Raw genomic sequence first — 57,242 nt, 5'->3', positions numbered from 1 at the left:
TCGCTTTAAGCACAAAGTGAGCAAAGAAAAGCGCACTGCGGGTGGCAAGAAAGTGGCGGATGGTTTCGTGGTTGAAGCTGCAGCAAATAAAGAAGATTACAACCAAGGCAATCTTCAGTTTATGAAGCTGTATTCGGCTGATACACGTATCGCTGATCAAGTCGTGAAAAAGAACTCAGTTGATGTGATGGTGTCTGATCTGCCTTATGGTGTGCAGCACGGCAGCAAAAATGCCAAGGACAGCAAACTGAACCGCAGCCCACTAGAGCTTTTAAAAGAGGCTCTGCCTGCATGGAAAGTGGTACTGAAAAAACAAGGTTCAGTGGTGTTGTCTTTCAATGAATTTACATTGAAATGGAAAGACGTCGCGGCATTATTTGAAGAGCAAGGTTGGAAGGTACTTTCAGAAGAGCCTTACATCGGTTATCTTCACCGTGTTGATCAATCTATCAACCGCAATATTATTGTGGCAGTAAAACCATAATCGACTTGAGTCGAACGAACCCTATGGAAAAGCCAACGACACGTTGGCTTTTTTTACCTCTGAGCTCAACGAGTTCTCTTGTAAATAGAAGGTAGAGAATGAAACCGACAGTGGAAATTTTGACAGATATTTTGGCGGAAGTGCGCCCTTTAATCGGCCAAGGTAAAGTGGCTGATTACATTCCTGCTCTGGCAAAAGTACCCAGCAACAAGTTAGGTATTGCGGTATACACCAACGAAGGTGAGGTTATCAAGGCGGGCGATGCCGATGAACCTTTCTCTATCCAATCTATTTCAAAAGCATTGAGCTTGACGTTAGCGATGTGCTTGTACAAGCAAGAAGAAATTTGGTCTCGAGTGGGAAAAGAGCCTTCGGGGCAGGCATTTAATTCGCTAATCCAGCTAGAAATGGAGCAAGGTATTCCTCGCAATCCTTTTATTAATGCTGGAGCGATAGTTGTGGCGGATCTGTTGCAAACTCGCTTATCTGCACCTCGTCAGCGCCTATTGGAATTTGTACGTCAGCTTTCTGGTGATACTCATATTGTGTATGACAAAGTCGTCGCGGCATCCGAAATGATGCATGGTGATCGGAATGCGGCGATTGCTTATCTCATGCGCTCGTTTGGTAACTTCGAGAATGAAGTAATTCCAGTGCTGCAAAACTACTTCCACGCTTGTGCACTGAAGATGAGCTGTGTCGACTTGGCTAAAACGTTTAGCTATTTGGCAAATAAGGGCACATCGGTACAAACGGGTAAGCCCGTTGTTTCTCCCGTGCAAACCAAACAACTTAATGCACTGTTAGCAACGTGTGGCCTGTATGATGGCGCGGGCGAGTTTGCTTATCGTGTTGGCATGCCTGGTAAGTCTGGTGTCGGTGGTGGCATTATCGCGGTAGTACCTGGCGAAATGACCATTGCAGTATGGTCTCCAGAGCTTGACCCTTCAGGTAACTCCCTTGCTGGTACTAAGGCGCTTGAATTGCTATCGGAGCGAATTGGCCGTTCGATTTTCTAATGTTGAATGTTCTATATAAAAAGCCTCTCAATTGAGAGGCTTTTTGTTTTTGGGCTGCGTTACTCTTCGCTTTCTTCGGCCATAAAGGCTTCGAGCAAATCATTAAGGAAGAGCTTCCCTTTTTCAGTAATTTGCCAATGGGTAGGCGTTTCACTCAGGTAGCCCATTTCTATCGCCCAGTCGATGGTTTCTTGAATTGTACTGAGCGGTAAGCCCGTGGTGTCCACATAATCTTGCTTCGGACAGGCTTCGATTAAGCGGAATCGGTTCATAAAGAACTCGAATGGACGATCTTCATCCGCGACGACATGTTCCGTATGCAGATAAGGTTTGACCATATTTTGATAAGCCGCTAAATAGCCTCGCGGGTGTTTTACCTTTGTCGTTCGAATAATACGTCCGTCGGTAAAACTGAGTTTGCCATGAGAGCCACAACCGATACCAAGGTAATCACCAAAGCGCCAGTAGTTGAGGTTGTGCTGACACTGATAGCCCGGCTTGCTGTAACCCGAGATTTCATATTGCACATAACCCGCGGCTGAAAGTTTTTGGTGTCCGAGCTCGAAAATATCCCACAAGTCATCATCGTCAGGTAGCGTTGGTGGCTTGTAGTAGAACATGGTGTTTGGTTCGATGGTCAGCTGATACCAAGACAGGTGCGGCGGTGCCAACTCAATAGCTTTGTCCAAATCTGCCAAGGCTTGTTCGATGCTTTGATCTGGTAAGCCGTGCATGAGATCGAGGTTAAAGCTGTTCAAACCGATTTGGTGCGCCAGCTTAGCAGCATTGACGGCTTCGTCTTGGCCGTGAATGCGCCCCAAACGCTCAAGCTTCTGTTGCTCAAAGCTTTGCACGCCGATAGAGATACGCGTTACACCAGCTTTGCGGTAGCCAACAAAACGCTCTGCTTCGATGGTGCCTGGGTTAGCTTCCATGGTGATCTCAATTTCTGGCTTAAACGGAATACGCGCTTCAATGCCCTTAAGTAGACGCTCGATGCCTTCTGCCGAAATCAAACTCGGCGTACCACCACCAATGAAGATTGAATGCAGTGGACGTGGCACTTCGTTAAGGCGGTATTTCTGAATGTCAGTATCTAAATCTTCTAGAAGAGCACTGATGTACTCTTCTTCTGGAATCTCGGTTTTGAGCGCGTGAGAGTTAAAGTCGCAATACGGGCACTTTTGTACACACCAAGGGATGTGTACATACAAGCTGAGTGCTGGGGGCGTTAACATGGTCTAATTCGCTCGTGATTACTGAGACACTTGCTCAGACAGTTGAGCAAACAACGACTTGAGCGCTTTACCGCGGTGAGACAGTTGTTTTTTACGTGCAGGTTCAAGTTCGGCTGACGCACAGTTGTTTTCAGGAACAAAGAAGATTGGGTCGTAGCCAAAGCCATTTTCACCGTGTGCTTCAGTTAGAATGCGGCCTTCCCATTTTCCGTGGCAGACGATAGGCGTTGGGTCGTTCTCGTGGCGCATGAGGACTAATACGCAGTGGAAACGTGCTGTACGTTCTGTTTCTGGTACGCCTTCCATTGCCGCTAGCAATTTTTCTAGATTCTCTTGATCAGATGCGTTCTCGCCTGCGTAACGTGCAGAGTAAATGCCCGGAGCGCCTTTTAAGAAATCGACTTCTAAGCCAGAGTCATCTGCAATCGCAGGAAGCCCTGTTTCTTGTGCGGCATGGCGAGCTTTGATGATCGCGTTTTCAATGAAGGTTGTACCCGTTTCTGCTACTTCCGATACATTGAATTCACTTTGCGCTAATACTTCAAAACCGAAGTCAGACAATAAATCTGCCATTTCACGAACTTTGCCTTGGTTACCGGTTGCTAGCACAATTTTTTTCATGGGAATCTCTTTTAATAGTGATAGAGGAGAACAAATCGTTCTCCTCTAGATATTCTTTAACTAATAAGTGGTTTTTAGCCTGCTTAGATCCAAAAGCTTTTGGATCATCACAACCCAATTACTCTTCAACATAAAACTTCTGGGTGAATTTAAGCTTACCTGAGCCTTTGTTTCCAGCTTTTACGTCAATATCGAAAGTAAAAGTTTCTTCGTGGGTAATTGGTAGTTCGGCTAAATAGTATATCGCATTGCCTTCTTTGACTTCACGAAAGGACAAGGTCTGAGTTTGGCCGATGAGGTTTTTCGCGCGTCCAGCAATTTTTGCTTCTAATGCAGGTTTACCCAATGAAGCTCTATCTAGCACGCTAATATTAACCACAGCGAGGTATCCATTACGCTTGATATCGTAGCTACGTGCGACTTTCGGTGTTAAGAATGTCGAGTTAAACGCGACATAGTGTACTTCGATATCTTTCATATTTTTAAACTGATCGGCGAAGCTTGGTAACGACAATAGGCTGATCAGTAATGCGGTAATCCATTTGCTCATTGTTACTTCCTCAAAGCACTTGTTATAAAACAACCATAGCCGCAATTTTACCTTGGTCACGGGGTAAAAATGCGAACTCAGTCATTGGTACTAGTAAGTGTGGTACAAAATTGTAAATAAAAAGCCATCATAAGATGGCTTTAATTTCTGTCGGTATCTGGGTAGGTGATTCTATCCGAATTTGTTTGTGCCGTCCTAATTCACCTTTTTCTATGTGAACCAAACCCTTAGCGATTTTAAACTGCTTGGCTAAGAACTTAGTTAGGTGCGCATTAGCTTTGCCATCGACAGGTGGAGCAGTAATGGCGATTTTGAGCTCTTCACCATGCAAGCCAACGATTTTATCGCGGCTTGCTTTAGGTTGAATATAGAGCTTTAGGATGATGTCCTCGCCATCTTGCCAAACTGCGGCTGACATTATAATTGGAACCAAATTGGACCAATGATATCACCCATCAAGAAGTTCGCGAACTGCAAGCCGATAAACAGCACCAGTACGCTCAAATCAAGACCACCAATAGCCGGAATAATACGGCGGATTGGTGCGCACATTGGCTCGGTTAATTGATGGAATACGTACTCGATAGGGCTGCGACCTTGGCTTACCCAGCTCAAAATTGCACGGATCAATAGTACCCAGAACAGCAGACCTCCAGCGGCTTTGATTAATGATAACAAGCCCAAGAACAAGAAATCAGCGCTGAAAGAGACGGAACCGTTCGAAGCTATCAGGATCAGAACGACAAATTTAAGCACACACAACACGTAGGCAAACAACACGGTTGCTAGGTCAATATTCCCCACGGAAGGGATAATGCGGCGCAGTGGACCAATGACCGGCTGAGTCGCTTTTACTATGAATTGCGAGAATGGGTTGTAGAAGTCTGCGCGTGCAGCTTGCAACCAAATTCGCAAAATTACGACCATGATGTACAGGTCAAATAGGGTTGAGATGAGAAAACTCATTGAATTCATAAGGTACCCTTAACAAGTGATGGATGATACTAAACGGAGTTCATCCAAATAATTAAAACAGTTTTTCCATTTCTTCCGCGCGAGCCACAGCAGCTTGCATGGCTTTAGCAACAATATCTGAAAGTTGATGTTCGTTGAATGTACGCAGTGCTTCTGCCGTTGTCCCACCTTTCGATGTCACGTTCTCACGCAGGGTCGATAGCTCAGTTTCTGGGTTGCTAACCACCATACTGGCCGCGCCCAATGCAGCTTGCTGAACCAATAGTCGAGCGGTGTCTTTATCAAAGCCTTGAGCAATCGCTTCTGCTTGCATCGCCTCCATAAACAGGAAGAAGTATGCCGGAGCACTGCCTGCTGCGGCAATCACATTATTGATGCCAGACTCTTGCTCAACCCAACATACTTTACCGACCGCTTCCATTAACTCTGCGGCAAAAGCTTTGTCTTGCTCAGTTACATGGGCTGGTGCGAATAAACCACTCATGCCCAACCCAAGTTGTGATGGCGTATTTGGCATAACACGAACCAAATTCAATTTGGTGTCTAGCATATCATCCAATCGTGAACAGTTGATGCCAGCGGCAATAGAAATCACCAGTTTATTGGTGAAATCGATCGCTTGCAGTGGTTTACAAACATCCGCCATCATTTGCGGTTTCACAGACAATACCACCACATCCGCCTCGGTCGCCGCTTGGATGTTATTGCTGGTGGTACGGATGCCAAAATCTTGTTCTAGCGGAAGACGGCGTGCCTCTGAAGGAGCTGTCGCGGTAATGTTTTGCGCTGGGTATCCGTTAGCAACCAAGCCAGAAACAATGGCTCTCACCATGTTGCCAGCACCAATGAAGGCGATTTTTTTATGTTCCATTTGTCTGATTTCCATCATGATATTTAGAGTTTGTTGTGCGCTCAGGTGTATAATGGCGCCGCTGTTACTTACTGCTCCTATTGGCGAGTAAGATGATTGCGTGATTTACTCTTTAATTTAACGACGAATTTATGTCGCTAGTGAGTGTTTTGTTGATTTAGCTGTAGTCTCGCGCGCCGAAAATAGCGGTTCCAATACGAACCATTGTACTACCAGCTTCGATTGCAGCGGTCATATCACCACTCATTCCCATTGATAATGTATCGATTTCTGGGAACTGTGCTTTGAGTGTTTGCTTCAATGTAGCCAACTTCTGAAATTCATGAAGTTGTGATTCGTAATCAGACACGTTGGCAGGAATCGACATCAACCCTCTTAAAGTGAGGTTGGGTAGGCGAGAAATCAACTCCGCCAGCTCGAATACTTCCGCTTTGGTGACACCAGACTTAGATGCTTCACCACTGGTGTTAACCTGAATCAGAACTTGTAGCGGTTTAAGTTCGCTTGGACGCTGATCATTCAGGCGTTGAGCAATCTTGGTTCGATCTATGGTGTGAACCCAATCGAAATGTTCGGCAACAAGTCGCGATTTATTCGACTGAATCGGGCCAATGAAGTGCCATTCGATTCGATTATCTGGATAATGCTCGGCAAAGTGCTGAACTTTACTGACGCCCTCTTGGACGTAGTTTTCACCAAAGGCGGTTTGTCCCGCTTGGTAGGCTTCGAGAATTGCCTCGACAGGTTTAGTTTTGCTTACCGCTAGAAGTTGCACTGACTCTGGAGTTCGACCACATTTTTGCTCGTCATATCGAATTTGAGAGGTGATATGTTCAATATTTTGTTGAATACTACTCATAGCTGTACTTTAGACTTAAGGATTTTAAATGGATATCACTGAGTTACTGGATTTTAGTGTAAAACATAATGCCTCAGATCTACATCTTTCTGCAGGTGTCCCACCAATGGTTCGTATTGATGGGGATGTGAGAAAACTAGGCATTCCAGCGTTTACACACCAAGAAGTGCATCGTTTGGTTTTCGAAATCATGAACGATGCCCAACGCAGTGAGTTCGAAGAAAAACTCGAAGTCGACTTCTCTTTTGAGTTGCATAACGTTGGTCGTTTCCGTGTCAACGCTTTCAACCAATCTCGTGGCTGTGCGGCAGTATTCCGTACCATTCCAAGTAGCATTCCAACTTTGGAAGAGCTGGAAGCTCCCGAGATCTTCAAAAAAATTGCGAACGCTGAAAAAGGCTTAGTTCTGGTTACTGGCCCAACAGGTTCTGGTAAATCGACGACCTTAGCAGCCATTGTTGACTACATTAATCGTAATCACAACAAGCACGTACTCACAATTGAAGATCCGATTGAATTTGTTCACAACAACAATAAATGTTTGATCAACCAGCGTGAAGTACACCGTGATACGCATAGTTTCCAAAACGCACTGCGCAGCGCATTGCGTGAAGATCCGGATGTCATTCTGGTTGGTGAGATGCGTGACAAAGAAACCATCAGCCTTGCGTTAACGGCGGCGGAAACGGGGCACTTAGTGTTCGGCACGTTACACACCAGCTCGGCGGCAAAAACCATTGACCGTATTATCGATGTGTTCCCTGGCAGCGATAAAGACATGGTGCGCTCGATGCTTTCTGAATCCCTTCGTTCGGTTATCGCACAAAAATTATTGAAACGTAATGGTGGTGGCCGTATTGCATGCCATGAAATCATGATGGCAACGCCTGCGATTCGTAACTTGATCCGTGAAGACAAAGTCGCGCAGATGTATTCGATCATTCAAACTGGTGCGGCTCACGGCATGCAAACCATGGAGCAAAATGCTCGTCAGTTAATGGCACAAGGTATGGTCGCTCGTGAAGAGGTCGATAGTAAGATCGGGTTAGAAGTGCAGCAATTCTCGTAACGCTCATACAGATAATGGTGAATACGGAAGATGGATCTAAATAAATTTCTCGAAGGTATGCTGGCGCTGAAAGCGTCGGATCTGTACATCACGGTTGGTGCGCCAATTTTGTTTCGCGTGGATGGCGAATTGCGACCACAAGGTGAAAAACTCACCGAGAGTGATGTAGCGGCATTACTCGACAGTGCTATGGAGCCAGATCGGCGTCAGGAATTTCGTAAAAGTCGTGAGTCGAATTTTGCCATTGTGAGAGATTGTGGCCGCTTCCGTGTTAGTGCTTTTTTCCAGCGGGAACTACCGGGTGCGGTGATTCGTCGTATTGAAACCAATATTCCCACCTTTGAGCAATTAAAGTTACCGTTAGTGTTGCAAGATTTAGCGATAGCCAAGCGTGGTTTGGTGCTGGTGGTTGGTGCTACTGGGTCAGGTAAGTCCACCACAATGGCGGCAATGACGGGCTATCGAAACAGCAACAAGACGGGGCACATTTTGACGGTCGAAGATCCGATCGAATTCGTGCATGAGCATAAGCGCTGTATCGTGACTCAACGCGAAGTTGGGTTAGATACGGAAAGCTATGAAGTTGCGCTTAAAAACTCGCTGCGCCAAGCACCAGATATGATTTTGATTGGTGAGATCCGTAGCCGTGAAACAATGGAATACGCGATGACGTTTGCTGAAACAGGTCACCTGTGTATGGCGACTTTGCACGCCAACAACGCCAACCAAGCCTTAGAGCGTATTCTTCACTTGGTACCGAAAGATCAAAAAGAACAATTCTTGTTTGATTTGTCGATGAACCTAAAAGGTGTGGTTGGTCAGCAGCTGATCCGAGATAAGAATGGGCAGGGGCGCCATGGTGTATTTGAGATCTTGCTAAATAGCCCACGAGTATCTGATTTGATCCGTCGCGGAGATTTGCATGAGTTGAAGTCAACCATGGCTCGCTCAAATGAGTTTGGTATGCTGACGTTCGATCAATCTCTTTATAAGTTGGTGATGCAAGGTAAGATCAGCGAAGAGGATGCGCTGCACAGTGCCGATTCGGCGAATGATTTGCGCTTGATGTTGAAAACACAGCGTGGCGAAGCATTCTCTACGGGCAGTCTTGCTAACGTTAAGATCGATATGGATTAAGCGTGTTTAGACGAAAAAAGGTTGGCACTTGCCAACCTTTTCTTGTTTTGAGTATTGTGTTTTATTCACCCCAGAGGGCTTCAAACCAGCTTTCTAGAATCACCACCGCTGACTGGCAGTCCACATTCCCTTTCGATAGGGCTTTGTAGCCGCCCATGCTGAACAACTCCGCACGAGCTTCTGCTGTAGATAAACGCTCATCATGCAGTTCAACAGGTAAGCCGTATCGGCCTTGCAGACGCTTAGCAAATTTTCGTGCACGAGGGGTTATGGTCTCAAGGTCTTTGCCATGAAGATCAGTTGGTAAACCGACCACTAGCAAATCTGGTTGCCACTCTTTGATTTGCTTTTCGATATCGTCCCAATTTGGAATACCGTCATTGGCTTTAAAGGCTTTTAATGGGGAAGCCGTACCAGTAATTTCTTGGCCAATAGCGCTACCAATGCTTTTGGTTCCAAAGTCAAAAGCCATAATTGTGCGTGACATAAGGTGTCTCTATCTAATGTAACTGTATTTCGGACTAAGCATGCCCAGAGTCTGCTGAAAGATGACTGGGGTCGATGCCCAGCTTTTCGACCGCTTTCTTCCAACGCTCGTTGATTGGTGTATTAAAGATAATTTCAGGCGTCGCTTCAATGGTGAGCCAAGAGTTTTCGACCAGCTCATTTTCTAATTGGCCTGCACTCCAACCTGAGTAGCCAAGTGCCACTAAGTAATCACTTGGTTCTGCTTCTGTTCCTAACACCGAAAGAATATCACGTGAAGTGGTTACAGCGAGGTCATCGGTCATTTGGACGCTGGACTCGTAGTAATCTTTAGGTTTATGCAGAATAAAACCACGATCTTCCGAGATTGGGCCGCCATTGTAGACTGGTCTATCTAGGCTGGCTTCAAATAGGCGCGGGTGTACTGGCTGAACTTCCACCTGCTTGAGCATGTTGCCGACGGTGATATCAACAGGAGCATTGATCATTAACCCCATAGCGCCGTCTTCGTTGTGCTCACAAACGTAGATCACGCTGTTTTGAAAGTACGGATCTTTCATCCCAGGCATGGCAACCAAAAAGTGATTTGTGAGATTCATACTCATATTGACCCTTAACTCTCTTAAATGCCCCTAAGCAAACATCATACAGTTTACCATCTAGGTATGTGCATGAGTTTGCTTAAGTTAATGTACTACGCTCTCTATTAACTGTAATACAGTTTGAGTTATTCGCCTTTTACTCGACGCTCAATCGCATCCATCAGTTTGCCAGTGATTGAGATGTCAAAAGCCGCTTCAATTTCACGAATACAGGTTGGGCTGGTGACGTTGATTTCCGTTAGCTTATCGCCAATTACGTCAAGGCCAACAAAGATAAGGCCTTTTTCTTTCAGTGTAGGAGCCACAGTTTGAGCAATCTTAATATCAGTCTCGCTTAGTGGTCGAGCCTCACCTGTGCCACCAGCTGCAAGGTTACCGCGCGTTTCACCTTTTGCAGGAATACGAGCTAGACAGTAAGGCATTGGTTCACCATCTACGACTAAGATACGTTTGTCACCGTTGCTGATATCTGGCACGAAGGTTTGCGCCATTGCGTAGTTTTGACCGTGGTTGGTCAGTGTCTCGATGATTACAGAGACGTTAGGGTCGTTTTCTTTTACGCGGAAGATAGATGCGCCGCCCATACCATCAAGCGGTTTTAGGATGACATCACCATGTTTTTCACGAAACTCTTTAATTTTCTCTGCTTTTCGCGTCACGATTGTCGTTGGTGTCAGCTCAGGGAACCACGCTGTAAACAGTTTTTCATTACAATCACGTAGACTTTGAGGTTTGTTAACGATCAGTGCACCTTGTTCTTCTGCACGCTCAAGGATGTAAGTCGCGTAGATGTATTCTGTGTCAAACGGAGGATCTTTACGCATTAGTACAGCGTCTAGCTCAGACAGTTCGATCGTTTGCTCTGATTTGAACTCGTACCAACCGTTTGGATCTTCTTTTAGTTCCACCACTTTAGTATCTGCAATGGCAACGCCTTGATCGAGATGCAGATCATTCATTTCCATGTAGTGGATTTCATAGCCGCGTCGTTGCGCTTCAAGCATCATGGCAAAGCTAGAGTCTTTTTTGATGTTAATGGACGAAATTGGGTCCATCACAATGCCGAGTTTGATCATTATTTTTCTCCGTTTAACCAAGATCGCCGAAACGAACTTGTAAGGCTGTAATTGCTGTCAGAGCCGCTGTTTCGGTGCGCAGAACGCGAGGGCCGAGTAGCGTTTCTTCAAATTGATATTCTCGAGTCATCTCGATCTCTTCAGACGATAAACCGCCTTCAGGGCCGATCAGTAGGCGCACTTTCTCAACAGGTGTTGGCAGTGTGTTGATTGAGTAGTTAGCACGAGGATGAAGATTGAGCTTTAAGCCATCGTACTCTTCTTTACACCACTCTTCCAAGCTCATAATTGGACGAATTTCTGGAACGACATTGCGTCCACACTGCTCACAGGCACTGATGGCGATTTTTTGCCATTGCGCGAGTTTTTTCTCAAAGCGCTTTTGGTCAAGCTTGACGCCACAACGTTCGGAAATCAGAGGTGTGATGGTATTGACGCCAAGTTCCACTGACTTTTGGATAGTGAACTCCATCTTATCGCCACGTGAAATAACTTGACCAAGGTGCAGGTCTAAAGGGGATTCAATACTGTTTTCTACACGCTCAGTAATGTTAACCAAAACCGTCTTTTTGCTGACTTCACTGATAACCGCTGGGAATTCTGTGCCGCTGCCGTCAAATAGGAGAACGTCTTGGCCTTCTTTCATGCGCAGAACACGGCCAATATGGCCTGCTGCGTCGTCACTTAAAGCAAGTGAGCCAAGTTGATGAATGGTTTCTGGATGATAAATTCGAGGGATACGCATGAGATTTCCAGCAAGAGAATAAACTTAAACCCTAACATGGATGCTTTCCACCGAAAAAACAAGGGGCAAGAAGCGTTTCAATATCAGTTATTGAAACGCTTCAAGGTAGAGGAGCACTAGAGTGCGCGACAGGCTTTTTGAACAAATGGGTTATGATTGCCTTGTACTTTGGCAATGCGCTCGTCACGCTCACATTCCCATTTATCGACTGGGTAGGTTTTGTTCCAAGCACTCATCAACTGCGTTTGCTGTTTTGATAATTTAAAGCCGTACTCTTTGCTCATGTATAGGTAGGTACGAGCAATCGAACCTCGAGCACGGTCTGGTGGCATGACTTTACGCTGCTTAAAGTTCACTTGCATCTCACAGCGACCATAACTCACGCCATCGATACCGTTCCATTGGCTAAAGTTGTAGTTCGAACGGTCACCGTTTACTTCACCAATGGCAGGGGTTAGGTTGTGCAGGTCTGCTTCCATCAAGCGAAAGGTTTTGTCTTTTTTCTTGCAGTTTTTACGTCCACCATCTTGCCAGCATTGACGCTGGTGGCCAAATTGCCACGCAGGTACAACGTGCTCCCATTCGATTCGTGCGGCCCGCTTTTCCTGCTTACGGACTTGGTAACCGCAAGAGGCTAAATCTGGGGAGCCTTTTTTGCCTTGCCATTGAATGTTGCAGCCACAGTAAAAGCTCGTTGGATGGTCTTGATAAATTTTTACCGCCTCACGTTTGGCGGCAGAGAATGAGCTTGGTGGCGCGGCAACCGCAGTGCTAGAAAGCGCGATAAGTAACAAAGAGAATAGGTATTTCATGATTAAAGTCTTTATAAAGTATGACTTTATTCATGATAACACGCATAAAATAGCTTTAGTGATGAGTAAGTTAACAATAAATAGCGAAGGGAAGGTTTTGATAAACTCGATCTTTATTTTGGGAACGCAAGTAACACTATGAGATATAGATTACGATAACTGAATGCCCGTGAAGTTAAGTGGTTGGCGGCATTTCTGACAAGAGTACGTCGCCTCTTTGCGCAGCACTTTATTATGACGGCGAATTGATAGAGGGTAGGTCATACAACCACAACGATACTCAAAGGTTTTACCTTGAACGGATTTTACTTCAAAGCTGTGAGTGGTTTTGGCTGGCACTTTAAATACGGCTTCCATGACACCTTGCCATTCTTTGCCGTGAGGCCTAACTCGTCCGTAAACCTGATAAGTAATCAGGTGTGCTACCTCATGAGGAATGACTTCATCTAAGAATGCTTGGGTGTTTTCGCGAAATAAAACGGGGTTTAGGCGAACTTGATTTAATTGAAGGTAGGCTTTTCCTGCCGCTTTCCCGCGGACGTTGAAGGTGATTGTTGGAATAGGGAAAGAACGTTTGAAAGCTTGCTCTGCCATCGCGATGCAGTCCGCCATCACTTGCTTGGCTTTATAGCTTAGTTCTATATCCACAATTCACCTCGATAAATCAAATAAAAAAGCCCCCGCATTTGCGAGGGCCAGATCATAGCATCAGTTAATTACGGAGTGTGTTTTTTCTTGATGGTGGCATGGTAAGCATGCCATGTACCGTAGCCTAGAATTGGCATGGTAAACAACATTCCGATCCCGTACGTTGCAAAGCCGATAAGAATACCGCCGCAGATGATCGCCGCCCAAACAATCATCGCTGGAATGTTGGATTTCACCGCATTAAAGCTGGTAAATACAGCGGTCATCATATCCACTCGACGCTCCATCATGAGCGGAATAGAAAAGGCTGAAATGCTAAACACCACACAAGCCAAAACAAAGCCAACTAAAGATCCTATGACAAGGAAGGGTAGGAACTCACTTAAAGATGCCCCTTGAACAGAAGGGTAAAGCGCATGAAGTAGAGCGGCAATGCGCATCCAAAATATCATACACACTGCGAGTAACACGGCGAATGCCCATTGAGATGTTGAGTTACGACCGATCGCTTTCATTGAATGGAACAAGCTAGCTTTGTGTCCGCGCTCTCTCTCCCAACTGGCATCATACAAACCGAGCGCGAGAAACGGACCAATTAACATATAAACAATCAAACTGGGCATGACGACCAAGTGTGTGCCCTGCCATTGTACGAGCAAAACAATACCTATCGCAGCCGCCATAAAACAGATGCCATAGAAAGCACTGATGAGGGGCATTCGCACGAAATCATGCAGACCTAATGCGAGCCAATGAAAAGGTGCAGAAAGATTGACCGTATTGCACGGTATGGTTCTGGCGTATTCGTTATCTGGCACTTCCTTTCGCTTGTTGTGGAAGTCCGATGGATTAACAGTTCGAGGCATAACTCCTCCTTGATTTATTCCCACATTATCCGCTTATACCAACTGACAGCGGTTTTTGTTCAGTCAAACTTGAAGCGACTTTTTCAAGCTTACTTCTGAGCATTGGCTTAGTTTGGTATCGGCCATAAAGATGCCTGACTCGTGTCTTTCGTAAGTGTTGCTGCCACAGTCGCCAGCATCCGACGTCTCTATTTAAATTGGAATTAACAATATTTTAACTATTGGCGGAGATGGGATAATTTACAAATAATTGCTGAAAATTTATTCGGTATAAAAATGAGGGAGAAACAGGACTGCTTTGTGGGGCTGGGCGGTATGAGCTGAAATGGCTGGATAAAAGTTGCTGAAAATAAAAAGCCCCCGCCATAGGCGAGGGCTTGATTGATTCTTGCTTGGCTTGATTATTTGATGCCAGCGAAATCGCGTAGAAGTGCAGCTTTGTCTGTCGCTTCCCACGGGAATTCTTCACGACCGAAGTGACCGTAAGCCGCTGTCTTCTTGTAGATAGGTTGAAGAAGGTTAAGCATTTCTTGTAGACCGTATGGACGTAGGTCGAAGAATTGACGAACTGCTTCAATGATGATGTCGTGAGATACTTTCTCAGTACCGAACGTTTCCACCATGATAGACGTTGGATCAGCAACACCGATTGCGTAAGAAAGTTGGATCTCACAACGGTCAGCCATGCCAGCCGCTACGATGTTTTTCGCTACGTAACGTGCTGCGTATGCTGCACTACGGTCAACTTTTGATGGATCTTTACCAGAGAACGCACCGCCACCGTGACGAGCTGCGCCGCCGTAGGTATCTACGATGATCTTACGACCTGTTAGACCACAGTCACCCATAGGACCACCGATTACAAAGCGACCAGTTGGGTTGATGAAGAAGTTTGTTTCTTTGTTGATCCACTCAGAAGGTAGCACTGGCTTAATGATCTCTTCCATTACCGCTTCACGCAGGTCTGAAGTTGAGATTGAATCACAGTGTTGAGTTGAAAGAACAACCGCGTCGATACCAACGATGTTACCTTGATCGTATTGGAATGTTACCTGAGATTTTGCATCAGGGCGCAACCAAGGTAGTGTGCCGTTTTTACGAACTTCTGCTTGCTTTTGAACAAGACGGTGAGAGTAAGTAATTGGCGCTGGCATTAGTACTTCAGTTTCGTTACAAGCGTAACCAAACATGATGCCTTGGTCGCCTGCACCTTGTTCTTTAGGGTCAGCTTTATCAACACCTTGGTTGATATCTGGCGACTGTTTACCGATTGTGTTTAGTACCGCACAAGAATCTGCGTCAAAGCCCATATCTGAATGTACGTAGCCGATTTCACGAACGGTTTCACGAGTTAACTCTTCGATGTCTACCCATGCTGAAGTCGTGATTTCACCACCCACCATTACCATACCGGTTTTAACGTAAGTCTCACATGCAACACGAGCCTTTGGATCTTGCTCTAGAATCGCGTCAAGAACCGCATCAGAAATCTGGTCTGCAATTTTATCTGGATGACCTTCTGATACTGACTCAGAAGTAAACAGGTGCTTAGCCATGTTAGCTCCACTATATCTGGTTTAAAACTGGGGAATGATAAACTCTCCAGCGCAAATTAATACTAATTTTTGTAGGTGTATCTACATCTAGACGTCTATTCTAAATTTGATTGCTCGAATTACAAGCTCTTTTTTGGTTTTTGTTATAACCAAACGTTTGCCTGATTTATTGATAATTTTAAGAACTTCGAACGATTTGGCGCGAAAGGTGCAATATTTGTGAGGTTTTGGGCTGGAAAACGTTTGCACACCTAACAGGGCTTTGAGAGAATTATGACCTACTTTTCGTTTCGCTTAATGTACTCAGGAGCAGACATGTCGTCTCGTAAACATCTTGCCAATGCAATTCGTGCTCTAAGCATGGATGGTGTTCAACAAGCTAACTCAGGCCACCCAGGCGCACCAATGGGTATGGCTGATATCGCTGAAGTTCTTTGGCGCTCTCACCTAAACCACAACCCATCAAACCCAGAGTGGGCCGACCGCGACCGCTTCGTGCTATCAAACGGTCACGGCTCAATGCTTATTTACTCTCTACTGCACTTAAGCGGTTATGAGCTATCTATTGATGATCTGAAAAACTTCCGTCAATTGCACTCAAAAACCCCAGGTCACCCAGAGTACGGTTACGCGCCTGGTATCGAGACAACAACGGGTCCTCTTGGCCAAGGCATCACTAATGCTGTTGGTATGGCTATCGCAGAGAAAGCACTAGCGGCACAGTTCAACAAAGAAGGTCACGACATCGTTGACCACTTTACGTATGTGTTCATGGGTGACGGCTGTCTAATGGAAGGCATCTCGCACGAAGCATGCTCTCTAGCAGGTACGCTAGGTCTAGGCAAACTGATCGCGTTTTGGGATGACAACGGTATCTCTATCGACGGTCACGTTGAAGGTTGGTTCTCTGACGATACACCTAAGCGTTTCGAAGCTTACGGCTGGCACGTAATCCCAGCGGTAGACGGTCACGATCCTGAAGCAATCAACGCAGCGATTGAAGCGGCTAAAGCGGATCCTCGCCCGACTCTAATCTGTACTAAAACAATTATCGGTTTCGGTTCTCCTAACAAGTCTGGTTCGCACGACTGTCACGGTGCGCCATTAGGTCACGATGAGATTCAAGCGGCTCGCGAATACCTAGGTTGGGAGTACGGTCCATTTGAAATCCCTGCAGATGTTTACGCTGAGTGGGACGCAAAAGAAGCAGGTGCAGCGAAAGAAGCGGCTTGGAATGAAAAGTTCGAAGCATACGCAGCAGCTTACCCTACAGAAGCAGCAGAGCTTAAACGTCGTCTAAACGGCGAACTTCCAGCGGAATGGGAAGAAAAAGCGAACCAAATCATTGCTGATCTTCAAGCAAACCCAGCGAACATTGCATCACGTAAAGCATCGCAAAATGCACTAGAAGCGTTTGGTCAAATGCTTCCTGAATTCATGGGCGGCTCTGCTGACCTAGCGCCTTCTAACCTGACCATGTGGTCTGGTTCTAAGTCTCTAGAAACGGATGACTTCTCTGGCAACTACATCCACTACGGTGTACGTGAATTCGGTATGACTGCTATCATCAACGGTATCGCATTGCACGGTGGTTTCGTTCCTTACGGCGCAACATTCCTAATGTTCATGGAATACGCTCGTAACGCAATGCGTATGGCTGCGCTGATGAAAATTCAGAACATCCAAGTGTACACGCACGATTCGATCGGTCTTGGCGAAGATGGCCCAACTCACCAACCTGTTGAGCAAATGGCATCTCTACGCGTAACGCCAAACATGAGCACATGGCGTCCGTGTGACCAGGTTGAGTCTGCCGTAGCATGGAAACTAGCGATTGAACGTAAAGATGCACCAACAGCACTTATCTTCTCTCGTCAAAACTTAGCGCAACAAGATCGTACAGCTGAGCAAGTAGCGAACATCGCGAAAGGTGCTTACATCCTGAAAGATTGCGAAGGCAAGCCAGAGCTTATCCTTATCGCAACAGGCTCTGAAGTTGAGCTAGCAGTAGAAGCTGCGACTCAACTAACGGCAGAAGGTAAGAAAGTACGCGTTGTTTCAATGCCATCAACGGATGCATTTGACAAGCAAGACGCTGCTTACCGTGAAGCAGTATTGCCATCAGACGTAACAGCACGCATCGCTATCGAAGCGGGCATCGCAGACTTCTGGTACAAGTACGTTGGTTTCGACGGTCGCATCATCGGTATGACTTCATTTGGTGAATCTGCACCTGCTGGTCAGCTATTCGAGATGTTTGGCTTCACGACTGAAAACGTAGTGAACACAGCAAAAGAATTGCTAGCGTAACTGCTAGATTGTCTCAATAGTCCGAACGTAAAGGACGACTGTTAGATACTAAAGTTGGAAAGGCCATCATTGCGATGGCCTTTTTTGTTTTTTGTCAGGTTTTCCAACCTTGTGGAATGCTTTGGTGAATACAGTCTAAAAGTACGGATAAGCGCAGTGGTGGTCTTCCTGCAGGCGTATAGCAGTTAATGGAGATGGGCTCTGAAAGCCAACCTTCTAAGCAAGGTGTGATTCGACCCGGATGATGTTTCTCGTAGCCGCTTGCTGTCCAAGTTGGCAGCAGTCCAATACCATGACCATTCGCGATGCTGTCGATCTGCATTGCGATGTTGTCGCTGTATAAGCGACTCACAAATGGCTCTAAAAAGAACTCACCGTGTTGAGGGTGTGTGAGCATCAATCCATTTTCTTGTACCGAGCCAAAATCGATCCACGGATGCGCTTCAAGCTCTTTGGGGTGCAGGATCGAACCGTGTTGTTCAAGATAAGCTGGAGAGGCAAAGGGCGTGTAACGAAATGAGCCTAATACCTCTTTGCGCCAATCGAGATCTTTACGCTCACCGAGCCAGATGAACAAATCTGGGTCATGGTGCGCTTCAGAAAAGTCACTGGTAAGTTGAACCCTAACGTCAGGATTATCGGCAAGAAAACCGTTGAGCACACCACCTAGCCAACTTCTAACTAATGCTGTGTGACAAACAATATGTAGCGGCCCTGAAACTTGGTTTGTTAAACCTTGAAGCGCGTCATAACTCTCTTCACTTAGCTCAAGAATCTGGCGACTGTAGTGGGCAAAAATTTCTCCCGCTCTTGTCAGAACTAATCGGTTACCTTGTCTTGCGGTTAGAGCCTGACCGAAATCTTCTTCTAATTGTGCTAAGCGACGACTCAGCGTTGATTTAGGCTGGTTGAGGGCCTTGGCAGCGGCGGTCAAACTCTTATGCTGATTGAGCGCATCAAAGGCTCGAATTGATGCTAAGTCGTGCATATTTCATTAACTCCTTACTGCGTTATGCACGGGTTCCATAAATGGGAAGAACCGTTCCATAACTCTTACTATGCATCTCATTCTATTTGTGAATAATTCACTTTCGAAAATAATAATCATTATCAATTATGGAGATGTAGATGTCTACTCTTAGACTGCCGGTTATTACTGCAACTGGTATTTTAGCCTTCGTCAGTGTCCCTCATGTGTTTGCCAATGATGCGGTTTCTAAAATGGAAACAGTGGTTGTAACTGCATCAAGTTATGAGCAATCTCAAGCGGACGCGCCTGCAAGTATTAGTGTGATTTCACGTGAGGAGTTGGACTCTCGTTATTACCGCGATGTAACTGATGCACTAAAAAGTGTGCCTGGTGTCGTCGTAACAGGTGGTGGTGACACTACCGATATCAGTATCCGTGGTATGGGTTCTAAATACACTTTGATACTGGTCGATGGTAAACGTCAAAGCACACGTGAAACTCGCCCAAATAGTGACGGCCCTGGTATCGAACAAGGCTGGTTACCCCCTCTTCAAGCGATTGAGCGAATTGAAGTTATCCGTGGTCCAATGTCGACGCTTTATGGCTCTGATGCAATTGGTGGTGTAATTAACGTGATCACGCGAAAAGACGCGATGGAGTGGACAGGTAATGTTCAGCTAGGCACGGTTCTGCAAGAAAACAGTCGCTCGGGCGGAGAGCAGAGCGCGAATTTCTTCGTCAATGGGCCGCTAGCCGAAAATCTATCTCTCCAAGTATACGGTCAGTATACCGCAAGAGAAGAAGACGATATTGAATACGGTTATGAAGATAAAGATATGCAAAGTATCTCTTCAAAACTGACCTACCAGATTAATGACCGCCATTCTGTGCAACTAGAGGGTGGCACATCGGCACAAAGTCGTCGCGGTAACGTTGGCTTTTCCGTACCAACGACGGGTTGCCGAAGAGGTTGTGAGGATTCACTCAACGAATATCGTCGTAATTATGTAACGCTAAGTCACAATGGCGACTGGGACTCGGTTGGCATCTCAGATACTTACTTACAACGTGAAGAGAGCGAAAACAAATCTCGCGAGATGACGATCACCAACACCACATTCAAGTCGAGCTTAGTGACTGGAATTGGAAACCATACGCTGACGACTGGTGTGGACGCCACTCATGCAGAGCTTGAGGATTTTACCTCCAACAAAGCGTCATCGAAGACCGAAACATCGAATACGCAGTGGGCTGTTTTCATTGAAGATGAATGGAGAGTCGCCGATCCGTTTAGCGTTACGCTTGGTGGTCGTCTAGATCATGACGAAAACTATGGCGCGCACTTTAGTCCGCGTGTCTATGGTGTATGGCGAGTTGACCCGTCTTGGACTGTGAAAGGTGGCGTGGCAACAGGTTTCCGTTCTCCGCAATTACGTGAAATTACTCCTGGTTGGGCGCAAGTCAGTGGCGGCGGTAATATCTACGGTAACCCAGACCTTGACCCTGAAACGTCGCTAAACAAAGAAATCAGTGTCTTGTATCAAGGTGACTCTGGTTTAGATGTCTCTTTGACTGCGTTCCATAATGAGTTCAAAGACAAGATCACACGTGTTGTTTGCCCAGATACCATCTGTACAGATGGACCAAACCAATGGGGTGCAGATCCAACGTACCGCATTAACGTGGACGAAGCGGTCACACAAGGTATTGAAGCGACCTTAGCATCGCCATTAACGGAAACCATTTACCTCAGCTCGAGCTACACATTTACTGACTCAGAGCAAAAAACAGGTGAATACAAAGGCATGCCGCTGCAGCAGCTACCAAAGCATCTGTTTAATGTGGATGTAACTTGGCAAACAACAACAGATCTAGAAAGTTGGGCTAAAGTAACTTACCGAGGTAAAGAAATGGATCCGGTTACTGGCCCATCAAGAAACAGTATCGTAGAGCCTGCTTATACCTTTGTGGACGCTGGTGTGACATACCAGTTAACCGATAATACTAGTATTAAAGGCGCGATCTATAACTTGCTGGATGAGGAAATCAGTTACGAAGAATACGGATATGTCGAAGATGGTCGTCGTTACTGGTTAGGTTTAGACGTCGCATTTTAATTATTGTTGTAATAAGGCCGAGCATTGTCTCGGCCTTTTTTAATCCTGCTTTACTATGATTCAACAGGTGCGTTTTTCAGCCTGATCAGGTAGTATCTGTGACACGAAATTTTTGGTAGGGCGAAGGATAAATGCTAAAGGTTGCGATCAATGGATTTGGACGTATAGGTCGTAATGTTCTGCGAGCCGTGTATGAAAGCGGAAAACATCAGCAGATCAAGGTTGTGGCGGTTAACGAATTAGCTCAGCCAGAAGCGATGGCGCACCTACTGCAATATGACACTAGTCATGGTCGCTTCGGTAAAAAAATCTCCCACGACCAAGAACACTTGCATGTTCATCATGACAGCGGCGAATATGATTCTATTCGCATTCTTCACCTCTCTGAACTCGAATTACTTCCTTGGCGCGATTTAGAAGTCGATATTGTTTTGGATTGCACTGGCGTGTTTGGTTCACAAGCCGATGGGCAAGCGCATATAGAAGCTGGCGCGAAGAAAGTGCTGTTTTCACACCCGGGCGCAAGCGACATAGATAATACGATTATCTATGGTGTGAACCACGAAACTCTGAAAGATGAACACCGTGTTGTCTCTAATGGCTCATGCACCACCAACTGTATCGTTCCCATCATTAAAGTGTTAGATGAAGCCTTCGGTATTGAGTCCGGTACCATTACCACGATTCACTCTTCCATGAACGATCAGCAAGTAATCGATGCGTACCATAACGATCTACGCCGTACCCGCGCTGCTAGCCAATCTATTATTCCGGTTGACACCAAGTTGCATAAGGGGATTGAAAGAATCTTCCCGAAATTTTCCAACAAATTCGAAGCAATTTCTGTTCGTGTCCCAACCGTTAACGTCACCGCAATGGATTTAAGTGTCACAATTAATACAAATGTGAAAGTTAATGACGTAAATCAAACCATTGTTAACGCATCTCAGTGTACATTACGTAACATTGTTGACTATACTGAATCGCCACTCGTTTCCATCGACTTTAACCACGACCCCCATAGTGCGATTGTAGATGGAAGCCAGACTAGAGTGAGTAACGGGCAACTCGTAAAAATGCTCGTTTGGTGCGACAACGAATGGGGCTTTGCTAACCGGATGCTGGATACTGCCTTAGCAATGCAAGCTTCTTCTCAAGTGGAGCAGTAATGACGAAGAAGTGATGGAGAATTTTTATTTCAAGCCTTGAAATAAATCCATGATATCTCCATATCATCTATAACCAGTTTGAAGAATTAACAGGCTTGGCAGGGTTGCCGAGTTTTCAAAAACTTTAATTATCAATATTTGAGAGGACACATCATGTCTGTAATCAAGATGACTGACCTGGATCTTGCAGGTAAACGTGTATTTATCCGTGCTGACCTAAACGTGCCAGTAAAAGACGGTAAAGTAACTTCAGATGCACGTATCATCGCATCTCTTCCAACTATTAAGCACTGCCTAGAAGCAGGCGCTAAAGTAATGGTTACGTCTCACCTAGGTCGCCCAACTGAAGGTGAATACGCTGAAGAGTTCTCTCTACAACCAGTTGTTAACTACCTAAACGACGCACTAGATTGTGAAGTTAAGCTAGCAAAAGACTACCTAGATGGCCTAGAGCTAAACGCTGGTGAACTTGTTGTTCTAGAAAACGTTCGCTTTAACAAAGGCGAAAAGAAAAACGACGAAGAGCTATCTAAGAAATACGCAGCACTATGTGACGTATTCGTAATGGATGCATTCGGTACGGCTCACCGCGCTCAAGCGTCAACTCATGGTGTTGGTATGCACGCACCTATCGCTTGTGCTGGCCCTCTTTTAGCAAACGAACTTGAAGCGCTAGGTAAAGCAATGGACAACCCAGCTCGTCCAATGGTTGCTATCGTAGGTGGTTCAAAAGTTTCTACTAAGCTAACTGTACTTGAGTCTCTATCTAAAATCGCTGACCAACTTGTTGTTGGTGGTGGTATTGCTAACACATTCATCGCAGCTGCTGGCCACAACGTTGGTAAGTCTCTATACGAAGCGGATCTAGTAGACACTGCTAAGAAACTAATGGATGAGTGTGCAATTCCAGTAGCAACTGACGTTGCATGTGCGAAAGCATTCGACGAAAACGCAGAAGCAGAAATTAAACACGTTTCTGAAGTACAAGACGACGACATGATCTTCGACCTTGGCCCAGATTCAACAGCTGAACTAGCAGAAATCCTTAAGAACGCGAAGACTATCCTATGGAACGGTCCAGTAGGCGTATTCGAATTCAAGAACTTCGAAGCAGGTACTAAAGGTATCTCAGAAGCTATCGCAGCATCTGAAGGCTTCTCTGTTGCAGGTGGTGGTGACACGCTAGCAGCTATCGACAAGTTCGGTATCAAAGCTGACGTTTCTTACATCTCTACAGGTGGCGGTGCTTTCCTTGAGTTCGTAGAAGGTAAAGTTCTTCCAGCAGTAGAAATGCTAGAAGCACGCGCTAAGTAATTAAAGCAAAGCGGGGGAGTGATTCTCCCGCTTTCTTGTTTGCTGCAACGTGTGAGGAACTCTGCTAGAATAGCCTCAGTTGTGAGCAAACGTTTGCAAGATTTTCAACTTAACAAGTTTTGTTTAAAAACGACAGATAAATAGGATTACATCCATGTCTAAGATCTTCGACTTCGTAAAACCAGGTGTTATCTCTGGCGATGACGTTCAGAAAGTATTTGAAGTTGCAAAAGAAAACAGCTTTGCACTTCCAGCAGTAAACTGTGTGGGTACTGACTCTGTAAACGCAGTACTTGAAGCAGCTGCAAAAGTTAAAGCTCCAGTTATCGTTCAATTCTCTAACGGTGGCGCTGCTTTCTTTGCTGGTAAAGGTCTAAAACTTGAAGGTCAAGAAGCTCAAATCCTAGGTGCTGTTGCTGGTGCGAAATACGTTCACGCTGTAGCTGAAGCTTACGGTGTACCAGTAATCCTACACACTGACCACGCTGCTAAGAAACTACTTCCTTGGATCGACGGTCTACTAGACGCTGGTGAAGAGTACTTCGCTCAAACTGGTAAGCCTCTGTTCTCTTCTCACATGATCGACCTTTCTGAAGAGTCTCTAGAAGAGAACATCGAAATTTCTGCTAAGTACCTAGAGCGCATGGCTAAAATGAACATGACTCTAGAAATCGAACTAGGTTGTACTGGTGGTGAAGAAGACGGCGTTGACAACTCTGATATGGATGCGTCTGAGCTATACACTTCTCCAGAAGACGTTGCATACGCATACGAGAAACTAAGCGCAATCAGCCACCGTTTCACTATCGCAGCATCTTTCGGTAACGTACACGGCGTGTACAAGCCAGGTAACGTTGTTCTAACTCCAACTATCCTACGTGATTCTCAAGCGCACGTTTCTGAGAAATTCGGTCTTCCAGCGAACTCTCTAAACTTCGTATTCCACGGTGGTTCAGGTTCTTCTCTAGAAGAAATCCGTGAGTCTATCGGTTACGGTGTTATCAAAATGAACATCGATACTGATACACAGTGGGCAACTTGGGATGGTATCCGTAAGTTCGAAGCTGAAAACCACGATTACCTACAAGGTCAAATCGGTAACCCAACTGGTGAAGATGCACCAAACAAGAAGTACTACGATCCACGCGTATGGCTACGTGCTGGTCAAGCTTCAATGGTAGCTCGTCTAGAGCAAGCATTTGCTGACCTAAACGCAGTTGACGTACTATAATCGTTACTGATTAAGTTACTTAAAAACCCGCTTTTTGAGCGGGTTTTTTTATGTCTATCATTTTGCCCCTATGTTTCTTTCCCTGTTTTCCTATTGATATCTTTATGCGTCAGGTTGTATTTTCTGGTGGGATGTTCCCCCTTTAACGTTTTTAAATAAAAACATAGGAATATCAGTCATAGGAGTGGCGAAATAAGAGTGCATTGCGTAACCTGTAACAAGCCAATATCAGAAAACTCTGATAAAGTCTTGTTTTGCATATCTTTGCGAAACTCTGACTTTGAAAAAAGTCAAAGTTGGGATATTGTGCCAAAAATCTGACACTGTTCAGTGGGGCAATAGGGATGTTGTTTTAGAAAAGAGCCTTTAAAAAACAAGGTTCATAAATTAACGGCAATTGGATTTATATATCTTTATTTTTGAGGATAAGAATTATGGCAGGTGAATCGGTGGGTATCGATACCACTTTAACGGATGGTCTAACTCAGGCTGAAACTTGGCTGACAAACAACTCAGATCTACTGGTTCAGTACGGTGTGAACATTATCTCTGCGCTGCTTATTCTGTTTATCGGTAATATTATCGTTAAAGCAGTCGCTGGTAGTGTTTCTAAAGTACTAGAAAAGAAAAACATGGATAAGGCTGTCGTTGAATTTATTCACGGTCTTGTTCGTTACTTGCTATTTGTAATCGTACTTATCGCAGCTCTTGGTCGATTAGGCGTTCAAACCGCTTCAGTCGTGGCTGTAATCGGTGCGGCAGGTCTTGCTGTTGGTCTTGCGCTACAAGGTTCACTATCAAACTTTGCAGCTGGTGTTCTCATTGTTGCGTTCCGTCCATTCAAATCTGGCGACTACGTAGAAATTGGCGGTGTAGCGGGTAGTGTTGAAGCAATTCAAATCTTCCAAACTGTTCTAAAAACACCAGACAACAAGATGGTTGTTGTGCCTAACTCGTCAGTAATCGGTGGTGCAATTACTAACTACTCTCGTCATGCAACGCGACGTGTCGACTTAGTGATTGGTGTGTCATACAAAGCGGATCTTAAACTAACGAAGAAAGTAATTCGCGAGACGCTAGAAAAAGATCCGCGTATCTTGAAAGATCCTGATATCACAATCGGCGTACTTACGCTAGCAGACTCTTCAGTAAACTTTGTGGTTCGCCCATGGGTGAAAACTGCAGATTACTGGGGCGTATACTTTGATGCAATGCAAGGTATTAAAGAAGCATTGGATGAAAATGGTATCGAAATTCCATTCCCGCAAATGGATGTTCATCTGAACAAAATCGACGCTTAATACAAGCGGTAGATATTCGAAAGCGAGGCCAATTGGCCTCGCTTTTTTATATCTCATAAAGAATGTGATTACCGGCAAGCAATAGACGTTTTAGATGTTTACCTACAAAGCCAAAGGTGAATTCAGGCAATCCTGGCGTGTAGAGCAACTCTTCGTGTTGATAGAGGGTTGTATCAACAATGAGTGTGACATATTCAGGTAAGCCAATCGGACATACCGCTCCAGGCAAACAACCTAACACTTCGACCATTTCATCGTCGTCACAAATTGAGGGGCGTTTGCCTGTGACGGCTTTTATTTGTTTGGCATCGAGGCGAGAGTCTTTTTCTGTTAGATAAATTGCGTAGCCTTGTCCTTTAAGTTTTAAGAAGAGGCTTTTGGTGTGCGTGCCTGTCCATCCAAGCTCGGACGCAATTCTTATATCCGTGTCAAAGTCTAAGATGGCTTCATGCTGCCATTCCCGAAAAGGAATAGAGAGCGCGTTGAGTCGCTCTCTATTGATATCATAGATACGCTTTAGTGACTCCATGTCTATGTTGTCCTGTTGATTACCAGTACTTTTCAATAAGTTCGCTAGCTAAAATATACGCTATCGTGAACATCATTACTGCGACCGCGATGTCGATGCCTTTTTTCACTCTTGGCTTTGATAGGGTAGGACCTAGTTTTGCGGCTCCTATTGACAAGGTATAGAACCAAACAAAGGAAGCCATCATCGTACCTAGTGCAAAAGCAATTCGGTCATGGCCTTCAAACTGCCCACCAATAGAGCCCAGAATAACGACTGTATCTAAATACAAGTGTGGGTTAAGTACTGTGACGGCTAACGCGCCTAAAATGACCGTTCGACGACCACGAGCGACGACTTCACCTTTTGATTCTGACTCACTGTCTGACTTAAACGCGCTCTTAAGTGACAGTAATCCATAAAAGCTCAGGAAGGCAATACCACCAAGCGTCACCGATGTTAGTAAGATTTCATTTTGAGACAAAATCGCACCACCACCAAAGATACCTAGAGAAATGAAGATCATATCTAGGATGCTACAAATAGTGGCAGTCGTCAGGTGATGATTGCGCTTTATGCCTTGATTCAAGACGTACGCGTTTTGTGCGCCGATCGGAATGATCATTGATGCTCCTAAACCAAACCCTTGCAATAGAACCCACAAGCTCACACTTCACCTCACTTCAAAATAACCAATAAATTCTCAGAAGAGTGAAAGATAAAGAGTTTATCTAAATAAGTATAATTAATGATTTTAATATTATATTAGCCAAGCTAATTTAAGGGTTGGTGTTTTATCAGGAGAGGAAGAGTAGGATGAGAGGGTTGGACTACAAATGGATTGAGGCATTAGATGCCGTGGTTTATCAGGGGAGCTTTGAGCGTGCTGCTGAGCATTTATTTGTCTCGCAATCAGCGATTTCTCAACGTATTAAACAATTAGAGAAGTTTCTCGCACAACCCGTTTTGGTTCGTAGTCAACCACCCAAGCCAACGCCGATTGGTAAAAAGTTATTAGGCCTTTATCGTCGAGTGCGCTTACTCGAGCATGAAATTCTACCCGAACTCAAGAATGATACCAGTACTCGACCTGTACAACTCTCTTTGGCGACCAATGCTGATAGCCTTGCTACTTGGCTACTGCCTGCACTGCAAGATGTCATGAAGCAGCGTCAGGTTGAACTCAAACTCACTATCTATGGTGAATCTCGTTCCATCGAAAAGCTAAAAAGTGGCGAAGTGACGGGGGCGATCAGCTTAGAATCCCAGCCGATACCTGGCTGTAGAGCGGATTACTTGGGACGTGTTGATTACGTTTGTGTCGCGAGCCCGGAGTTTTATCAGCGTTACTTTGCTCAAGGCGTTAATAACCAGACTTTGGCCAAGGCGCCGGCCGTTTCGTATGATCAATATGATGACCTACATAGAACCTTTCTTACCGAGCATTTCAATGTCAGCCCTGATAGCGTCATTCACCATAACATCAGCAGCTCTGAAGCGTTTCTAAAAGTGGCGTTAGCTGGTGTAGCCTATTGCTTAATCCCTCGTTTGCAAATTACCGACGAGCTAGAGCGTGGCGCGTTGGTTGATGTTACTCCCGGTTTTTTAATGTCCCATCGGATTTATTGGCATCATTGGCAACTGGAAACGGGGGTTCTACAAGAAATCTCACACGCGATAGTCGGGTATGCTCAGCGACACTTACCTCAATAAGTTCATTGTCGCATCGATGGGTTCATTGCCGACAGAGTGTTTCGTTGAAAAATTACGCCAATGTTACATAGTCAAAGTTGTGTTAGAAGTCATTCTGAGTGCTTGGATAATCGACAGAAGTTTCTATTATGAAACCATACACTTTCTCAGTAGTGATAGTTTTGTCTGAATCTTGAGCCTTTCTGCTGAGAGTAAGTACTTTATTTTTGTATGGATGGATTTATTGAATGAGACTGTATTCATTTTTGCTGGCTTCTGCACTCAGCCTTACTAGTGCTTCAGTGTTGGCGAACTCGCCTGAATTTGCTCACGTAACGACGACAGGTTATGGTGAAGTTATTGCTACACCAGATATGGCGACGTTTTCTGTAAAAGTGGTAGACACGACAATGACTGCTGAACAGGCCAAGCAGTCAGTTGACAAAACCGTTGAGCAATTTCTGAAAAATCTGTCCGATGCTGGCTTATCAAAAGACAATGTTACCAGCTCGAATTTATACCTTGCGCCTCAATACCACTACCCTAAATCAGGCAAAGCAGAGCTCGTTGGTTATCGCGCTTCTCGTAGCATTGATGTGACGGTTACGGATCTAAAAAACCTAAACCAGTACCTAGATATGGCGTTAGAAGCAGGGATTAATCAGGTTGATAATATTCAACTTAAGGTAAGCAACCAGGCTGAGTATCAGCAAAAGGCACGCATGGCGGCTATCCAAGATGCGCGAGAAAAAGCAGCGTCACTGGCTACTGGCTTTGAGAAAAAATTGGGTGATGTCTGGCAGATCAATTACAGACAGATGCACGTTCAGCCAGTTCTAATGCGCTCGATGGCGATGGACAGTAAAGAAGGGGCAAACAGCTACCAGGATTCTACCATGATTATTCGCGATCAAGTTGACGTGATTTACAAGCTGAAGTAATACTGGGTGCAAAAAGAAAAGGCAGGATATTCCCTGCCTTTGTTATTTCTGCTTCACAAATTAGTGAAGGATACGAGCACGGATTGTGCCTTCAATGCTTTTCAGTTTCGCTAGTGCTTCTTCTGAGCGCTCGGTTTCAACATCGATCACCACGTAGCCGATTTCAGCGGCTGTTTGTAGGTACTGTGCGGCAATGTTAATACCGTCTTCCGCGAAGATGGTGTTGATCTGAGTAAGAATACCAGGACGGTTTTTATGGATGTGAAGCAAGCGAGAGCATTCACCACCGTGCTCTGGCAGTGACACCTCTGGGAAGTTTACGCTTGAAAGCGTAGAGCCGTTGTCAGAGTACTTCGCCAGTTTTCCTGCGACCTCAACACCGATGTTCTCTTGTGCTTCTTGCGTTGAACCACCAACGTGTGGAGTGAGGATGACATTATCGAACTTCTGCAAAGGAGATTCGAACGGGTCGGCATTCGTTTTTGGTTCTGTTGGGAATACATCAATCGCAGCGCCCGCAATGTGACCCGCTTCTAAACTATGGCAAAGCGCTGGAATATCCACGACAGTGCCGCGTGCTGCATTAATAAAGATTGAGCCTGGCTTCATGCGAGCAAACTCAGCTTCACCCATCATATTTTTTGTTTCTGGCGTTTCAGGAACGTGCAGAGAAATTACGTCACACTTGTTTAGTAGTTCACTCATGGTATGTACTTGCGTCGCATTACCAAGGGACAGCTTGTTTTCGATGTCGTAGTAGTAAACGCGCATACCTAAGTTTTCGGCAATAATACCTAGCTGCGTACCAATGTGGCCGTATCCGATAATGCCAAGACGTTTGCCACGTGCTTCGTAAGAGTTGTCAGCACTTTTCTTCCAAATACCGCGATGTGCAAGCGCATTCTTTTCAGGAATGCCACGCAAAAGTAGTAGGATTTGACCAAGCACTAGCTCAGCCACACTGCGTGTGTTAGAGAACGGTGCATTAAACACAGGAATGCCGCGTTTTGCTGCTGCGTCTAGGTTTACTTGGTTAGTACCGATACAAAAACAGCCAATTGCAACCAGTTTATTCGCCGCATTGATTACCTCTTCGGATAGGTTCGTACGGGAGCGAATACCGATGAAGTGCACGTCTTTAACCGCTTCAATCAATTCTTCTTCCGGAAGGGAACCTTTATGGTACTCAATGTTGGTATAACCAGCTGCTTGAAGAACTTCAACTGAAGAAGGGTGGAGTCCCTCTAACAAGAGGATCTTAATCTTTTCTTTTTCCAGTGAAACTTTGGCCATTTTTTCTCGTCCTTAAAATGGAAAGGTGGGCTAATGTGGCGCACATTGGGCAAAACTATTAAAAAGGGGATAATTGATAGTTTTGTAGGAGGACAAACGTTTCCTTGTGCGTCTTCTGTTCAATAAAGTAACAAAAAAAAATTGCTTTGGGTAAGAAAATTACGGAATAAGAGATAATTTTCTTAGAGAAAGGAATAAAAAACGGTGCCTTGCAGCACCGTATGTAATGAAATAACAGAAAAGTGAACCAGATAGGTCGATTTGAGCTGTTATTTATTCTTCAATTTTTGCGCCTTCTGGTGTGCCTGTGATTACGACGTCAGCACCACGGTGAGCAAAAAGACCCACAGTCACCACACCCGCGATACCGTTGATCTTGTCTTCCATTTCTTTCGGGTTAGTAATCTGCATGTTGTGTACATCCAAAATTACGTTGCCGTTGTCAGTCACAACGCCTTCACGGTAAGCCGGGTCACCACCCAGTTTTACTAATTCGCGCGCAACGTAAGAGCGTGCCATTGGGATCACTTCTACAGGTAGTGGGAACTGACCTAGTACGTCAACTGCTTTGGTGCCGTCAACAATACATACAAACTTATCAGAGATTGCTGCGACAATTTTCTCACGAGTCAGAGCCGCGCCGCCGCCTTTGATCATTTCACGTGCTGGGTTAATTTCGTCTGCGCCATCAACATACACATCCAGCTTCATTACGTCGTTACACTCGTATACTTCAATACCAAGCTCTTTAAGGCGCTCAGTTGAAGCGACAGAGCTAGACACTGCACCTTTAATATCGTCTTTGATAGTGCCTAGTGCATCGATGAAGTGATTCACGGTAGAGCCAGTACCAACACCGACAATGCTGCCTTTCTCAACATATTTTAGTGCTGCCCAACCAGCCGCTTTTTTCATTTCATCTTGAGTCATGCCAATCTCCTGAATAGATGTTCGTTAACGTTTGCGGGCGTGATTATAGCGGCTTACTTGCCACTTTCCCATTGCCATATTCGGCTTGGGGTCACGATCTTAGGTAATGGAATGTCCCAGCTTTCAATTGGTAAGCGTTCTACATGTTGGCAGTCGTGAGCGATACCAACAGGCTTGGCACCTTCTCCGGTTATAAACCAATGAGACAGGGTACGGTCATAATACCCTCCGCCCATGCCTAAGCGGTGGCCGATGCTGTCGAATCCAACCAAAGGTGTACAAATGATATCAAGTTGACGAACGGGCTTGAGATGGCGGATGTCCAGTTTGGGCTCTAAGATGCCGTATTTGTTGTAGACCAATTGATCATCACTTACGTACAGAAGAAACAGTAACTGACCTTTGGCAAACGGATGGATGACAGGTAGATAAATCGATTTTCCCTGTTGCCACAACCACTCAATGAGCGGCTTGGTATCAAGTTCACCGTCAGCAGAAAGATAAATAGCAATATGCTGTGCTTGCTGGATTTCAGGAAGTTGAGAGAACTGAGTGACAAGGTCGATCCCCGCTTGGAATTGCGTATCGCTACACAATGCGTTGCGCTTTTCACGAATCAGTTTGCGGAAGTCTTGTCGAGAGAGGTCTGACATAGAGAGAATACCCCAGGGTGCCGTTGAGGATTGTGGCCCTTGAACCAGCTGGTTCAAGGCGGATCAGCAATGACAACCGTAGGCTTCTCGGTGCATGCCGAGCTTGCTCAATAGTTACCAAATACTAACCCTTAGGTATTGCTTATCGGCTCAGGGACTTAAATCCTGCTGACGCACACCCCAGGGTAAATTTTGTATTTACTGCTGTCCTTGCGTAACTTTGCTTAGTGCGTTCTCAAGAGACGCAGTGAGCTTTTCCATTCGCTCAGTAATTTCTTGCTGTTGACCGTTTGATTCGTATGACTTGGTGTGCAACTCATAACAAATATTCAATGCAGCGAAGGTCAGCAGTTGGATTTCATTGGTTACCTTAGTACGTTCGCTCATTTCTTTCAATCGGCGATCCAGATCTTTTGCCGCTGCAACAAGAGACTCTTCTTGTCCTGTCGGACAATTCACTCGTGTAACTTTGCCTAATATTTCAACGTCGATCGCTTGATTGCTCATGATGAATAAACTCTATATTCGCGCTATCTAAGGTGTTGCTTCATACAACTACCGAGGAGCAAACTATAGGAAAACCGCTATTAAGATTCAAGCATTTCCCATCACAGAAAGAGAAATGATGACGAGATCACACAGGAATTGGGCAAATTGAGCAAATGCTGTTCAAAATTGAATTTGATAGCCGTTTCAGACCACTAACCTTGATGGTAGGATATACCAATACATTATTATGCAAGAATGAGCCAAGTTATGAGTGAAATCACCCTTCCTGAATACCAATCTATTGCTGCTGAACTGCAATCTGCAAGCCTAGCAGTAACACCTGCGGAATTACATGGCTTATTTGTCGGCATGTTAAGTGGTGGATTGGCGATTAATGATCAAACTTGGCAGCCTATTCTGTTTGACTACACCAATGATGGGATGGGGTGGCCTTCTAACGCGCTAGCGTTTGCTCAAAGCGTATTCACCGTTACTGTCAATGAACTCACGGGCACGTCGATGGAGCTGTCTTTATTATTGCCAGATGAGCCGGGAGAAGAAGGCTTATTCACGTTGGCTGACAGCGTGTCCGATTTCGTAAACCATTTTATTTCTGGGTTAGGTCTAGCAGGTGTTGCGCTAAATAAAGCGTCAGATGACGCTAAAGAAGCATTGGCTGACCTAGAAGAGATTGCCAAATTAGGCATTGATGAAGATGACGACCTCGGTGAACAAGCGCAATTGCTAGAACAAGTGATTGAACACATCAAAGCTTGCGTACTAACGATTCATGCTGAGTTTGGTGTTCGCCCTGAAAGTAGCGATAAAAAGCCTACTATTCATTAATCGTAGATGGTCCAGAGGTTAGCATGAAGCAATATGATGTAGTCATTGCTGGTGGTGCCATGGCAGGGGCAACGTTGGCATTAGCGATTGACCATTTGTCTCAGGGAAAGCTCCGCATTGCCGTCGTTGAGCCTTTTAAAGCGCAGTCAGATATGCACCCTGGTTTTGACTCTCGCTCAATCGCATTGTCTTACGGTACTGTCAATCTGTTGCGTCAACTACAGCTCTGGACCTCGATAGAGCCGTTTGTCACACCCATTGAACATATCCACGTTTCTGACCGCTCTCATGCTGGGATGACGGAAATTACCAAGCAAGAGATTGGCGTTGAAGCACTAGGGTATGTTGTCGAATTAGCCGATGTTGGTCGCGTATATCAAGAATTATTAGATAGCAGCGCATCCATTACGCTGTTTTGCCCTGACTCTGTTACCGATATCGAGCGCGAGCAAGACTGTACCCATATTACGTTGAAAAGCGGTGGGAAGCTTGAAGCAAAACTGCTGGTGGCAGCCGATGGTGCTGTTTCGACTTGTTGTCAGAAAATTGGTTTAGAGCTTTCTGAGCAAGATTTTGAGCAAGTGGCTGTCATTGCCAATATTGTGACTCAAGAACCTCATCAGGGTAGAGCCTTTGAACGTTTTACTGAAAATGGCCCTGTTGCTTTATTGCCAATGAGTGACAATAGAATGTCCTTAGTTTGGTGTCTGCACCCTGAGGAAGCCCAAGCAGTTCTTGAGTTATCTGACCAAGCATTTCTCCAACGTTTACAACAAGATTTTGGCTGGCGTTTGGGCGCGATGAAAAAAGTGGGACGACGTGCGAGTTACCCATTGCTTCTTCGCCATCGAAAGCAAAATATCTCTCATCGTTTTGCGATTGTTGGGAATGCCGCGCAAACGCTGCATCCGATAGCTGGACAAGGTTTTAATCTTGGTATTCGCGACGTTGTCTCGCTAGCAGAAGAAATCGTGCAGCAAAGCGGTGATGTTGGTCTTTATCAAGGCTTGATGCGCTTTAGTCAGCGTAGAGAGGCAGATCGAAGCGAAACGATCTGGCTAACCAGTGCCTTAGTGCATATTTTTTCAAATGATTTACCCGCGATGCGAATTGGGCGAAATACAGCCTTAGCAGCGATGGATAACCTTTCTATTTTTAAGCAGCCGCTACTGCGCCATACGCTTGGTTTGGTAAAACGATGAACGGCCGCACTGAATTAGGTAATAAAAAGCAATGATGCAAAGTGTAGATATCGCCATCATCGGCGGAGGGATGGTTGGGTTGGCACTTGCTGCCGCGTTCAAGGACAGCGATCTGCGTGTCGCCGTAATAGAAGGCAAGGTGCCAGATGAGTCGTTGAAAGAGTTACCTGATGTGCGTGTGTCTGCGTTGAGCCGTTCTAGTGAGACTATCTTGCGTAAGCTTGGCGCTTGGCAGGGGATAGAGCAACGCCGAGCTTCACCATACTACGGTATGGAAGTGTGGGAGCAAGATAGCTTCGCTAGTATTGAGTTCAATGCACAAAGCATGGCACAACCTGATTTAGGGCATATTGTTGAGAATCGAGTGATTCAACTCGCACTGCTCGAACAAGTCCAAAAGCTCGATAACGTCACTATGTTTATGCCTGCACGTTGCGCGACCTTAGCGGTGGGCGAACAAGAAAGTTGGTTGACGCTCGACAATGGTCAAGCCATGACGGCTAAGTTAGTGGTCGGAGCCGATGGGGCAAACTCGTGGCTTCGTCATCAAATGGATATTCCGTTAACGCATTGGGATTATGGGCATCATGCTCTGGTCGCGAATGTTAAAACCGCTGCTCCGCACAATAGCATTGCACGACAGATTTTTACTCCTCAAGGGCCATTGGCGTTTTTGCCAATGTCGCAACCAGATATGTGCTCTATTGTTTGGTCCACTGAGCCAAATCGTGCAGAGCAGCTATTGGCAATGAGTGAGCATGATTTCAACAAAGCATTGACGAGCGAATTTGATACACGACTTGGTCTATGTGAAGTCGTGGGAGAGCGTGCCGCGTTTCCTCTGAAAATGCGTTATGCGCGAGATTTTGTTGTGGAGCGAGTCGCATTGGTTGGTGATGCAGCGCATACCATTCATCCTCTAGCGGGCCAGGGGGTAAATTTAGGTTTATTAGATGCAGCCAGCCTCGCTCAAGAGGTGTTAGCGCTATGGAAGCAAGGCCAAGATATTGGCAGCAAACGCAATCTAAGAGGTTATGAGCGTTGGCGCAAAGCGGAAGCAGCAAAGATGATCGCTGCAATGCAAGGATTCCGAGACCTGTTCTCTGGAGAGAATCCTGCTAAGAAGCTGGTTCGTGGCATTGGTTTGAGTTTAGCGGGTCAACTGCCGGGAGCGAAAGATGAGATCATGAAGCGTGCGCTTGGTCTAAAAGGTCATCTGCCGGATCTGGCACGTCAGTAGGTGTAAAGCGAACTTCAAATACACAAAAGGCTGGTTAATCCAGCCTTTGTTTTATCAACGTTTTGCTAAGCATATGCGCATCGGAGTTTCATTATTTCTTGGTTGATCTCTTTGACCGCTCGGAAATGGCGTTGCTCTGCTTTCTCCGGCAGTATTAACTTGCCGTTATCAAACTCGAATCTACCGACCCCGTAAATATAAATTCTTCCTTTAAAAAGACGACTTATATGTTTAGCAATCATACTTGGTGTATAGCGCTTAAACAGTCTCATATTTACTTTCCTTTTATCTAACCTAGCCTAGGTATTCTACGTTTTGGACGCGAAAATTATTGTGACAGCCATAGTATTAAATACAGATGTAGGGTGTTGCGTCAGAGATTTGTGTTGTCTTAGACAATTTGACAGTGTCATCTCTTAAATAGCGTGAGGATTACCCCAAAAAATCACCGTTCAAGGAACCCTTACGACAATACACTCCTTTTTACGTGACGCATTAAGCAATAGTTTTGTTACAGAATTAAGAATAGAACGAAAATGATTGTTTGCTAATTGTTTCTATTAAGGTGGTATCCAACAGAACAAACTTTACGTCCTAACGGTTAGAGAAAGAGGAAGAGAAAAAAGTTCCGCACAAAAAAAGCCCGCTTCAGCGGGCGAATAGTCACAGATGCATTACACAAAAGTGGACAGCTGACGGCATGAATACTGTCATTCAGTCAGCTGATTCACTTTATGTTGGTTAAGTGCTTGTTTGAAACTTAACCAACAAATTCAGCATATACGAGTTTTATCTTTGTGACTATTTATGTTTTATATGTGATTAAAAATTCTCTCATCTATTTTTATAGATATGAGCGAGATCACGTGATGATAGAAACACTACGTGCTATTACATTATTTTTAGACGACTAACGACATATCTCAGCTACGGTCGGCTGACACAATTGGATCAGATCTTGGATAGAAAGCGCCAGTCCAGCCATGCGATCGCCACTGCTGATCGTGACTTCCTGTTCTTCTAGTAAGCTAGGATCGAACACGATCGGCATGTGTCGTTTGAGTAATAGTGGAGTGACAGTACCAATTTTGTAACCTGTGATGGCCTCAACGTCGGCTTGATCAACGCAAGTCATCCGGCGGCATTGCAGTAACGAGCGCACTTTTTTGGGATCGACACTACGATCACCTGGAGCACAGGCGAGAGCATATTGATTACCCATGTCTCGTAGCAAGATCGCTTTTACCATTTGAGAAGGGCGAATGCCGCGTTGTTGCGCGGCATCCTCAATAGTGGTTGCTGGTCTTTGATGCGGTAACAGACGAAACGGAATGTGTTGGTCTGTGAGAAATTGCATCAAAGGAGTATTGATTGTATTACTCATCATCAAGGCTGTAAGGCAGTGATTCGATTGTCCATTCACATTCTGGTTGAGCAACCAAACGAAGACGAGTGTCTTCATCGAGATTATTGGGCAGTACGATTAGGCCAATCGCTTGATTGTCGCTGAACTGGTAGTGGTTTAATAAAGCACCCACTGAACGCCAGTTTTCACCCACGCTGCGTTCGAGCTCAATTGGCTCGTCACTAAATGGAGCAGAAGTTGCCCCTTTTACGATGTACATCGCACGTTTATTTGTACCGCGATACTTAGCTCGTGCTACCGTTTCTTGTCCTGTGTAGCAGCCCTTTGTGAAGCTAATGCCTCCTAAAGCTTGCACGTTGAGTGCTTGTGGAATGTGAGCATTCTGCGCGGATGCAGAGACAAATGGTAAACCAGCTTCAATGTCGAAACGATTCCAAAGCTCATTTGTCGTAAGGGCAGCATCTGTATTTTCAACGACTTGTTGCGCAGCTGACGCACTTAATATCAGTAGCCAGCGGCTTTGTGAAACTTGTACCGCGGTGCCGCCTTCAACAGGGCGAACGCTGCCAGTCGTTTTGCTCATTGAAGAAATAAGCTCGTCGGCTTTTACGCCGGCAACACCTAAGATAACTTCATCAGAAGCTTCAATCGTTACTTTAGAGAAAATGGCGTATTTTTTTATTTCGCTAAGTTCTACGTCAATCGCCGATTTTGGTTGGATCATGCCGTAGCCATCGTGGTGATGGAAAAGGCGGAACACACTCCACACTTTACCTTTCGCATCACAATGTGCGCCTAACGTTGATTGGTCTTGTTCTAAAGAAACGACATCGCAGGTAACCTGACCTTGTAAGTATGATTTTTTATCGTCACCGACCATGGTGATCATGCCGAAATTGTCCAGCAGCGAGATAGATAACTCTGGAAGTGCGTCTTGAGTTGAGAGAGGTAGTGCTGAAAAACGAGTTTGCCATTCCATAATTACAATGCCTTTTGAAGATATTTTTCCGCTATGTTATACCCAAATAACCTTGAGATACTAGGGGAGCGATTTACGAATCAACATTTGTCTGCTTTCACTATCGTATTGTGACCCGCACACTAGTGACGTAGCACATCCCTTGTTACACTCCGCACTAACAACAAGACATCTATGAAGGAATAGTGAATGTACACTCCGGAAGAAAAAGCGCGTATTAAATGGGCTTGTCGTCGAGGCATGCTTGAGCTTGACGTAGTAATTATGCCGTTTTTTGAAGAGTGCTTTGATACTCTGAGTGAACAAGAGCAGCGTGACTTTGTTTCTTTACTTGAATGCGATGATCCTGATCTGTTTACTTGGATAATGGGGCATGGCCGCAGCGAAAACTTAGGTCATGCTGCAATGGTTGATAAAATTGTCGCCCATAACCTCAGCAAAGTTCGTTAATTTTACCGCTTCTCCCTCTCTGACTGCCCGAGTTCTCAATGTAATACTTTTCTTACTGATGACTTGGGCCGTTACCCTCTCTAGCATCCCTCTCGTATTATCGATTTATTTGTTATTAATGATTGTTAAGGCACTACTGAGCCAAGGCTTTGTTAAACCGACAAGTCAGGGTTATTGGTATGTGCATTGCGATGGCTCGGTTAGGTTTGAGGCCCTTGAGTATAGTGAATGTTCGGCGGCTCTTGAGTCTGAAAAGGATCAGTTACAACGAGTCGATACATCGACATTGCCATTCAAGATAACATTTCGATTGCAGTCTGGCCGTAGCGTCACGATTTGGCGTGATAGCTGTGACGATCAGCATTACCGTCAATTATCTTTGGTATTACGCCAGTGGGAAATGAAACAGGGAGCCAATGCTCCCTGTTGATGTAATAGTTTATTTTGTCGAATTAAAGCTGTTTAGCTGGAACCAAAATCGTTGGTCCGCTGTTTTCCAGTTGGTTCGGATAATCAAGCGTGTAGTGCAAACCTCGACTCTCTTTACGCTGCATCGCACAACGAACCATCAGCTCTGCTACTTGTAAAAGGTTACGCAGTTCTAATAAGTTGTTCGAGACACGGAAATTGCTGTAGTACTCATGCGTTTCTTGTTGCAACAGTTGGATACGGCGCAAGGCGCGTTCTAAACGCTTGTCAGTTCGTACAATGCCCATGTAGTCCCACATAAACAGACGAAGCTCGTGCCAGTTGTGCTGAATGATCACTTCTTCATCACTGTTGGTCACTTTACTTTCATCCCAACATGGTACCTGTGAAGGAAGCTCCACGTTAGTGTGATGTTTTAGAATATCTTTCGCCGCAGACCAAGCATAAACCACGCATTCGAGAAGTGAATTTGATGCCATGCGGTTAGCCCCATGCAGCCCTGTATAGCTGACTTCGCCAATCGCATACAAGTTTTTAAGATCGGTGCAGCCATTTCTATCCACCATGACACCGCCACAAGTGTAGTGCGCAGCAGGTACGATTGGGATTGGCTCTTTGGTCATATCAATGCCCAAGTCCATCAAGCGTGAGTAAATGGTTGGGAAGTGTTTCGTAATAAAGTCCGCAGGTTTGTGACTGATGTCGAGGTACATACAGTCGGCACCCAAACGCTTCATTTCGAAGTCGATAGCACGAGCCACGACGTCACGCGGAGCAAGCTCTTTACGCTCATCGAAATCTGGCATAAAGCGAGAACCATCTGGACGACGCAGGTAAGCACCTTCACCACGTAACGCTTCGGTCAACAAGAAGTTACGCGCCTCGGGGTGGTATAAACACGTCGGGTGGAACTGGTTAAACTCCATATTTGCCACACGACACCCTGCACGCCAAGCAATCGCAATACCATCACCAGACGACACATCTGGGTTAGAGGTGTATTGATAAACTTTTGAAGCGCCACCTGTAGCGAGAACCACAAATTTGGCCCGCACGGTTTCGACATGCTCTTCGTTGCGGTTCCAAATATAAGCACCGATAACTTTGTTTTTATCACCGCCAATTTTGTCTTCGGTGATTAAGTCCAGCGCATTGTGGCGTTCGAGAACATGAATGTTTGGATGGTTGTGAGCGTTATCTTGCAGAGAGGTTTGCATCGCCATACCTGTTGCATCTGCCGCGTGAAGAATACGACGACGGCTATGGCCACCTTCACGAGTTAAGTGGTAACGAGGCTCATCGTCAGAGTCATCCTCTTCACGATCAAATGGGACACCACCGTCGATCAACCACTGCACGCACTCTTTTGAATGTTCAGCAATGAACCTCACGGTATCTTCATCACAAATACCATCGCCGGCGATTTGTGTATCTTCAACGTGTGAATCAATGGTGTCTGACTCATCAAATACAGCAGCAATACCACCCTGGGCATAATAGGTCGCCCCTTCGCTGCGTGGCCCTTTACTCAGCACCATCACTTTACAGTGGTTAGCTACGCGCAAAGCCAACGACAAACCAGCCGCGCCACTCCCTACCACTAACACATCACACTCATGTTCACGATTTGTGTTCATATAACTTTTATAATCCCAAGCTAAGGTAACAAAGTCACCTTGTGTATTATTTGCACACCATGTGCATTCCATTATCGCGACACCCGTCGCTAAGGGCTAAGTTGGGAGACCTATCGACATCCGTGTTACTGCGGTGACTGAGCCACTCTTCTTTTTCATGCAGAGCATGAGCATGCTTCCTAAGTTATATTTGTAACGCGGTGTTCAGATAGCCATTAGCCATGCAAATGAAAAGTAATAGTTTGTCAATGCCATTGCTTTTCCATGCTCGACCCAGCACAATCTGGGACAGAGATCATTCATTATACCCATTTCCCCTCAAGATGCTCGCTTGTCAAACTTAGACTAAAGTCAGGCAACGGTGGTCATTTGGGTATAGACATCACACTGTGAAAAAACAATGACAAAAAACTTGAGAAACCATGGAACTTTCTCATTCACGTTAGGGTCACAATAGTGCTCAAGTAAGCAGTGGTGTCAATACTACGTTTTGCATAATTAGTACCCATATCTGAGAAGAGTAGGGGCATAACAAATAGGAGTATCCGCTCGAATGAACGAGCAGCTGACCGATCAAGTATTGATTGAGCGAGTTCAGAATGGCGATAAGCAAGCATTCAACCTGCTGGTAACGAAGTACCAGAACAAGGTATGTAATCTTATTTCCAGATACGTTAGTAATCCTGGCGATGTACCAGATGTAGCACAAGAAGCGTTTATTAAAGCTTACCGAGCTATTCCCAGCTTTCGTGGGGAAAGTGCGTTTTATACGTGGCTGTATCGCATTGCAGTGAATACTGCGAAAAATCACATTGTTGCTCAAGGGCGTAGACCTCCAGCGACAGATGTCGATGCTGAAGATGCTGAATTTTACGAAACAGGTAGTGCACTTAAAGAAATATCGAACCCTGAGAACTTAACGTTGTCCAAAGAATTGCAACGGGTGGTGTTCAGTGCAATCGAAGCTTTACCTGAAGATTTAAAAACCGCAATGACATTACGAGAGCTCGATGGCTTGAGTTATGAAGAAATTGCAGAAGTGATGGATTGCCCGGTAGGAACGGTACGATCGCGTATCTTCCGTGCTCGTGAGGCGGTGGAAAAGAAAATCAGACCTCTTTTGCAACGCTAGTACAAGTAATAACTATGGTGAAAATAATGGCTGACAAAGAAAAACTTTCAGCTCTCATGGATGGAGAATTGGTCGATAAGGCTTTAATTCAAGAGTTAGAGCAAGACCAAGAGAGCCGTGATGCTTGGCAGAACTATCACCTGATTGGTGATGTGATGCGAGGCGAAGCGCCAGCAAAACCTGAGTGGAATATTGCTGAAAGCGTGGCGTTAGCGTTAGAAGATGAACCTGCACATCGTGCGTTTGATTCGCACGGTGCAAATGTTATCTCAATTGCTGATACGCCAAAAGAGTCGCAACCAGAACCGCAAAAAGCAAAACGTCAGTTGCCAGGTTGGTTGACACAGTTTGGTCAAGTTGCTGTTGCTGCATGTGTATCGCTTGTCGTTATTTTAGGTGTACAGCAGTACGGTGGTAGCGATTCAATGTCGCCGCAAACAGATCAATTACCTGTGTTGCAGACAGTTCCGTTTGCTGGCAGCGCAGAGCCTGTGAGTTTAACTCGTGAGTCTGTTGAGCGTTCTGTAGGTGAAGCAAATATGCAAGAGCAACGTAAGCGTGTTCATGCTATGCTGCGAGACTACGAATTGCAGTTACGAATTAACAGTGATGCATCTCAACAAGATGCAAATCTGAATCCGGATATTGAATGAAAAAATTTCTGATCAGCGCTTGCGCTCTGTTCAGTATGATGTCTTCTCAAGCCTTTGCTGGTGATAAGCCAGCGGAGGCTTTATTGCATCAAATGAGCGAGGCGAGTAAGAATTTAAGTTACGAACTCTCTTATATCCTTATCAAAAAGAACAGCATTGAGCCGTTGCTGTATCGTCATGCGACGCATGGTGACGATCAATATGCTCATCTTGTTTATTTAAGTGGCCCTGTGCGCGAAGTGATTCGTCGTGGCACAGAAGTAAGCTATATCGAAACGGGTTTAGAACCATTCACCATCGAGTCAGGTAAAATGGTCGCTCCGACCATGCCTATGCTCAACACCAATATCGATGAGCTAAACTTGTATTACGACTATGTAAAAGTGGGTAGAGCTCGTGAAGCAGGTGTAGCAACACAAGTGCTGCGTGTCGTCCCTAAAGACGGTCTGCGCTATTCATACGTACTATGGATCGATGAAAAGAGTAAATTGCCGTTACGTGCCGACCTTGTGGACCGTGATGGTGAGATGCTTGAACAATATCGCACTATTTCTTACACGGTGAATCCAAAAATCGCAGAGTTAATGAGTGGCCTACAAGATGTTCAATTACCAGCTGTTCTCACCATGCCAAAAGGCGATATTGGAACCAGCAATTGGCAGGTAGGTTGGATCCCTGAAGGTTTCGAACCGAACGAGCTGAACCGCTACCGCATGGCTGTTACCAATCAAATGGTGGAGAGTCAGCTGTATTCTGATGGTCTGTTTAGCTTCTCTGTTTACGTAGCAAACAAAGATGAGCATTCGTTAAAAGGTCAGTTGGTTCGCCAAGGCCGAAGAACGCTGCATAGTTTTGTGAGCGGTCAACATGAAATCTCCGTAGTTGGAGACATTCCGCCGACCACAGCACAACGTATCGCCCAATCTGTCACATTTAATGTAACAAAGAGTAAACAACAATGATGACCGCGTTGGCTACTGTGACAGACGTACATCGTCGCGGTAAACAATACGAAATTGATTTAAGCTGCGAACAGCAGACCAGTTGCAGTAGTTGCTCTTCACAGAAAAGCTGTGGAACGGGCGTTGTGACTAAAGCCATTGGTAACAAGAGTTTATCTTGGCACCTGCGCACGGATAAATCAGTGAAGATAGGTCAAGTCGTTGAGATAGGCTTTCCTGAGTCGAGCCTGATAAAATCAGCAATGGCGGTTTATTTACTGCCGTTGTTTGGTTTGATTATCGGTGCGATGTTTGGTCACTTCCTATTAGCGCCGCTGACCGCGGGCGGGGAAGGTATCATCATATTGGCATCAGTATTATTTGCAGCTGGTGGAATGTGGATCGCAAAACGTGTTTCTCGTCCGTTAGAGGATGAATCCAAGCGCCAAGTTACCCTTGTTAGGGTACTTGGGGAGCCAATCCAGTAAGCGCTGTCCCCCTCCACTTAAGGTTATTTGGGTATGTACTTTAAATTACGTGCGCCCGTTAACGAAATTCGGTAGAATCTGCCAACTTGATTGAAATGCCGTCAGTAGATGGCGTTTCTTACTGTCCCTATTTGTAAAGAGTTAGTCACCCTAAATCTATGAAGCACATTCGTAACTTTTCGATTATCGCCCACATCGACCATGGTAAGTCGACCCTATCAGACCGTCTAATCCAAGTTTGTGGCGGGTTAACCGATCGTGAAATGGCCGCACAGGTTCTGGATTCTATGGATCTTGAACGTGAGCGTGGTATCACCATTAAATCTCAGAGTGTGACGCTAAACTACACCGCTAAAGACGGTGAAACGTATCAGCTGAACTTCATCGATACTCCGGGGCACGTTGACTTTGCATATGAAGTATCACGTTCTCTAGCGGCTTGTGAAGGTGCGTTATTGGTTGTAGATGCGGGTCAAGGTGTTGAGGCTCAAACACTGGCTAACTGTTACACCGCGATTGAGATGGATCTAGAGGTTGTGCCAATCTTGAACAAGATTGACCTACCAGCAGCCGATCCTGAGCGTGTAGCGGAAGAAATTGAAGAAATCGTTGGTATCGATGCAATGGAAGCAACCCGCTGTTCTGCGAAGACAGGCATCGGTGTTGATGACGTTCTAGAGAACATTGTGTCAGCGATTCCAGCACCGGAAGGTGATCCAGATGCGCCACTACAAGCGCTGATCATTGACTCATGGTTTGATAACTACCTTGGCGTTGTTTCTCTAGTACGTATTAAAAACGGCGAACTGAAGAAGAACGACAAGATCAAAGTGATGAGCACGGGTCAAGTTTGGGGTGTAGACCGTCTTGGTATTTTTACGCCAAAACAAGTAGATACCGATATCCTTCGTACTGGTGAAGTAGGTTGGGTGGTTTGTGGTATTAAAGACATCCTTGGCGCACCAGTTGGTGATACGCTGACTATGTCTAAGAATGGCTGTGAAAAACCGCTACCAGGTTTTAAGAAAGTAAAACCTCAGGTTTACGCAGGTCTGTTCCCGGTATCTTCTGACGATTACGAGAACTTCCGTGATGCGCTGGGCAAATTAAGCCTAAACGACGCATCGCTATTCTACGAGCCAGAAAACTCAGCGGCACTTGGCTTTGGTTTCCGTTGTGGTTTCCTTGGCATGCTGCACATGGAAATCATCCAAGAGCGTCTAGAGCGTGAATACGACTTAGATCTCATCACCACGGCACCAACCGTAGTTTACGAAGTTGAAAAAACGGATGGTGAACTGCTGTACGTTGATAGTCCTGCCAAACTACCAGCGATCAATGATATTGAAGAAATTCGTGAACCGATCGCTCGTTGTAATATCCTGGTACCTTCAGAGTATCTAGGTAACGTCATCACGCTGTGTGTTGAAAAGCGTGGTACTCAGGTCGATATGGTTTACCACGGTAACCAAGTCGCCGTGACTTACGATATTCCAATGGCCGAAGTGGTACTGGATTTCTTCGACCGTCTGAAATCGACATCTCGTGGTTATGCGTCTTTGGATTACAACTTCCAGCGCTTTGAAGCGTCGAATATGGTACGTGTAGACGTTCTTCTGAACGGTGACACCGTTGATGCATTGGCGATGATCACACACAAAGACCAGTCTCAGACTCGCGGTCGTCAGCTGGTAGAGAAGATGAAAGAATTTATCCCTCGCCAAATGTTTGATATCGCAATCCAAGCAGCGATTGGTAACCACATTATCGCACGTTCAACTGTAAAACAGCTACGTAAGAACGTAATCGCGAAATGTTACGGCGGTGACGTAAGTCGTAAGAAGAAACTTCTGAAGAAACAGAAAGAAGGTAAGAAGCGCATGAAGCAGATCGGTAACGTTGAGCTGCCTCAAGAAGCGTTCCTAGCCATCCTTCACGTAGGTAAAGACTAAAGTTGAACTTTGTCTCACACTTGTCGGTCTTAAGACGTTAGATATTAAAATAAGTGAAAGGGTTTCGGCTCTTTCACTTTCGTATTTTTAGATAAGGGAATTTAATGGCGAATACATTCTCACTGATGTTGGTTATTGCGACTTTGGTAACTGGCGTGGTTTGGCTACTGGAAAAGCTGGTTTTCGCGAAAAAGCGTCAGGAAAAGCTGGCTGAGATTCAAGCTCAGACGTCTAATGGTTTGGATGCCATGACCTTGCAAAAAGTTGAGCGTCAGCCTTGGTGGGTTGAAAATAGCGTCTCAATTTTTCCTGTGATTGCGTTCGTTTTAGTATTACGTTCTTTTATCTACGAACCATTTCAAATCCCATCAGGCTCAATGATGCCGACTTTGTTGGTGGGTGACTTTATCTTGGTAGAAAAATACGCCTATGGCTTGAAAGATCCGGTATGGCGCACGCAGTTAGTTGAAACAGGTAAACCTGAGCGTGGTGATATCGTGGTATTCAAATACCCACCACAACCAAGTGTGGATTACATTAAGCGTGTTGTTGGTTTGCCTGGTGATATCGTGCGTTATTCAAGTGATAAGCAGCTTTGCGTGCAAAGCCAAGGTGAATCGGCGTGTAAACCAGTTAAACTGAGCAATGTTGAAGAAAGTCAGTTTAGCTCGAACGGTATTCCAATGATCCAACTGGATGAAAAATTGGGTAACGTGGAGCACAATATTTTGGTTAACCCTCTTGTTCGTAACCGTGTGGAGCAATACTTCCCACGTAGCGGCACGACAGAGTGGGTTGTACCACAAGGTCAGTACTTTGTGATGGGTGATAACCGTGACAACAGTGCTGACAGCCGTTATTGGGGCTTCGTTCCTGAAGCAAACTTAGTCGGCAAAGCTGTCGCCATTTGGATCAGCTTCGAGTTTGATCGTGGCGCAGATAGCGTTCTACCTTCATGGATTCCAACTGGTGTGCGTTTTAACCGCATCGGTGGTATTCACTAACCATTTTATATCGAGAGAGTATGAATTCTCCAATTGATAAACTAGAGAGAAAGCTCGGCTACCAGTTTCAAGATGCCGGGCTTATCAACTTGGCGCTGACTCACCGCAGCGCCAACAGTAAGCATAATGAACGTCTTGAGTTTCTGGGCGATTCAATTTTAAGTTTTGTCATCGCTGATGATCTGTACCATCGTTTCCCGAAAGTGAACGAGGGTGACATGAGCCGTATGCGTGCTACTTTGGTTCGCGGACATACATTGGCGGAACTGGGTCGTGAATTCGATCTAGGAGATTATTTAAAATTAGGTCCAGGTGAATTGAAGAGTGGCGGTTTCCGCCGAGACTCTATTTTAGCCGATGCGGTTGAAGCCATTATTGGCGCAATTTACCTAGACAGCGATCTTGAAGTCGTGCGAGGCATTGTACTGAGTTGGTACAACTCACGCCTTGAAGCCATTAAACCTGGCGTCTCACAAAAAGATCCGAAAACTCGCCTACAAGAGTTCCTACAAGGCAGAAGAAAACCGTTGCCTGTGTACACAGTGACTAATATTAAAGGTGAAGCGCACAACCAAGAGTTTACGGTTGAGTGTGAAGTAGCAGGTGTGGACAAGCCTGTAATCGGGAAAGGCACCAGCCGCCGCAAGGCAGAACAAGCGGCTGCTGAAACAGCACTTGAGCAATTAACAAATGGCTGATAACGAATTCGATATCGATGCGTTTTTCGCATCACAAGGTGAGCCAAGCTCGCCAGAAAACCAGCACTGTGGCTTCATTGCTATTGTTGGTCGCCCAAACGTAGGTAAGTCGACACTTCTGAACAAAATCTTGGGTCAGAAGATTTCGATCACCTCACGTAAGCCACAAACAACACGCCACCGCATTATGGGTGTGGACACGGACGGCGATTACCAAGCGATTTACGTTGACACGCCAGGACTTCACATCGAAGAAAAGCGTGCGATTAACCGTTTGATGAACCGTGCGGCTAACTCATCTCTAAGTGATGTAAACCTAGTGTTCTTCTTAGTCGATGGTACGCATTGGACTAAAGACGATGAGATGGTGCTGACTAAGCTTCAAAAATCGAACTTCCCAGTTGTGCTTTGTGTCAATAAAGTCGACAACGTGCAAGATCGTAACGAAGTGATGCTACACATGGCTGAGATGTCTAAAAAGATGGACTTCGTTGACGTTGTGCCAATCTCTGCGAAGCAAGGGAAGAACATTGATGTACTGCGTAAGCACGTGCGTAATCACTTACCTAAAGCAACGCACCACTTCCCAGAAGAATACGTGACTGATCGCTCCCAGCGCTTTATGGCATCTGAAATTGTGCGTGAAAAGTTAATGCGTTTCACGGGTGAAGAATTGCCATACTCGGTAACGGTCGAGATTGAACGTTTTGATTACAACCCAGAAACCGACGGTTTCCACATCAATGCCTTGATTCTTGTTGAGCGTAATGGCCAGAAGAAAATGGTGATTGGTAAAGGTGGCGAGAAGATCAAGACCATTGGTCGTGAAGCGCGTTTAGATATGGAAGAGTTGTTCGGTCGTAAGGTTTACCTAGAAACCTGGGTAAAAGTGAAATCTGGCTGGGCAGACGACGAACGAGCACTGCGCTCGTTGGGTTATATCGACGACTTATAATCTTGGCTGCGAAGATGCTTCGCTCCAACATCGATGAAAAATTAGTATCGATTAAAATAAGGAGCCGCTCGGCTCCTTATTTTTTATTTCACACTTTTTAGGCACAATGACTTAGATGAGTAATCTCTCTTCCGAAGGTTTACAGCGCTGTTTTGTATTACATCGCCGCCCTTACAGTGAATCGAGCTTAATCCTTGATGTATTCAGTGAGGAATATGGTCGAATGACTTTAATGGCCAAAGGCGCGCGCAGTAAGCGTTCGAACTTAAAAGGCGCATTGCAACCTTTTACTCCGCTGTTACTTAAATGGTCGGGAAAAGGTTCAATGAAGACTTTGCGTCAAGCTGAGCCGATAAGCCTAGGTTTACCGCTAACGGGCATTAATCTCTACTCTGCCATGTACGTCAATGAACTGATTGGTCGGATATTGATGGCTGAAGTGCCGATGCCAGCGCTATTTCATGATTATTTGCATGCGCTAACAGAGTTGGCACACAACGAGAACCCTGAGCCAGCACTGCGTCGTTTTGAGTTAGCATTGCTATCTGCGATGGGGTATGGCGTAGATTTCTTGCACTGTGCAGGTACTGGCGAGCCCGTCGACCCAGAGATGACGTATCGTTACCGGGAACAAAAAGGCTTCATAGCTTCGGTTAGGCGCGATAACCTCACGTTTTTAGGGAATGAACTGATTGCTATCAGTGAGCGGCGGTTCGTCACTAAAGAGCAGCTAAAAGCGGCAAAACGCTTTACACGTATAGCCTTAAAGCCGTATCTTGGCGGCAAACCTTTAAAAAGTCGTGAATTTTTCATTCAGACCCCCAGAGCACGGAGTAACGGAAAATGAGCTCAATTTATTTAGGCGTCAATATCGACCATATTGCCACTCTACGTAATGCACGTGGTACAAAATACCCTGATCCTGTTCACGCTGCTGAAATTGCAGAGCGTGCAGGCGCGGACGGTATCACTATCCACTTACGTGAAGACCGTCGCCATATTTTGGATCGTGATGTACGTATTCTGCGTGAAACCATTCAAACGCGCATGAATCTAGAGATGGCTGTGACAGACGAAATGGTTGAGATTGCGCTGCAAACTAAACCAGAGTTTGTGTGCTTAGTGCCTGAAAAACGTGAAGAACTGACGACGGAAGGTGGCTTGGACGTTGTGGGGCAGCTTGAAAAAATTAAAGCTGCGACGAAAAAGCTGACAGATGCAGGCATTAAAGTTTCACTCTTTATTGATGCTGATCGTCAACAGATTGAAGCTGCGAAAAAGTGTGGTGCTCCGTTTATTGAGCTGCACACGGGTCATTATGCTGATGCGACGACAGAAGACGAACAGCAAGCAGAACTGAAGAAGATTGCCGCTGGTGCGAGTTATGCACATGACCTAGGTATTATTGTTAATGCCGGGCATGGCCTGACTTATCACAATGTCGCGCCAATTGCTGCATTACCAGAAATTTACGAACTCAACATTGGTCACTCAATCATTGGTCGCGCGGTATTTGATGGTTTGAATAAAGCGGTTGCGGACATGAAAGCACTGATGATTGAGGCACGCCAGTAATAGGGCTATCTAGATGGCGATTATAGGGTTAGGGACCGACATTGCAGAAATTGAGCGTATTGAAAAAGCGTTAGCTCGTAGTGGTGAGCCTTTTGCTCAGCGTATTCTTTCAGAAGAAGAAATGGCTAAATTTTCACAGCTTAAGCTGCAAGGCCGTTATCTTGCTAAGCGCTTTGCGGTCAAAGAAGCGGCCTCAAAAGCATTGGGGACAGGGATCGCGAAAGGGGTCACGTTTCACGATTTTTCCATCTCGAACGATGCGCTTGGAAAACCAGTACTCGCATTGACGGGCACAGCAAAACAAATAGCGGATGCGATGGGCGTTAACCACATTCACCTGTCCATTTCCGATGAGCGTCATTACGCTGTGGCGACGGTCATTTTTGAATCCTAGCTTGTAAGTCTTAAACAAAATACTAAAAAGCCAGAGCAGATGCTCTGGCTTTCTTGTCTCTCGAGCAGATTACTGTTCAAGGTATAATTTTGCAGTCGTTGTGACTTTAATCATTTCATCTTGCAGCTCGAACATTTCAGGCTCAACCTCCTCAAGACTGATCCCTGAGCGCAGTGCTTGCTCAAGCGTCGCACAGAGGGATTTCAGCCTAGGCACTCCGCAATATGAGCTACTGCCGTGCAGCTTATGGATGACATGAATTAGGTCATCACGGGAGATATCTTCTTGCTCCAGAGCTTGGTCAACGACTGCTTCTACTTCAGGGATGAACTCAATCAACATGCGCAGCATGTCTTTGGCTAGATCCTCTTTATTCGCGCTCTGTTTTAAGGCAGCTTGCCAATCAATAATCACATCCTGCTGAGGCGAAGAAACGGATTGTGGCGCGCTCCCTTCAGGCTCATCAACGTATGAAGGGGCGACTTTGCCAATGCTCTCCGTACAAGCATTTGGGTTCCAGTGAACCAAAACCTGTTGTAGCACATGCTCTTCAATAGGTTTGGTCAAGTAGTCATCCATTCCTGCCGATAGCAAGCGATCTCTTTCACCCGCCATGGCATGCGCAGTTACCGCAATCACTGGCGTGTCTTTATTTAACTCCAACTCTTTAATGTGCTGACAAGCGGTCACCCCATCCATTTGTGGCATTTGGATATCCATGAAGATTAAATCGTACTTTTTCTCTGTCGCCAGGTTCACCGCTTGCTGGCCATTGCTACAGGCGGTGACGGTTTCTACTCGTTCGCGAAGCAGAGCGGAAATCAGCTTCAAGTTCGCTGGGTTATCATCCACCGCTAACACCGTCAGAGGTAAACGCTCCCCTTCGCTTGGTGTAATTGGAGCACTCAATGTTGGTGGTGATTCGACATGTTCGCTAATCAGGCTTTGCAGCAGTTTACGGCGAGACAACGGCTTCGTCAGGCATTGGACGTGATGCTCAGTCATAATTTGGTCGGCAAGCGCCAGTTCGGTACTCGGTGTCCCTAGGATCACACTCGGAGCCATGCGTTTCGCTTGCTCTATCCAAGGTGTAATAACTTCCGCATCGTGAGTCTGGTTGGCCGCTAAATTCAGTAATACATAGTCATATTGTTCTTCGTTGTTTGGTAGCGAGGAGCGGTAGGTCACTAAGATACCTTCTTGACTTAGAATCTGCTGGGTAACGGATGCGGCTTGCATGTTTGGTTCAATCAACAGCAACTGTTTGCCCGTCAGAAGTTCCACTTCAATCAGTTCGCTCATTGGCATCTCTGTTGAGTGCAAGCGCACCGTAAACCAGAACGTCGAACCTTGGTGTAGGCGGCTGGTTAAGCTGATCTCGCCACCCATCTGGCTTACCAATTTCTGCGTGATAACCAAACCTAACCCAGTGCCGCCGTAGCGACGTGAAATGCTGGCATCCGCTTGGCTAAATGCTTGGAATAATTGCGCTTGCTGACGTTCAGAAATACCAATGCCGGTATCGCGCACCATGAACTGCAACTCGACGGAGTCCCCAGATTGAGAGCGCATTTCAACACTAACATCAATGTTGCCTCGCTCGGTAAACTTGATTGAGTTACCGACTAAGTTCGTCAAAATTTGCTGGATACGTAGTGGGTCCCCAACTAAACCCGGTGGAATTTTAGGGTCCACTTTTAGGGTGATTTCTAACCCTTTCTCATGTGCACTCGTGGCTTGTAGGTTAATAACTTCTTCTAAACTTTCTCGGAAATCAAACGGAATGTTTTCCAGCGCTAGCTTACCCGCCTCAAGTTTCGAGAAGTCGAGAATGTCATTGATGATGTTCAGTAGATTGTTCGCCGACTTCTCAATCGTCTGTAGGTAATCAGTTTGGCTGTTAGAAAGCTGCGTTTTAAGCATTTGACGAGTAAAGCCAATAACCCCATTGAGCGGAGTACGCAGTTCGTGCGACATATTCGCCAAGAACTCAGATTTAACCCTGGCCGCTTCTTGCGCACGTTTCTTCGCGATATCTAACTCAACGTTCTGAATCTCTAGCTGCTCAAGCGTTTCACGCAAGTCTGATGTGGCTTGGTCTATACTATGCTGCATCTCCACGTGATATTCCGATAGCGATACCGCCATGGCGTTAATACCGTTTTTCAGTTGGTCTAACTCACCATGCATTTTACCTTCGATACGCACGTCTAGGTGACCACGGCGAATGCGGTCAACGACATTTTTCATGTGGGTGATAGGCTGGGTAACATCGTGCATCAGACGTGAAGCAAACACACTTGCCAAGCCAAGACCGAGTATAAGAACTAAAAAAGCAGAGAAAACTTCTTGATATTGTTGCAGCCTTAAAGAGGAGAGATCTAACTCAACGGCAATATAACCAATTGCTTTGGTTCCTTGGCTTTCGTTCGACAACTCCGCTAAATAGTGACCCTCGGACAAAATAGGTACGCGCAATATCAGTGAGTTTTCGTAGATTTCCGAATTGCCCAGTTGCGGGATCGGTTTATCTTTAGGGAACATCAAGGCTTCGAAATTAGGGTGAAAGTTAGATGTCACGAAGAGCTCATGATGTTCATCAAACACCGCGATACTACGAACCAGTTTAGAGTTTTTGCGATGGGCGTAGCTTATCAAGCGACGTACCGCCTCTCGGCTTTCTGATAGTAGATGAGTTTCACTGGCAATTGCTAACGGCTCAATGATGCTGTTACCAGTGGTGATAACTTGTTTCTCAAGATCTTGGTAGCGGTTGAAAGAGAAAAAACCGCTCAGTAATAAACCAATGATGAGAGTGGGAGCGAGAGTCAGTGTAATTACACGTGCTCGTAAGCCATATCTGGTCATGTTATCTAATTACATCGGAGTCTGGATATGGGAAAATAACGCATTATTTCTCAAGCGCACGATAAGGCGTTGAGCAAAGAAGTGACGTCACCTAATAAACGGTAAGCATAATCAAGTCACTCGAATCACACAACGGCTGCAATCAAGAATAGTGAAGCCGAAGAGCAATTAGACATAAATCAGGCATAGAGCATGGCACGCATCTTTCAACCGAAAAAGAAAACCCAACTCAATACTCGTCATCAAGCGGTGCAAGTGGAGCGTTTAGATCACCACGGCGCAGGTATTGCTTACCTAAAGAAAAAACCGCTTTTTATTGATGGCGCATTGCCGGGAGAAGAAATCGTCACGCAGTTAGTGGAAGAAAAAAGTAAATTTGCTCGCGGTAAACTGATTAAGATTCTTAAGCCGAGTGACACTCGCGTGGAGCCATTTTGTCCGCATTACCACGAGTGTGGTGGCTGTGACTTGCAACACCTAGATTATGACCAACAATTGACGCACAAACAGCAAACACTGCGTCAGCTGATGCGAAAATTTTCAGGCAATGATATTGAGCTTGATGCGCCATTATTAGGGGATTCACTGGCCTATCGTCGTCGTGCGCGAGTGAGCTTATTTGTCGATAAAAAAACACGTCAATTGCACTTTGGTTTCCGTAAAAAGCAGAGTAAGCAAATCGTGCAAGTGACCGATTGCCCAGTGCTGGCACCGGAACTGAATGTTTTGCTGCCAGAGATTTACTCAGCCCTAAAAGCGTTCAAAAAGCCGGAACAATTGGGTCATGTAGAGCTGGTACTTGGTGATAATGGGCCGTGTATTACGCTGCGCCACTTGAGCGCTCTGACAACGAGTGAAACTCAATCTCTAACGGAGTTGGCAAAACGTCATGGTGCATCGTTGTACTTAATGCCATCGACAGAGCAATTAGACCTTATCGAAGGCGATATGCCTTTTTATCAAGAAGTTGGCGTGAAAATTCCTTTTGCGCCAAATAATTTCATTCAAGTGAACCAAGCCGTAAATCAACAAATGGTCAAGCAAGCGGTTGAGTGGTTAGACCCGCAAAAGAGTGACCGAGTGTTAGATTTGTTCTGCGGCGTAGGCAACTTCAGTTTACCGATTGCGAAGTTAGCTAAGCACGTGGTTGGTGTCGAGGGTGTTGCAGAGATGGTCGAAAAAGCCACAAATAATGCATCCTTGAACCAAATCAATAATGCGCAATTTTATCACGCTAACCTTGAGCAAGATTTTGAAGGGCAGGTCTGGGCGGCAGAACGGTTTGATAAAGTGCTGTTAGACCCAGCACGCGCGGGGGCAAGTGGGATCATCGATCAAGTTTCTGAGCTTGGCGCACAGCGTGTAGTTTATGTTTCTTGTAATCCTGCTACCCTTGCTAGGGACAGCCAAAGCTTGATGGAGCAAGGCTATAAATTAACTAAATTAGGTATGCTGGACATGTTCCCTCATACCAGTCATCTAGAATCGATGGCATTGTTTGAAAAGTCCTAACTTTAGGACTTTGGCCCCTTATTTGTGGTGGGTGGTCATAAAGCCAGCGTTTACGCGCAGGTAAAAGAACTAACCTGGACGGTGTTAGTCAAACCACACGAATATAATAATTAGGATGATGAGATGGTTGCGGTAAGAAGCGCGCATTTAAACCAAGATGAACAGTTTGAACTCGAAAACTGGGTGGCTAGCCTAGGACAAGAGAAAAACACAGCCTCACGCTTAATCGAAGTATATCGAGATTGCCAGACGGTATTAGCCGATAACGAGCAAGCGGAACTGTTGTTGTGGCGTGGACGAGAAATGATCGAAATTTTGATCACCTTGTCTATGGATCAGGCCACCTTAGTGGCTGCACAACTGTTTCCTTTGGTTTCAAGTGGTGCTTTTAACAGAGAAATTCTGGAAGAGAAATACAGCAAAGAAATCATAAAATTAATCGACGGCGTTGAAGAAATGGCGGCTATTGGCCAACTCAACGTCAACATGGAAGGCAGTGCAGCGTCATCTCAGGTAGATAACGTACGCCGCATGCTGCTTGCCATGGTGGATGACTTCCGCTGCGTGGTTATCAAGCTCGCGGAACGAATTTGTAACCTTATTGAAGTTAAAAAAGCACCTGATGAAGTTCGACGTGCGGCGGCAAAAGAGTGTGCCAACATCTATGCGCCGCTAGCAAACCGATTAGGCATCGGTCAGCTGAAATGGGAAATTGAAGATTACGCTTTCCGCTACCAACAACCGGAAACTTACAAACAAATTGCCAAGCAGCTTTCTGAGCGACGTATTGTTCGTGAACAGTACATCAAAGACTTTGTTGAAGACCTCACGCACGAAATGGAAGTGTCAGGCATCAATGCTGAAGTGAGCGGTCGACCTAAGCACATCTACAGCATTTGGCGAAAAATGCAGAAAAAGAGTTTGGCATTCGATGAGCTGTTTGATGTGCGAGCAGTACGTATCATCGCAGACAAACTGCAAGACTGTTACGCGGCTTTGGGCGTAGTTCACACCAAATACAAGCACCTACCGAGCGAGTTTGATGACTACGTTGCTAACCCTAAACCAAACGGTTATCAATCGATCCACACCGTAATTCTAGGGCCAGAAGGCAAAACCATCGAGATCCAGATTCGTACCAAGCAAATGCATGAAGAGTCGGAGCTGGGTGTTGCAGCGCACTGGAAATATAAAGAAGGGGCAAGCAGCCGAAGCGGTTATGATGAGAAGATTACGTGGCTGCGTAAGCTACTGGATTGGCAAGAAGAAATGTCAGATTCTGGCGAAATGCTTGATGAGCTACGTAGCCAAGTCTTTGATGATCGCGTCTATGCCTTTACACCTCGCGGCGATGTTGTCGATTTACCAATGGGGGCAACGCCGCTAGATTTTGCCTACCATATTCACTCCGAAGTGGGACACCGTTGTATCGGCGCCAAAGTCGGAGGCCGCATCGTACCGTTTACTCATAAACTACATATGGGTGATCAGGTTGAGATTATCACTCAGAAAGAACCTAACCCATCACGTGACTGGTTAAACCCATCATTAGGCTTCGTTCATTCTGGCCGCGCGCGTGCCAAAATTAACGCCTGGTTCCGAAAGCAAAGCCGTGAGAAGAACCTCGAAGCGGGTCGTGAAATTCTTGAACATGAGTTAGCAAAAATTGGCGCAACGTTAAAAGATGCTGAGCATTACGCTCTCAAACGGTTTAACGTCAAAACACCAGATGAGCTTTACGTTGGTGTTGGGAGCGGTGATTTGCGTATCAACCAAATCATTAACCATATTAATGCGCTCGTTAACAAGCCAACGGCAGAAGAAGAAGACCAGCAAGCACTGGAAAAACTGCAAGAAGCAGAGCACAAATCACCAGCGCAAAGCCGACCGAAAAAAGACGCCGTCGTTGTAGAAGGTGTCGATAATCTAATGACGCACCTAGCGCGTTGCTGTCAGCCGATTCCAGGTGATGATATCTGTGGTTACATCACGCAAGGTCGCGGCATTTCAGTACACCGTAGTGACTGTGAACAGTTAGAAGAACTGCGCCATCATGCGCCAGAGCGTATCATCGATACTGTCTGGGGCAGCGGCTTCGTCGGGTCATACATCCTCACCGTCCGTGTTGAAGCGATGGAGCGAGGTGGTCTACTCAAAGACATTACGACACTGTTCGCCAACGAAAAGATCAAAGTGACCAGTATGAAGAACCGAGTCGATTACAGACGTCAACTCGCCATCATGGACTTTGATCTAGAAGTCACCAATATTGAGGTGCTTTCTCGTGTTTCGAAACGGGTAGAACAAATAAAGGATGTCATGACGGTGAAACGCCTCGGCTAACTTTCACGTCGTACTTGTCACTTTTACTGCGTTAACTGCGTTTTCT

The 57,242-nt window shown here is 45.6% G+C and carries 57 protein-coding genes and 1 other RNA gene (1 of these 58 running past the window's edge); 30 read left to right on the top strand and 28 right to left on the bottom strand.

Annotation, left to right across the window (positions count from 1 at the left end; translation table 11 throughout):
* Together R2S67_RS11300 and glsB are read left to right on the top strand one after the other, a co-directional pair.
* Positions 1-484 carry the 3' end of a TRM11 family SAM-dependent methyltransferase gene (locus R2S67_RS11300; protein WP_074191811.1) on the top strand. The gene continues 545 nt to the left of window position 1, outside the view, so 484 of the gene's 1,029 nt are visible here — the last part of the coding sequence; its start codon lies beyond the left edge, outside the window; the stop codon is at positions 482-484.
* 98 nt (positions 485-582) lie between these two features.
* Entirely contained in the window at positions 583-1,503 is a 921-nt protein-coding gene (gene glsB / locus R2S67_RS11295) for a glutaminase B (RefSeq protein ID WP_005393987.1), read from the top strand.
* Positions 1,504-1,562: 59 nt separating this feature from the next.
* Here the strand turns inward: glsB and hemW are convergent, their stop codons facing one another.
* The 7 genes from hemW to R2S67_RS11260 all read right to left on the bottom strand — a co-directional run bounded on the left by hemW (position 1,563) and on the right by R2S67_RS11260 (position 6,617).
* Positions 1,563-2,741 (bottom strand): radical SAM family heme chaperone HemW, encoded by a 1,179-nt coding sequence (gene hemW / locus R2S67_RS11290; RefSeq protein WP_258505728.1) that lies wholly within the window; start codon positions 2,739-2,741, stop codon positions 1,563-1,565.
* 18 nt (positions 2,742-2,759) lie between these two features.
* The gene (locus R2S67_RS11285; RefSeq protein ID WP_104974792.1) at positions 2,760-3,362 is read right to left on the bottom strand and encodes an XTP/dITP diphosphatase; all 603 of its coding nucleotides are present in this window, start codon (positions 3,360-3,362) and stop codon (positions 2,760-2,762) included.
* Positions 3,363-3,480: 118 nt separating this feature from the next.
* The gene (locus tag R2S67_RS11280; RefSeq protein WP_005393982.1) at positions 3,481-3,912 is read right to left on the bottom strand and encodes a DUF4426 domain-containing protein; all 432 of its coding nucleotides are present in this window, start codon (positions 3,910-3,912) and stop codon (positions 3,481-3,483) included.
* Positions 3,913-4,039: 127 nt separating this feature from the next.
* On the bottom strand, positions 4,040-4,330 hold the full coding sequence (gene yggU, locus R2S67_RS11275; RefSeq protein ID WP_005393980.1) for a DUF167 family protein YggU: 291 nt from the start codon (positions 4,328-4,330) through the stop codon (positions 4,040-4,042).
* Positions 4,330-4,887, bottom strand: a complete 558-nt coding sequence (locus tag R2S67_RS11270; RefSeq protein ID WP_012841393.1) for a YggT family protein — start codon at positions 4,885-4,887, stop codon at positions 4,330-4,332. The genes yggU and R2S67_RS11270 overlap by 1 nt, the downstream gene beginning before the upstream one ends.
* Before the next feature lie 52 nt (positions 4,888-4,939).
* Positions 4,940-5,758: a pyrroline-5-carboxylate reductase gene (gene proC / locus R2S67_RS11265; RefSeq protein WP_104970970.1), complete on the bottom strand. Its 819-nt coding sequence runs from the start codon at positions 5,756-5,758 to the stop codon at positions 4,940-4,942.
* Between the two features lie 157 nt (positions 5,759-5,915).
* Positions 5,916-6,617, bottom strand: a complete 702-nt coding sequence (locus tag R2S67_RS11260; RefSeq protein WP_258505767.1) for a YggS family pyridoxal phosphate-dependent enzyme — start codon at positions 6,615-6,617, stop codon at positions 5,916-5,918.
* Positions 6,618-6,645: 28 nt separating this feature from the next.
* On the opposite strand from R2S67_RS11260, the gene R2S67_RS11255 reads away from it, so the two are divergent.
* Both R2S67_RS11255 and R2S67_RS11250 read left to right on the top strand, forming a co-directional pair.
* Positions 6,646-7,686 (top strand): type IV pilus twitching motility protein PilT, encoded by a 1,041-nt coding sequence (locus R2S67_RS11255; RefSeq protein ID WP_005381015.1) that lies wholly within the window; start codon positions 6,646-6,648, stop codon positions 7,684-7,686.
* A gap of 30 nt (positions 7,687-7,716) precedes the next feature.
* Positions 7,717-8,823: a PilT/PilU family type 4a pilus ATPase gene (locus R2S67_RS11250; protein ID WP_006743091.1), complete on the top strand. Its 1,107-nt coding sequence runs from the start codon at positions 7,717-7,719 to the stop codon at positions 8,821-8,823.
* A gap of 61 nt (positions 8,824-8,884) precedes the next feature.
* Here R2S67_RS11250 and ruvX read toward each other — a convergent pair whose 3' ends face one another.
* The 8 genes from ruvX to metK form a co-directional block, all read right to left on the bottom strand.
* Complete coding sequence (gene ruvX, locus R2S67_RS11245) at positions 8,885-9,310, bottom strand: Holliday junction resolvase RuvX (RefSeq protein ID WP_005381017.1); 426 nt, start codon at positions 9,308-9,310, stop codon at positions 8,885-8,887.
* 34 nt (positions 9,311-9,344) lie between these two features.
* On the bottom strand, positions 9,345-9,908 hold the full coding sequence (locus R2S67_RS11240; protein WP_005393973.1) for a YqgE/AlgH family protein: 564 nt from the start codon (positions 9,906-9,908) through the stop codon (positions 9,345-9,347).
* 128 nt (positions 9,909-10,036) lie between these two features.
* Positions 10,037-10,987, bottom strand: coding sequence for a glutathione synthase (gene gshB / locus R2S67_RS11235; protein WP_006743090.1), 951 nt, complete (start codon positions 10,985-10,987; stop codon positions 10,037-10,039).
* A gap of 13 nt (positions 10,988-11,000) precedes the next feature.
* Positions 11,001-11,732 carry a 16S rRNA (uracil(1498)-N(3))-methyltransferase gene (rsmE, locus tag R2S67_RS11230; protein ID WP_150919465.1) on the bottom strand — a complete coding sequence of 244 codons (732 nt, stop codon included), beginning with the start codon at positions 11,730-11,732 and terminating at the stop codon, positions 11,001-11,003.
* 116 nt (positions 11,733-11,848) lie between these two features.
* Positions 11,849-12,544, bottom strand: coding sequence for a deoxyribonuclease I (endA, locus tag R2S67_RS11225; RefSeq protein ID WP_047008832.1), 696 nt, complete (start codon positions 12,542-12,544; stop codon positions 11,849-11,851).
* 150 nt (positions 12,545-12,694) lie between these two features.
* Positions 12,695-13,192, bottom strand: a complete 498-nt coding sequence (locus tag R2S67_RS11220) for a SprT family zinc-dependent metalloprotease (RefSeq protein WP_053807737.1) — start codon at positions 13,190-13,192, stop codon at positions 12,695-12,697.
* Positions 13,193-13,260: 68 nt separating this feature from the next.
* A complete protein-coding gene (locus R2S67_RS11215) occupies positions 13,261-14,058 on the bottom strand; it encodes a DUF2189 domain-containing protein (RefSeq protein WP_005393959.1) in 798 nt (265 codons plus the stop codon).
* A 401-nt stretch (positions 14,059-14,459) separates the two neighbouring features.
* Complete coding sequence (gene metK / locus R2S67_RS11210) at positions 14,460-15,614, bottom strand: methionine adenosyltransferase (protein ID WP_005381027.1); 1,155 nt, start codon at positions 15,612-15,614, stop codon at positions 14,460-14,462.
* Between the two features lie 315 nt (positions 15,615-15,929).
* Here metK and tkt point away from each other — a divergent pair, with 315 nt between their 5' ends.
* Positions 15,930-17,924: a transketolase gene (tkt, locus tag R2S67_RS11205; protein WP_317344140.1), complete on the top strand. Its 1,995-nt coding sequence runs from the start codon at positions 15,930-15,932 to the stop codon at positions 17,922-17,924.
* Between the two features lie 94 nt (positions 17,925-18,018).
* Here tkt and R2S67_RS11200 read toward each other — a convergent pair whose 3' ends face one another.
* Positions 18,019-18,912: a LysR family transcriptional regulator gene (locus tag R2S67_RS11200; protein ID WP_006743086.1), complete on the bottom strand. Its 894-nt coding sequence runs from the start codon at positions 18,910-18,912 to the stop codon at positions 18,019-18,021.
* 140 nt (positions 18,913-19,052) lie between these two features.
* Between R2S67_RS11200 and R2S67_RS11195 the strand changes: the two genes are divergently transcribed.
* The 5 genes from R2S67_RS11195 (at position 19,053) to mscS (ending at position 26,026) form a co-directional block, all read left to right on the top strand.
* Positions 19,053-21,011, top strand: coding sequence for a ligand-gated channel protein (locus R2S67_RS11195; protein ID WP_317344138.1), 1,959 nt, complete (start codon positions 19,053-19,055; stop codon positions 21,009-21,011).
* 131 nt (positions 21,012-21,142) lie between these two features.
* Positions 21,143-22,180: an erythrose-4-phosphate dehydrogenase gene (epd, locus tag R2S67_RS11190; protein WP_046875106.1), complete on the top strand. Its 1,038-nt coding sequence runs from the start codon at positions 21,143-21,145 to the stop codon at positions 22,178-22,180.
* Positions 22,181-22,333: 153 nt separating this feature from the next.
* Positions 22,334-23,494: a phosphoglycerate kinase gene (locus R2S67_RS11185; RefSeq protein ID WP_005393948.1), complete on the top strand. Its 1,161-nt coding sequence runs from the start codon at positions 22,334-22,336 to the stop codon at positions 23,492-23,494.
* Positions 23,495-23,648: 154 nt separating this feature from the next.
* A complete protein-coding gene (fbaA, locus tag R2S67_RS11180; protein WP_005393947.1) occupies positions 23,649-24,725 on the top strand; it encodes a class II fructose-bisphosphate aldolase in 1,077 nt (358 codons plus the stop codon).
* 434 nt (positions 24,726-25,159) lie between these two features.
* Positions 25,160-26,026, top strand: coding sequence for a small-conductance mechanosensitive channel MscS (gene mscS / locus R2S67_RS11175; protein WP_005393946.1), 867 nt, complete (start codon positions 25,160-25,162; stop codon positions 26,024-26,026).
* Between the two features lie 46 nt (positions 26,027-26,072).
* On the opposite strand, the gene R2S67_RS11170 is transcribed toward mscS, so the two are convergent.
* On the bottom strand, positions 26,073-26,555 hold the full coding sequence (locus R2S67_RS11170) for a YbaK/EbsC family protein (protein WP_317344134.1): 483 nt from the start codon (positions 26,553-26,555) through the stop codon (positions 26,073-26,075).
* Between the two features lie 19 nt (positions 26,556-26,574).
* The gene (locus R2S67_RS11165; protein WP_012841398.1) at positions 26,575-27,204 is read right to left on the bottom strand and encodes a LysE/ArgO family amino acid transporter; all 630 of its coding nucleotides are present in this window, start codon (positions 27,202-27,204) and stop codon (positions 26,575-26,577) included.
* Between the two features lie 146 nt (positions 27,205-27,350).
* On the opposite strand from R2S67_RS11165, the gene R2S67_RS11160 reads away from it, so the two are divergent.
* Together R2S67_RS11160 and R2S67_RS11155 are read left to right on the top strand one after the other, a co-directional pair.
* Positions 27,351-28,247 (top strand): LysR family transcriptional regulator ArgP, encoded by an 897-nt coding sequence (locus R2S67_RS11160; RefSeq protein ID WP_182037135.1) that lies wholly within the window; start codon positions 27,351-27,353, stop codon positions 28,245-28,247.
* 227 nt (positions 28,248-28,474) lie between these two features.
* On the top strand, positions 28,475-29,167 hold the full coding sequence (locus tag R2S67_RS11155) for an oxidative stress defense protein (protein WP_005393939.1): 693 nt from the start codon (positions 28,475-28,477) through the stop codon (positions 29,165-29,167).
* A 60-nt stretch (positions 29,168-29,227) separates the two neighbouring features.
* On the opposite strand, the gene serA is transcribed toward R2S67_RS11155, so the two are convergent.
* From serA to R2S67_RS11130, 5 genes are all read right to left on the bottom strand, one after another.
* Positions 29,228-30,460 (bottom strand): phosphoglycerate dehydrogenase, encoded by a 1,233-nt coding sequence (gene serA / locus R2S67_RS11150; protein ID WP_005393937.1) that lies wholly within the window; start codon positions 30,458-30,460, stop codon positions 29,228-29,230.
* Between the two features lie 273 nt (positions 30,461-30,733).
* Entirely contained in the window at positions 30,734-31,390 is a 657-nt protein-coding gene (gene rpiA, locus R2S67_RS11145; RefSeq protein WP_005380982.1) for a ribose-5-phosphate isomerase RpiA, read from the bottom strand.
* A gap of 53 nt (positions 31,391-31,443) precedes the next feature.
* Positions 31,444-32,043 carry a 5-formyltetrahydrofolate cyclo-ligase gene (locus R2S67_RS11140; protein WP_237283959.1) on the bottom strand — a complete coding sequence of 200 codons (600 nt, stop codon included), beginning with the start codon at positions 32,041-32,043 and terminating at the stop codon, positions 31,444-31,446.
* Between the two features lie 5 nt (positions 32,044-32,048).
* Positions 32,049-32,233: non-coding RNA, 6S RNA (ssrS, locus tag R2S67_RS11135), on the bottom strand.
* 8 nt (positions 32,234-32,241) lie between these two features.
* Entirely contained in the window at positions 32,242-32,550 is a 309-nt protein-coding gene (locus R2S67_RS11130; protein WP_005393932.1) for a cell division protein ZapA, read from the bottom strand.
* A 249-nt stretch (positions 32,551-32,799) separates the two neighbouring features.
* On the opposite strand from R2S67_RS11130, the gene R2S67_RS11125 reads away from it, so the two are divergent.
* From R2S67_RS11125 to R2S67_RS11115, 3 genes are read left to right on the top strand one after another with little or no spacing between them, the layout of a single operon-like run.
* The gene (locus tag R2S67_RS11125; protein ID WP_170903475.1) at positions 32,800-33,378 is read left to right on the top strand and encodes a YecA family protein; all 579 of its coding nucleotides are present in this window, start codon (positions 32,800-32,802) and stop codon (positions 33,376-33,378) included.
* 23 nt (positions 33,379-33,401) lie between these two features.
* Positions 33,402-34,580 carry a 2-octaprenyl-6-methoxyphenyl hydroxylase gene (gene ubiH / locus R2S67_RS11120; RefSeq protein ID WP_268979430.1) on the top strand — a complete coding sequence of 393 codons (1,179 nt, stop codon included), beginning with the start codon at positions 33,402-33,404 and terminating at the stop codon, positions 34,578-34,580.
* A gap of 31 nt (positions 34,581-34,611) precedes the next feature.
* Positions 34,612-35,820, top strand: a complete 1,209-nt coding sequence (locus R2S67_RS11115) for an FAD-dependent 2-octaprenylphenol hydroxylase (RefSeq protein ID WP_005393929.1) — start codon at positions 34,612-34,614, stop codon at positions 35,818-35,820.
* Between the two features lie 65 nt (positions 35,821-35,885).
* On the opposite strand, the gene R2S67_RS11110 is transcribed toward R2S67_RS11115, so the two are convergent.
* The 3 genes from R2S67_RS11110 to ygfZ form a co-directional block, all read right to left on the bottom strand.
* Positions 35,886-36,092 (bottom strand): DUF1107 domain-containing protein, encoded by a 207-nt coding sequence (locus R2S67_RS11110; RefSeq protein WP_005380970.1) that lies wholly within the window; start codon positions 36,090-36,092, stop codon positions 35,886-35,888.
* A gap of 638 nt (positions 36,093-36,730) precedes the next feature.
* Entirely contained in the window at positions 36,731-37,204 is a 474-nt protein-coding gene (locus R2S67_RS11105) for an aminoacyl-tRNA deacylase (protein WP_031780369.1), read from the bottom strand.
* Entirely contained in the window at positions 37,197-38,165 is a 969-nt protein-coding gene (gene ygfZ / locus R2S67_RS11100) for a tRNA-modifying protein YgfZ (protein WP_104974800.1), read from the bottom strand. The genes R2S67_RS11105 and ygfZ overlap by 8 nt, the downstream gene beginning before the upstream one ends.
* A gap of 189 nt (positions 38,166-38,354) precedes the next feature.
* Between ygfZ and R2S67_RS11095 the strand changes: the two genes are divergently transcribed.
* On the top strand, positions 38,355-38,615 hold the full coding sequence (locus tag R2S67_RS11095) for a succinate dehydrogenase assembly factor 2 (protein ID WP_005393925.1): 261 nt from the start codon (positions 38,355-38,357) through the stop codon (positions 38,613-38,615).
* Positions 38,563-39,045: a protein YgfX gene (locus R2S67_RS11090; protein ID WP_308384594.1), complete on the top strand. Its 483-nt coding sequence runs from the start codon at positions 38,563-38,565 to the stop codon at positions 39,043-39,045. The genes R2S67_RS11095 and R2S67_RS11090 overlap by 53 nt, the downstream gene beginning before the upstream one ends.
* Positions 39,046-39,067: 22 nt before the next feature.
* Here R2S67_RS11090 and nadB read toward each other — a convergent pair whose 3' ends face one another.
* Entirely contained in the window at positions 39,068-40,681 is a 1,614-nt protein-coding gene (gene nadB, locus R2S67_RS11085; RefSeq protein WP_031780368.1) for an L-aspartate oxidase, read from the bottom strand.
* Between the two features lie 553 nt (positions 40,682-41,234).
* Between nadB and rpoE the strand changes: the two genes are divergently transcribed.
* The 11 genes from rpoE (at position 41,235) to acpS (ending at position 50,473) form a co-directional block, all read left to right on the top strand.
* The gene (gene rpoE / locus R2S67_RS11080) at positions 41,235-41,813 is read left to right on the top strand and encodes an RNA polymerase sigma factor RpoE (RefSeq protein ID WP_005380946.1); all 579 of its coding nucleotides are present in this window, start codon (positions 41,235-41,237) and stop codon (positions 41,811-41,813) included.
* Between the two features lie 26 nt (positions 41,814-41,839).
* Positions 41,840-42,466 (top strand): sigma-E factor negative regulatory protein, encoded by a 627-nt coding sequence (locus R2S67_RS11075; RefSeq protein WP_046875100.1) that lies wholly within the window; start codon positions 41,840-41,842, stop codon positions 42,464-42,466.
* Entirely contained in the window at positions 42,463-43,428 is a 966-nt protein-coding gene (rseB, locus tag R2S67_RS11070) for a sigma-E factor regulatory protein RseB (RefSeq protein WP_005393918.1), read from the top strand. Before R2S67_RS11075 ends, rseB begins: the two co-directional genes overlap by 4 nt.
* Positions 43,425-43,895: a SoxR reducing system RseC family protein gene (locus R2S67_RS11065; RefSeq protein WP_005384575.1), complete on the top strand. Its 471-nt coding sequence runs from the start codon at positions 43,425-43,427 to the stop codon at positions 43,893-43,895. The genes rseB and R2S67_RS11065 overlap by 4 nt, the downstream gene beginning before the upstream one ends.
* 158 nt (positions 43,896-44,053) lie before the next feature.
* Complete coding sequence (gene lepA, locus R2S67_RS11060; RefSeq protein ID WP_317344084.1) at positions 44,054-45,847, top strand: translation elongation factor 4; 1,794 nt, start codon at positions 44,054-44,056, stop codon at positions 45,845-45,847.
* Between the two features lie 104 nt (positions 45,848-45,951).
* Positions 45,952-46,851 carry a signal peptidase I gene (gene lepB / locus R2S67_RS11055; RefSeq protein WP_317344083.1) on the top strand — a complete coding sequence of 300 codons (900 nt, stop codon included), beginning with the start codon at positions 45,952-45,954 and terminating at the stop codon, positions 46,849-46,851.
* A 20-nt stretch (positions 46,852-46,871) separates the two neighbouring features.
* On the top strand, positions 46,872-47,549 hold the full coding sequence (gene rnc / locus R2S67_RS11050; RefSeq protein ID WP_005393907.1) for a ribonuclease III: 678 nt from the start codon (positions 46,872-46,874) through the stop codon (positions 47,547-47,549).
* Positions 47,542-48,504 carry a GTPase Era gene (gene era / locus R2S67_RS11045; protein ID WP_006743309.1) on the top strand — a complete coding sequence of 321 codons (963 nt, stop codon included), beginning with the start codon at positions 47,542-47,544 and terminating at the stop codon, positions 48,502-48,504. The genes rnc and era overlap by 8 nt, the downstream gene beginning before the upstream one ends.
* A 115-nt stretch (positions 48,505-48,619) precedes the next feature.
* Positions 48,620-49,351, top strand: coding sequence for a DNA repair protein RecO (gene recO / locus R2S67_RS11040; RefSeq protein WP_005384578.1), 732 nt, complete (start codon positions 48,620-48,622; stop codon positions 49,349-49,351).
* Complete coding sequence (gene pdxJ / locus R2S67_RS11035) at positions 49,348-50,079, top strand: pyridoxine 5'-phosphate synthase (protein WP_048625989.1); 732 nt, start codon at positions 49,348-49,350, stop codon at positions 50,077-50,079. Before recO ends, pdxJ begins: the two co-directional genes overlap by 4 nt.
* A gap of 13 nt (positions 50,080-50,092) precedes the next feature.
* Positions 50,093-50,473 carry a holo-ACP synthase gene (gene acpS / locus R2S67_RS11030; protein ID WP_012841407.1) on the top strand — a complete coding sequence of 127 codons (381 nt, stop codon included), beginning with the start codon at positions 50,093-50,095 and terminating at the stop codon, positions 50,471-50,473.
* A 69-nt stretch (positions 50,474-50,542) separates the two neighbouring features.
* Here the strand turns inward: acpS and barA are convergent, their stop codons facing one another.
* Positions 50,543-53,341 (bottom strand): two-component sensor histidine kinase BarA, encoded by a 2,799-nt coding sequence (gene barA, locus R2S67_RS11025; protein WP_258688074.1) that lies wholly within the window; start codon positions 53,339-53,341, stop codon positions 50,543-50,545.
* 192 nt (positions 53,342-53,533) lie between these two features.
* Here barA and rlmD point away from each other — a divergent pair, with 192 nt between their 5' ends.
* Positions 53,534-54,853 (top strand): 23S rRNA (uracil(1939)-C(5))-methyltransferase RlmD, encoded by a 1,320-nt coding sequence (gene rlmD / locus R2S67_RS11020; protein ID WP_317344080.1) that lies wholly within the window; start codon positions 53,534-53,536, stop codon positions 54,851-54,853.
* Positions 54,854-54,976: 123 nt separating this feature from the next.
* Entirely contained in the window at positions 54,977-57,196 is a 2,220-nt protein-coding gene (gene relA, locus R2S67_RS11015) for a GTP diphosphokinase (RefSeq protein ID WP_005393896.1), read from the top strand.
* The last annotated feature ends 46 nt before the right edge of the window (positions 57,197-57,242 follow it).

The sequence above is a fragment of the Vibrio sp. T13N genome (assembly GCF_032970445.1).
GTDB classification, from domain to species: Bacteria; Pseudomonadota; Gammaproteobacteria; order Enterobacterales; family Vibrionaceae; genus Vibrio; species Vibrio diabolicus.
Note: the sequence above shows the minus strand (reverse complement) of the source record. Positions and strands in the feature narration are given on the sequence as shown.

What these genes read in the sequence shown, in the direction of transcription:
- rnc (WP_005393907.1), top strand. Translation starts at nt 46,872, where the DNA reads ATGAATTCTCCAATTGATAAACTAGAGAGAAAGCTCGGCTACCAGTTT.
- rlmD (WP_317344080.1), top strand. Translation starts at nt 53,534, where the DNA reads ATGGCACGCATCTTTCAACCGAAAAAGAAAACCCAACTCAATACTCGT.
- endA (WP_047008832.1), bottom strand. Translation starts at nt 12,544, where the DNA reads ATGAAATACCTATTCTCTTTGTTACTTATCGCGCTTTCTAGCACTGCG.
- R2S67_RS11255 (WP_005381015.1), top strand. Translation starts at nt 6,646, where the DNA reads ATGGATATCACTGAGTTACTGGATTTTAGTGTAAAACATAATGCCTCA.
- metK (WP_005381027.1), bottom strand. Translation starts at nt 15,614, where the DNA reads ATGGCTAAGCACCTGTTTACTTCTGAGTCAGTATCAGAAGGTCATCCA.
- R2S67_RS11110 (WP_005380970.1), bottom strand. Translation starts at nt 36,092, where the DNA reads ATGAGACTGTTTAAGCGCTATACACCAAGTATGATTGCTAAACATATA.
- R2S67_RS11215 (WP_005393959.1), bottom strand. Translation starts at nt 14,058, where the DNA reads ATGCCTCGAACTGTTAATCCATCGGACTTCCACAACAAGCGAAAGGAA.
- fbaA (WP_005393947.1), top strand. Translation starts at nt 23,649, where the DNA reads ATGTCTAAGATCTTCGACTTCGTAAAACCAGGTGTTATCTCTGGCGAT.
- rpiA (WP_005380982.1), bottom strand. Translation starts at nt 31,390, where the DNA reads ATGACTCAAGATGAAATGAAAAAAGCGGCTGGTTGGGCAGCACTAAAA.
- R2S67_RS11140 (WP_237283959.1), bottom strand. Translation starts at nt 32,043, where the DNA reads ATGTCAGACCTCTCTCGACAAGACTTCCGCAAACTGATTCGTGAAAAG.
- R2S67_RS11065 (WP_005384575.1), top strand. Translation starts at nt 43,425, where the DNA reads ATGATGACCGCGTTGGCTACTGTGACAGACGTACATCGTCGCGGTAAA.
- rpoE (WP_005380946.1), top strand. Translation starts at nt 41,235, where the DNA reads ATGAACGAGCAGCTGACCGATCAAGTATTGATTGAGCGAGTTCAGAAT.
- hemW (WP_258505728.1), bottom strand. Translation starts at nt 2,741, where the DNA reads ATGTTAACGCCCCCAGCACTCAGCTTGTATGTACACATCCCTTGGTGT.
- ygfZ (WP_104974800.1), bottom strand. Translation starts at nt 38,165, where the DNA reads ATGGAATGGCAAACTCGTTTTTCAGCACTACCTCTCTCAACTCAAGAC.
- lepA (WP_317344084.1), top strand. Translation starts at nt 44,054, where the DNA reads ATGAAGCACATTCGTAACTTTTCGATTATCGCCCACATCGACCATGGT.
- R2S67_RS11280 (WP_005393982.1), bottom strand. Translation starts at nt 3,912, where the DNA reads ATGAGCAAATGGATTACCGCATTACTGATCAGCCTATTGTCGTTACCA.
- proC (WP_104970970.1), bottom strand. Translation starts at nt 5,758, where the DNA reads ATGGAACATAAAAAAATCGCCTTCATTGGTGCTGGCAACATGGTGAGA.
- R2S67_RS11170 (WP_317344134.1), bottom strand. Translation starts at nt 26,555, where the DNA reads ATGGAGTCACTAAAGCGTATCTATGATATCAATAGAGAGCGACTCAAC.
- pdxJ (WP_048625989.1), top strand. Translation starts at nt 49,348, where the DNA reads ATGAGCTCAATTTATTTAGGCGTCAATATCGACCATATTGCCACTCTA.
- gshB (WP_006743090.1), bottom strand. Translation starts at nt 10,987, where the DNA reads ATGATCAAACTCGGCATTGTGATGGACCCAATTTCGTCCATTAACATC.
- R2S67_RS11105 (WP_031780369.1), bottom strand. Translation starts at nt 37,204, where the DNA reads ATGAGTAATACAATCAATACTCCTTTGATGCAATTTCTCACAGACCAA.
- mscS (WP_005393946.1), top strand. Translation starts at nt 25,160, where the DNA reads ATGGCAGGTGAATCGGTGGGTATCGATACCACTTTAACGGATGGTCTA.
- R2S67_RS11160 (WP_182037135.1), top strand. Translation starts at nt 27,351, where the DNA reads ATGAGAGGGTTGGACTACAAATGGATTGAGGCATTAGATGCCGTGGTT.
- R2S67_RS11125 (WP_170903475.1), top strand. Translation starts at nt 32,800, where the DNA reads ATGAGTGAAATCACCCTTCCTGAATACCAATCTATTGCTGCTGAACTG.
- R2S67_RS11155 (WP_005393939.1), top strand. Translation starts at nt 28,475, where the DNA reads ATGAGACTGTATTCATTTTTGCTGGCTTCTGCACTCAGCCTTACTAGT.
- nadB (WP_031780368.1), bottom strand. Translation starts at nt 40,681, where the DNA reads ATGAACACAAATCGTGAACATGAGTGTGATGTGTTAGTGGTAGGGAGT.
- tkt (WP_317344140.1), top strand. Translation starts at nt 15,930, where the DNA reads ATGTCGTCTCGTAAACATCTTGCCAATGCAATTCGTGCTCTAAGCATG.
- R2S67_RS11240 (WP_005393973.1), bottom strand. Translation starts at nt 9,908, where the DNA reads ATGAATCTCACAAATCACTTTTTGGTTGCCATGCCTGGGATGAAAGAT.
- R2S67_RS11250 (WP_006743091.1), top strand. Translation starts at nt 7,717, where the DNA reads ATGGATCTAAATAAATTTCTCGAAGGTATGCTGGCGCTGAAAGCGTCG.
- rsmE (WP_150919465.1), bottom strand. Translation starts at nt 11,732, where the DNA reads ATGCGTATCCCTCGAATTTATCATCCAGAAACCATTCATCAACTTGGC.
- rseB (WP_005393918.1), top strand. Translation starts at nt 42,463, where the DNA reads ATGAAAAAATTTCTGATCAGCGCTTGCGCTCTGTTCAGTATGATGTCT.
- recO (WP_005384578.1), top strand. Translation starts at nt 48,620, where the DNA reads ATGAGTAATCTCTCTTCCGAAGGTTTACAGCGCTGTTTTGTATTACAT.
- era (WP_006743309.1), top strand. Translation starts at nt 47,542, where the DNA reads ATGGCTGATAACGAATTCGATATCGATGCGTTTTTCGCATCACAAGGT.
- relA (WP_005393896.1), top strand. Translation starts at nt 54,977, where the DNA reads ATGGTTGCGGTAAGAAGCGCGCATTTAAACCAAGATGAACAGTTTGAA.
- epd (WP_046875106.1), top strand. Translation starts at nt 21,143, where the DNA reads ATGCTAAAGGTTGCGATCAATGGATTTGGACGTATAGGTCGTAATGTT.
- R2S67_RS11095 (WP_005393925.1), top strand. Translation starts at nt 38,355, where the DNA reads ATGTACACTCCGGAAGAAAAAGCGCGTATTAAATGGGCTTGTCGTCGA.
- R2S67_RS11115 (WP_005393929.1), top strand. Translation starts at nt 34,612, where the DNA reads ATGATGCAAAGTGTAGATATCGCCATCATCGGCGGAGGGATGGTTGGG.
- R2S67_RS11130 (WP_005393932.1), bottom strand. Translation starts at nt 32,550, where the DNA reads ATGAGCAATCAAGCGATCGACGTTGAAATATTAGGCAAAGTTACACGA.
- serA (WP_005393937.1), bottom strand. Translation starts at nt 30,460, where the DNA reads ATGGCCAAAGTTTCACTGGAAAAAGAAAAGATTAAGATCCTCTTGTTA.
- R2S67_RS11185 (WP_005393948.1), top strand. Translation starts at nt 22,334, where the DNA reads ATGTCTGTAATCAAGATGACTGACCTGGATCTTGCAGGTAAACGTGTA.
- R2S67_RS11075 (WP_046875100.1), top strand. Translation starts at nt 41,840, where the DNA reads ATGGCTGACAAAGAAAAACTTTCAGCTCTCATGGATGGAGAATTGGTC.
- R2S67_RS11090 (WP_308384594.1), top strand. Translation starts at nt 38,563, where the DNA reads ATGCTGCAATGGTTGATAAAATTGTCGCCCATAACCTCAGCAAAGTTC.
- acpS (WP_012841407.1), top strand. Translation starts at nt 50,093, where the DNA reads ATGGCGATTATAGGGTTAGGGACCGACATTGCAGAAATTGAGCGTATT.
- barA (WP_258688074.1), bottom strand. Translation starts at nt 53,341, where the DNA reads ATGACCAGATATGGCTTACGAGCACGTGTAATTACACTGACTCTCGCT.
- lepB (WP_317344083.1), top strand. Translation starts at nt 45,952, where the DNA reads ATGGCGAATACATTCTCACTGATGTTGGTTATTGCGACTTTGGTAACT.
- R2S67_RS11195 (WP_317344138.1), top strand. Translation starts at nt 19,053, where the DNA reads ATGTCTACTCTTAGACTGCCGGTTATTACTGCAACTGGTATTTTAGCC.
- R2S67_RS11260 (WP_258505767.1), bottom strand. Translation starts at nt 6,617, where the DNA reads ATGAGTAGTATTCAACAAAATATTGAACATATCACCTCTCAAATTCGA.
- ruvX (WP_005381017.1), bottom strand. Translation starts at nt 9,310, where the DNA reads ATGTCACGCACAATTATGGCTTTTGACTTTGGAACCAAAAGCATTGGT.
- R2S67_RS11270 (WP_012841393.1), bottom strand. Translation starts at nt 4,887, where the DNA reads ATGAATTCAATGAGTTTTCTCATCTCAACCCTATTTGACCTGTACATC.
- R2S67_RS11200 (WP_006743086.1), bottom strand. Translation starts at nt 18,912, where the DNA reads ATGCACGACTTAGCATCAATTCGAGCCTTTGATGCGCTCAATCAGCAT.
- ubiH (WP_268979430.1), top strand. Translation starts at nt 33,402, where the DNA reads ATGAAGCAATATGATGTAGTCATTGCTGGTGGTGCCATGGCAGGGGCA.
- R2S67_RS11285 (WP_104974792.1), bottom strand. Translation starts at nt 3,362, where the DNA reads ATGAAAAAAATTGTGCTAGCAACCGGTAACCAAGGCAAAGTTCGTGAA.
- glsB (WP_005393987.1), top strand. Translation starts at nt 583, where the DNA reads ATGAAACCGACAGTGGAAATTTTGACAGATATTTTGGCGGAAGTGCGC.
- yggU (WP_005393980.1), bottom strand. Translation starts at nt 4,330, where the DNA reads ATGTCAGCCGCAGTTTGGCAAGATGGCGAGGACATCATCCTAAAGCTC.